Here is a 57671-nt window from a genome sequence, read left to right on the forward strand (position 1 = left end):
CAGACTCTCGCCAACATCGTCGCGGTGCTGGCCGAAGCGGGCGGCGAGCCGCAGCACATCACCTCGATGACCTGGTATTTCACCGACAAGGCTGAATATCTGGCCAACCTCAAGGGGATCGGCGAGGCCTACCGCGCCGTCATCGGCCGGCATTTTCCGGCGATGGCCGCCATGCAGGTGGTGGCGCTGGTCGAGGACCGCGCCAAGGTGGAGATCCAGGCCATGGCGGTTATCCCGGAGTGAGACGAGCTACGGAGCTTTGGTCCCATCGATAGGGATCCGAATGCTCTCAACTTAGGCGGCAAATTTTCGATGCTGGCGCCGCCCCTCACCTGCCTGCCGGCATCCTCTCCCCGTATAGTGACGGGGAGAGCGGCGCTCTCATTGCCGATTTCGCCAATCGCCAGCATTGCAGGAAGGACGCAGAGGCTGCGGCCAGCCACCTTCTCCCCCGTCACTATACGGGGAGAAGGTGCCGGCAGGCCGATGAGGGGCGGCGCCAACGTTTCAAAGGATGACGCGGTTCTCCTCAGACGATTCCCAACTTGCAAGCGCCTTGGCTCTTCGCCCATTCTGTGATCAGATGATCACGCCCGCTTCGGTGGGCAGGTTTCGCATTTCTTCGCACATAGGCCTTGTCGRCATCCAAGGAAAGCAAAAGCGTGGCTCTGGGCTTCGAACCGGTATCGGGACGCATCACCGTCCAGGATGGCGTCTACCAGCAGCTTCGCCATGCCTTGATGGTCGGCAGTTTCGATCCTGGGCAAGTGCTGACCATCGCTTCGCTCGCCGAGGCTTTCGGCACGTCGAACATGCCGGTGCGCGAGGCGCTGCGGCGGCTGGCGGCGGAGAACGCGCTGGAAATCTCGCCGAACGGCTCGGCCTGCGTGCCGGTGGTGACGCGCGCCCGGCTCGACGACCTCTGCCGGGCCCGGCTCGCCGTCGAAGGGCTGGCCGCCGAGCTCGGCGCGCCGCGCCTGACCGCGACCGAGATCGCCTCCTTGCAAAGGGTCACTGACGACCAGCAGGCGATCGGCCGCGACGGCAGCATCTACGAGCTGATCGCCAAGAACCAGCAGTTCCACTTCACCATCTATCGCGCCTCCGGCTCCGACGTGCTGTTCCAGCTGATCGAGACGCTGTGGCTGCGCTTCGGCCCCTATATGCGGCTGCTCTCCAACCATGTCGCGCCGCTGATGCGTTCCGGCACCATGGAGCCCTCGGGTAGGCATGTCGCGATTATCGCGGCGCTGAAGGACAGGGATTACGTGCGCGCCCGCGACGAAGTGCTGGCCGACATCACCGCGACTCAAGCGACCCTGCGCACGATCTGCCCGGACGTGCCCGAGCCCAAGCCGGTCGACTTCGCCGCCTTCGGCCGGACACCCTGACGACCAGTCCCGATAAGGCGTTCCGGCAGGTCGCAACATGTCGTCCGCCGAGGTTTCACGGCTTGTCTCGCTCAGCCATCGCAGCGCCTCGGAATTGGCTGAAGCCTCCACAACGTCGAGAGGCGCTTCGGCCAATCCCCACAGTGTGCGATGCAGCGGCTTCCTGGACCAAAAAGAACCGCCGGATTTTAACGCGCCGTTCCGCATTTCCTTCGGCTGCAACGATTGATCCATGCCCGGTTTTGTGATCACATGATCACAATGGAGCGAGACAGCCTATGTCCGGCTATTTTCTCTATCATTCGATCGGCACTTTCCCCGGCAAGGCCGAGCGGATGGCCGCCGCGCTGGCGGAGTTCTCGGGCATCTGGTCGGCGGAAGATGACGGCCAGTGGCCGGCGGCGCTTGCCGCACGACAACGCTTCATCGATGCCTGGACACGGCTGATCGAGGCRCCGCAAGGCACGCTGACCACGGCCGAGAATGTCACCTCAGCGCTCTACAGCCTGATCGGCGCGCTGYCGGCCGAGCGCCTGGCGGGAAAGCGCCTGCTGGTGGCTGCCGACTGTTTTCCGAGCCTGCATTTCCTGCTCGCGGGGCTGGCCGAGCGTTTCGGCTTCACGCTCGACACCGTGCCGCTGCGACCCGGCGGAAGCTGGGTGCGCGACGACGATTTTATTTCCCGCTGGCAGGCGGATGTCGGGCTTGCGCTCATCACCTTCGTCACCTCGACGGCATCGCATCGCTGTGACGTGGAACGGCTCGCCGCGCATGGGCGCGCCATGGGCAGCATTGTCGGCGTCGACATCACGCAGGGTGTCGGCGTTGCACCGTTCTCGGTTGCCGCGACGCCGGTCGACTTTGTCGTCTCGACCTCGCTCAAATGGCTGTGCGGTTCCTCTGGCGCCGGCATATTGCAAGTAGCACCCGACGTTCTGGCGACCTGCCGGCCGGAGCTGCGCGGCTGGTTCAGCCAACCGAACCCGTTCTCCTGGGATCTCGATGCATTCACCTACGCCGACGATGCGCGGCGCTTCGACCACGGCACGCCGGCGATCCTGGCAAGCGTCGCCTCGCTACCCGGACTGGAGTGGGTGGAAGCGACCGGCATCGACGCCATCCGCGCGCAGAATGCGGCGCTCGTCGAGCGCATCACCGGCGCCGCATTGGAGAACGGCTGGCAGGTCCGTTCGCCGCTCGATTCCGGGGAGCGCGGCGGCAGCGTCATGCTCGGCCTGCCGCAAGGCGTCGAGGCCGCGAAGGTCGTCGCGGCGCTGCGCAACGAGCGGCTTTACTGCGATGCGCGCGGCACGACGCTGAGGCTGTCGCCGGGCATGGTCACCACCGAGACGGCGGTCGATGCGCTCATCGCGCGGCTCAAAGCACATATCGGTTCGCGGCATCGCCGCGCATCCTGATTGCAGGCACCGCCTCGCCTGCGGCGCCTGGGAGTTGGGCGCCGAAAGGGGCGGAAGAGGAGAATGCGTCACATTCGATGTGGCCGAACCAGAGGGAAGCACAATGCTGAAACGTCTAGGATTGATTGGGATGGTCATCGCCGCGGGTGTCGCCTTCGCGGCGCCTGCCTTTGCCGACAAGATCATGGTGGGCGCCTATCCGGCCAATCCGCCATGGGAATACAAGACCGATTCCGGCGGCTTCGAAGGTTTTGAGATCGACGTCGCCAACGATGTCGCCAAGCGCATCGGCGCCGATGTCGAATTCCAGGATCTCGGCTTCCAGGCGCTGTTCGCGGCGACCGCTTCGGGCCGCATCGACTTTGCCGTCTCCTCGATCTCGGTCACCAAGGAGCGTCTGCAGAACCAGGGCTTCACGCAGGCCTATTACGACAGCGACGGCACCATTGTCGGCAAGGCGGACTCCGCCATCAAGTCGCTCGACGACCTGAAGGGCAAGACCATCGGCGTCATCGCCGGCTCGACCGGCGAGGCCTACATGAAGGAAAACGCCGCCAAGCTCGGCGTTGCCGAAACCAAGAGCTACAACGCCCAGCAGGACCTGCTGCTCGATGTGCAGAACGGCCGCATAGACGGCGGCGCCGGCGAGCTCGCCGGCTTCCTCTTCGCCATCAAGCAGATGCCGGCGCTGAAGATCCTGGTGCGCATCCCGACCGGCGAGCGCTTCGCGATGATGACCAAGAAAGGCCATCCGCTGCTCGAAAAGGTCAACGACGYCATCACCGCCATGAAGAAGGACGGCACCATGGCCGCGATCCACAAGAAGTGGTTCGGCGTCGATCCGGAAACCGGCACCAGCACAKTGACGCCCGGCCCGATCCCGCAATAAGCCGGCAAATGATGATCATCGACGGGAGCGCCGGCGACAAGCTGGCGCTCCCGCTTCTCGGGTCCGCGCCGACGAGGCGGGCCTCGTCTCACGGTGAGCGCCGATGGAACTGATCGACACCTTCTTCAACTGGGGCATCCTGGTCCGATCCTTTCCGATCCTCATTCGGGGGCTCGGCAACACCATCCTGCTCGGCTGCGCCGCGATCATCTTCGGCACCATCGCCGGGCTGGCGGTCTGCCTGGTGCGGCTCTACGCGCCGAAGCCGCTGAGGCGGCTGGCGACGCTTTACATCGACATGTTCCGTGCGCTGCCGATCCTGGTGGTGCTGATCCTGATTTATTACGCCCTGCCCTTTATCGGCATCCGGCTCTCGTCCTTCGCATCCGCAGCGTTAGCGCTGTCGCTGGTGCTCGCCGCCTTCACCGCGGAAGTCTGCCGCGCCGGCATCCAGAACATCCCGAAGGGCCAGTTCGAGGCGGCCTCCGCACTCGGCCTGCCCTTTTGGGTCGCCATGCGCAAAGTGATCCTGCCGCAGGCGATCCGGGTCGTCATCCCGCCGCTCACCAGCAATTGCGTCTCGGTGTTCAAGGACACCGCGCTCGCCTCCGTCGTGGCGATGYCCGACCTTCTGAAGCAGGCGACCGACGCGCAGGCGCTGATGGCCAATCCGACGCCCTTGATCGGCGCCGCGATCATCTATCTCGCCTTCCTTTGGCCGCTGGTGCGGCTGGTCGGCTACCTCGAAGAGCGCGGCAAGGCCCAGTCCGGCGCGCACTAACCCTCCCCAGCACAGCATTCAGGAATTGAAGGAGACGCCCGTGAACCAGCACCATGTTTCGAAAGCGCAAGACAGCGCCGCTTCGTTCCCGGTCGAAAAAATCCGCGCCATGTTTCCGGCGCTCAAGCAGGCAGGCGAGTTCATCTTCATGGACAACGCCGCCGGCGCGCAGATCCCGCAAAGCGTGCTCGACGCGGTGACCAACCATTTGGTCGGGCACAACGTGCAGCGCGGCGGCCGCTATGGCCGCAGCGTCACCGTCGACCAGTCGGTCGCCGAAGCGCGCGAAAGCGTGGCGCTGCTGATCAACGCCTACAGCCCGTCCGAGATCTGCTTCGGCATGAACGCCACCTCGTTCATCCGCCTTGTCAGCCTCGGCATCGGCCAGATGCTTTCGGAACGCGACGAGATCGTCATCACCGACATGGACCATGACGCCAACATCGCCACATGGCTGGCGCTGGAGCAGGCCGGCGCCAAGTTCAAATGGTGGCGCATGCGCGAGGACGGCAACCTGCATGTCGATGACCTCAAGCCGCTGGTCTCGGACCRCACCCGGCTCGTCGCCTGCACGGTGACGGCGCATTCGATCGGCTCGATCGTCGATGTCGCCGCGGTCGCCAAGATCGCGCATGCGGCCGGCGCCGAAGTCTTCCTCGACTGCGTGCACTACGGCCCGCACGGGCTGATCGACGTGCAGRCCTGGAACTGCGACTACCTCGTCTGCTCCGGCTACAAGAATTTCTCGCCGCATATGGGCTTCCTGTGGGGCCGCTTCGAAACGCTGAAGCGGCTGCCGACCTTCCGCGAGGATTTCATTCCGGACGAGCCGCCCTACAAGGTCGAGGCCGGCACCTTCATCTACGAGAACGTCTCCGRCATGGACGCAGCGGTCCGCTATCTGGAATCGGTCGGCCGCAATTTCTTGGCCCAGAACAACYGCTCGCGCCGCGACAACATCGTGGCAGGCATGAACGCTATCCGCGATTACGAGCTGATGCTGGCGCGCGAGATGCTGAAGGTGCTGAAAGACTGTGGGGCGACGATCTACGGCGTTGCCGACGAGGCACGCATCCATGAACGCGTGCCGACCTTCTGCTTCAACATCGGCAAGCTCTCGCCGCAACGAATCGTCGAGGAGATGGCCGCCCTGCAGATCGGCATCCGCGACGGCCACATGTACGCGCCACGCCTGATGAAGCGGCTCAACCTCTCGATGGACAGCGGCGCCATCCGCGCCTCGCTGGTGCATTACAACACGGTGGCTGAGGTGCGCCGGTTTGGTGAGGCGCTGCGGGCGATTATCGCCAAGCTGTCGTGATCTGAGCGCTTACCCCCACCCCGGACCTTCGGTCCGACCTCCCCACAAGGGGAGGTAGGGGCGCGGCTGCTTCAGCATCAGGCCGCCTTCTTCGCCAGCCTCGCCTTAATGCTGTCGATGTCGGCGCGCGGCGTCGCGGCGAAGAGCGTCTTGGTGTAGCTGTGCTTGGGGGCCGAGAAGACCTCGTCGCGCGAGCCGTATTCGACCGCCTCGCCGAAATACATCACCATCACGTCGTCGGCGATGTAGCGCACCACCGAGAGGTCGTGGCTGATGAAGACATAGGTCAGCTGGAACTCGTCCTGAAGGTCGGCKAGCAGGTTGAGCACCTGCGCCTGCACGGAAAGGTCGAGCGCCGAGACCGGCTCGTCCAGCACCAGCAGGCTCGGGTTCAGCATCAGCGCGCGGGCRATGGYGATGCGCTGGCRCTGGCCGCCCRAGAACATGTGCGGATAGCGGTTGTAGTGTTCCGGTCCGAGGCCGACCTTCTTCARCATCTTCATCGCAAGGTCGCGCCGTTCCTCGGCCGTCTTGTCGGTGTTGATGAGCAGCGGCTCGCCGAGAACATCGCCGATCTTCTGACGCGGGTTGAGCGACCCGTAAGGATTCTGGAAGACGATCTGCACCTTGCGGCGCATCTCCTTGGTCAACCCGTCCTTGGCGATGTCGACCCTGTTGCCGTCGATGAACAACTCGCCTGACGTCGCCGGATCGATCAGCGTGATGATGCGGGCGAGCGTGGACTTGCCGCAGCCGCTTTCGCCGACGATCGCCAGCGTCTTGCCCTTCTCTACACTGAAGGAGACGCCCTTGACCGCATGGACTGTGCGCGAAGGGCGGAACAGGCCGCCGCCTACATGGTAGTCGCGTTTGACATTCTTGCCTTCGACAACCTTGGTCATGCGCCAGCCCCAGTCATGCACCAGATTCCGAGGGCGCCGGCTCGAACAGCATGTCAGAGACCGTCGGCAGCCGGTCGCCGACGGCGTTCTCCGGCAGCGCCGACAGCAGCGCGCGTGTGTAGTTGCTCTTCGGGCTCTCGAACAGCGACAAGACGTCGGCCTCTTCCATCTTGCGGCCCTTATACTGGACGATGACGCGGTCAGCGGTCTCGGCGACCACGCCCATATTGTGGGTGATCATGATCAGGCCCATGCCGTACTTGGCCTGCAGCGAGACCAGGAGATCGAGGATCTGCTTCTGGATGGTGACGTCCAGCGCCGTCGTCGGCTCGTCAGYGATCAGGAGCTTCGGGTTGCAGGCGATCGCCATCGCGATCATGACGCGCTGGCACTGGCCGCCCGACATCTGATGTGGGAAGGAGTTGAGCCGCTCCGCCGGTTCCGGAATGCCGACCTGCTTGAAGAGCTCGATGGCCCGCGCCCGGCGCTGGGCCTTGTCCATGCCCATGTGGAAGCGCAGAACTTCCTCGATCTGGAAGCCGACGGTGAAGCACGGATTGAGGCTGGCTATCGGCTCCTGGAAGATCATGGCAATGTCCTTGCCGATGATCTTGCGGCGCTCGGCCGCGCTGATCTTCAGGAGATCGCGGCCGTTGAAGGTCATCCGGTCGGCAGTGACGGTGGCCGTCCAGGGCAGCAGGCCCATCACCGCCAGCATCGACACCGACTTGCCGGAGCCGGACTCGCCGACGATGGCGAGCACCTCGCGCTCGTCGACACGGRGCGAAACGCCGTCGACGGCGCGGAACGGACCCGACGCGGTCTGGAATTCTACGACGAGGTTCTGGATGTCGAGCAATGCCATCACGACCTCCTGAGCTTCGGATCGAGCGCGTCGCGCAGGCCATCGCCGATCAGGTTGATGGCGAGCACGGTGATAAGTATCGCAAGGCCCGGGAAAGTCACCACCCACCAGGCGCGCAGGATGAACTCGCGCGCCGAGGCGAGCATGGTGCCCCATTCCGGCGTCGGCGGCTGCGCGCCAAGCCCGAGGAAGCCGAGCGCCGCCGCCTCCAGGATGGCGTTGGAGAAGGACAGCGTGCCCTGGACGATCAGCGGCGCCAGGCAGTTTGGCAGGATGGTGGCGAGCATCAGCCTCAGATGTCCCGCACCGGCGACCTTCGCCGCCACGACGTATTCGCGGCTTTTCTCGGCCATGACCGCGGCGCGTACCAGACGGGCGAAATGCGGCTGCAGCACCAGCGCGATCGCCAGCATGGCATTGAACAGGCCGGGACCGAGGATGGTGACCAGAACCAGCGCCAGCAGCAGCGACGGGAAGGCGAGGATCAGGTCCATGATGCGCATGATCACGACATCGACCCAGCCGCGGAAATAGCCGGCGAGCAGGCCGAGCGTGATGCCGCCGACAAGCGCCAGCGAGACGACGACGGCACCGATCAGCAGCGAGAAGCGCGCGCCGTAGAGCAGGCGCGAGAGGATGTCGCGGCCGACCGGGTCGGTGCCGAGGATGTACTCGGAGCTGCCGCCCGTCTGCCAGGCCGGCGGCCTGAGGAACGCGGCCTTGTCCTGCACGTCCGGTGCGTAGGGTGCGAGCAACGGCGCAAAGAGCGCCGCCAGCACCAGCAGGATGAAGATCGCAAGGCCGATGACGGCGCCGCGGTTCACCGCGAAATAGTGCCAGAAGGTCTTGAAGCCGATCAGCCGGTCCGGGCTGCCGGCGGCCATGGGGGCGATTTCGGTCGACTGGCTCATCACGCGGCCCTGATGCGCGGGTTGATGACGGCATAAAACACGTCGACGATGAGGTTCACGGCCATGACGATAAGCGCGATCAATAGCAGACCTGACTGCACGACGACGTAGTCGCGCTTGAAAATGGAATCGACCATCCACTTGCCGATGCCCGRCCAGGCGAAGATGGTTTCGGTGAGGATGGCGCCGGCAAGCAGCGTGYCRACCTRCAGGCCGATGGTGGTGACGACCGGGATCAGCGCGTTGCGCAGCGCATGCACGCCGATGACGCGGGCGGCAGAAAGGCCCTTGGCGCGGGCGGTGCGGACATAGTCCTCGCCCAGCACTTCGAGCATGGCCGAACGCGTCTGGCGCGCGATTACCGCCAGTGGAATGGTGCCAAGCACGATCGAGGGCAGGATGAGATGGCTGAGCGCCGAGCGCAGCGCGTCCCACTTGCCGTAAAGGACGCTGTCGATGGTCATGAAGCCGGTGATCGGCTTCAGGAAGAACTGCAGGCCCATGCGGCCCGAAACCGGGGTCCAGCCGAGATAGCCGGAAAAGAAGATGATGAGCAGCAGGCCCCACCAGAAGATCGGCATGGAGTAGCCGACAAGGGCCGTGCCCATCAGCGACTGGTCGAACCACGAGCCGCGCTTCACGGCAGCGAATATGCCGGCCGGGATGCCGATCACCATGGCGACGATCATGGCGAAGAAGGAAAGCTCCAGCGTCGCCGGGAAGAGCGTCTTGAACTCCTCGAGAACCGGGCGCTTGGACGAAATCGAGACGCCGAAGTCGCCGGTGGCGACCTCACCGACATAGCGCACATACTGCTCCCAGATCGGCAGGTTGTAGCCGAACTGCTCCTTGAGTTCCTCGTATCGGGCGGGAGTGACGCCATGCTCGCCGGCCATGGCCAGGATCGGATCGCCGGGCAGCAGCCGAACGAAGGCGAAGGCGCAGATGGTGATGCCGACGAGGGTCGGGATCAGAAGTGCGATCTTGTTGAGGWGATATCTGATCATCGTGAAGTGGAGCGGCRCACAATTGCGCCGCCCCGTTCGCAAATATTATTCGGACTTGTCAACACCGTCGAAGCGATGAATGCCGAGCGGGTCCATCTTGTAGCCGGTCACATTGTTGCGAACGACTGCATAGACCTGGCTGTGAGCCAGCAGGAAGGCCGGCGCCTGCTTGRCGAAGATCTCCTGCGCCTGCTCATAGAGCTTGGTGCGCTCGCCCTGGTCGCTGGTCTTCTTGGCCTTCTGGATCAGGTCCTCGAAGTCCTTGTCGCACCAGCTGGAGTAGTTCGAGACGCCGATGGCCGAGCAGGCGAAGAGGGTGGCGAAGAAGTTGTCCGGATCGCCATTGTCGCCGGTCCAGCCGATCTGGAAGGCGCCGGGACGGTCCTTCTTCTTGCCTTCCTCGCGGTACTTCGTCCACTCGTAGTTGACGATGTTCGCCTTGACGCCGACCTTGGCCCAGTCGGCCTGGATCAGCTCGGCCGCGCGCTGGAAGTTCGGGTTGTAAGGACGAACGCGGTCGGCCGCCCAGAGCTGGATTTCCTTCAGACCGGCATCGGCCAGCACTTTCTTGGCCGCTTCCGGATTGTAGCTGTCGGTCTTCACGTTCTTGTTCCACGACCACATGGTCGGCGGGATCAGGTTCTCGGCCGGCGTGGCGCCGGCATCCTGGAACAGCGCCTTGATCAGAGCTTGCCGGTCGATCGCCTGGTTGAGCGCATGACGGACCTCAGGCTTGTCGAGCGGCGGGATCGTGGTGTTGTAGCTCATGTAGCCGATGTTGAGGCCGGCCTGGTCGAGCAGGGTGACGTCCTTGTTGGCCTTGATGGTGGCGATGTCGGCCGGGTTCGGATAGGGCGCGACGTCGCATTCGCCGGCCAGCACCTTCTGGATGCGGGCAGTCGCGTCGGGCGTGATGGCGAAGACGAGATCATCAATCTTCTCCTTGCCCTTGTAGTAGTCGGGGTTGRCCGCGTAGCGGATCACCGAATCCAGCTGGTAGTCGACGAACTGGAACGGGCCGGTGCCGATCGGCTTGGTCGAGAAGTCGGCCATCTTGCCTTCCTTCTCGAGCTGGTCGGCATATTCCTTCGAGACGATCGAGGCGAAGTCCATGCCGAGATTGGCCAGCATCGGCGCGTTCGGCTCGGTCAGTGTCAGCTTGACGGTGAGGTCGTCGACCTTCTCCCACTTGGCGACATATTTCGGCATGTCCATGCCGGTGTAGTAGTCCCAGGTCAGGTTCGGCAGATACTTCTCGCCGTTCCACGGGTTCTTCTTGTCGAACTGGCGGTCGAAGGAGAAGACCACGTCATCCGCATTGAGGTCGCGGGTCGGCTTGAAGTAGTCGGTGGTCTGGAACTTCACGCCCTTGCGCAGGTGGAAAGTATAGACCAGGCCGTCGTCCGAGATTTCCCATTTTTCGGCAAGGCCGGGCTCGATCTCGGTGCCGCCATGCTTGAACTCGACCAGACGCGAATAGACCGTGCGCGACGAGGCGTCGAAGTCGTTACCGCCCGTCGTCGTACCTGGATCGAAGTTGGCCGGCGACGCTTCCGAACAATAGACAAGCGWCTTTGCATTGGCCATGCCACCCAGGACGCTTGCAGCCAGCAACGCGGCTGCAAAAGTCATTGTCTTTTTCATTGAGCACTCCCTGATGTTCTCCCAAGCCCCCTCTATCAGGCTCGCGAAGCGCGCATATAAGCACCGTTTCTCGGGCTTTGGAACACCTCGTTTGCGTACCCCACGGGAAGCAGGAAAAGAATCCGGATTTTGCGCGAATGGCAGAAAAATTGAGCAGAATTTTTCGCTCACGACATTGTTAACGACCGCATTTTTTTATTGRTTTCTCCGATCCCGAAATGACGAAGTGCTGCCCGACCTCCGCTTCCATGAAGCTCCGTCGGCCTCGCTCAGCAAGGCTACCGCCTGGGCGGCCTTGCAGAAATCATCGGTGATCGGACCCCTGCTAGCGAGCGCGCGATAGAACGGATCTGAGGTCGAGTTGCCGGCCGCCGTCTTCCGTTGCCAGCACGAGCTATCCGGCACGGTGCGACGCAAGAATTCCGGCAAGGTCGCCGACAGAATCTGTTTTCTTCAGTCTGGGACGGTCTATGTACTGGGCCGCGCGGGGAAATCTTCGGCAATCGAAGGCAAGCACAGAGGCTCTTCTGGGCGGCCAATAGAAGGCCGGGCGCAGTAGAGCGGTGAAGAGGAAAGGCTCCGGACATGCCGCCAGCACGCGATCTTGGCCTGGGTGCCGGTCTTCTGCCACCAGGGCCGCTCAACGCCATAACCGATGTCGGCGGAGTGACCGTCGGCCATCATACGCTGCACGGCAAGGAGCTTGCCACCGGCGTCACGGCCATTCTCCCGCATCAGGGCGATCTTTTCCGCCGAAAGGTTCGGGCCGGCATCGAGGTGATCAACGGCTTCGGCAAGTCCGTAGGCCTCATGCAGGTCGCCGAACTGGGAACCGTCGAAACGCCGATCCTGCTGACCAACACCTTCTCCGTCGCCGCCTGCGCCGAAACGCTGATCCGCCGGGCGATAGCCGCAAATCCGGATATCGGGCGCAAGACTTCCACCGTTAATCCGCTGGTCTTCGAGTGCAATGACGGCGCGATCAACGATATTCAGGCGATGTCTGTGACGGCGGCTGACGCCGAAGCGGCGCTCGCCGACGCCAGGAGCGGCGAGGTGCGGCAAGGCGCCGTCGGTGCTGGGACCGGCATGACCGCCTTCGGCTTCAAGGCCGGAATCGGCTCGGCYTCGCGCCTGATGCGGATCGAGAAGCACGACTATGTGCTAGGCGCCCTGGTGCTGGCGAATTTCGGGCGGGCCGGCGACCTCGTGCTGCCGGACGGCCGGCGTCCAAACCCGCGGGAAGCGGCGGAACCGGAAAAGGGCTCGGTCATCGTCATCCTCTCCACYGACCTGCCGCTCGGGGACCGGCAGCTTCGCCGCGTGGCACGACGGGCGGGCGCCGGACTGGCGCGTCTTGGCGCGTTCTGGGGCAACGGCAGCGGCGATATCGCATTGTGCTTCACAACGGCCGATCCGGTGGCACATGAGCCGGGAGCTGCCTTTCAGCCTGTGCGACAGCTGGCAGAAGATCGGATCGACATGCCGTTTCGTGCCGCCGCCGAGGCGACCGAGGAGGCCGTTCTCAATGCGCTGTGTGCCGCGCCCGCCATGACCGGTCGCACTGGTCGGCAATTTCCCGCGCTTGCCGCATGGTTGATGGAACACCCGTTGCCATGAAAGTGTTGGGGACGAGGCCAATCGCGACCAGCGCGCCTGTCTTTTCCGGCCGCATTCTGTCGAATGGTCGAGCGACAATCTTTCCCCGGTCCTGCCGCAGGGGCAAGACTTGCAGCCCCGCCGATAGAGGCAATACATAGGTGGCAGGCCGGATTTTCTTGGGAAAGCCGCAGCGGGCGCGGAGGTTGCTTCTCAGGCAAGCGAGCGCGACGCGTGACAACAAGATCAAGCAGGGAGGGACAGGTGGCAAAAGCAGCAAAGACGACGCCTCCGGCRAAAGCGAGGGCCAAGGCCGCAGCCGCCGGTGCGGCCAAGGCCCCACCTGCCACGACAGCCGCCAAACCGGAAGCAGCCGCCGAACCTGCAAATGCCAAGTCCGCCGCCAAGAACTCCGCAAAGGCCGGCAAGGCCGCCGCCGGCAAAGCACCTGCCGCCAAGCTCACGGCGCCTGCTGCCRCAACGGCCGCGCCGGCGGCGAGCGCCGCCAAGCCGGCCTCCGGTCCGGCCAAGGAGTTGCCGAAGGCGATTACCGAGCTCACCGCCGGGCTGCCGGAAAAGCCGTGGTTGACAAACTATCCGAACAACATGCCGGCCGAGATCGGTCCGCTGCCTTACAACTCGATCGGCGACTTCCTCGTCGGCGCCTGCAGGCAGTTCGGCAGCCGGCCGGCGTTCGTGTGCATCGGCAAGTCGATCTCCTACGCCGAGCTCGAGCGGCTTTCGGCAGCCTTCGGCGCCTATCTGCAGGCGAAGGGACTGGAGAAGGGCGCGCGCGTGGCGCTGATGATGCCGAACGTGCTGCAATATCCGGTAGCRATGATGGCGGTGCTTCGCGCCGGCTTCACGGTGGTGAACATCAATCCGCTCTACACGCCGCGCGAGTTGGAGCATCAACTGAGAGATTCCGGCGCGCAGGCCATCGTCATTCTCGAAAACTTCGCCACCACGCTGCAGGCAGTCATCGCGCGGACGGCCGTCAGGCATGTCGTGGTCGCGGCGATGGGCGACATGCTGGGCGGCCTCAAGGRCACGATCGTCAACCTCGTCGTCCGGCGAGTGAAGAAGATGGTGYCCGCTTGGTCGCTGCCCGGCCATGTCAGATTCAACGCCGCGCTGAAGGCCGGCTTAGCGAGCGCCTTCAAGCCTGCGGYGGTTTCGGGCGACGATATCGCCTYCCTGCAATATACAGGCGGCACGACCGGCGTCTCGAAGGGGGCGACGCTGCTGCACCGGAACGTGCTGTCCAATGTGGCGCAGAATTCGCTCTGGGTGGAGGACGCCTATACGGTCAAGYCGAAACCGGCGCATCTCAACTTCGTCTGCGCACTGCCGCTCTACCATATCTTCGCGCTGACGGTGAACGCGCTGATGGGCATGCAGCAAGGCGCCCAGAACGTACTCATTCCGAACCCGCGCGACATTCCGGGCTTCGTCAAGGAGTTGCAGAAATATCCGATCCACATCTTCCCCGGCCTCAACACGCTGTTCAACGCGCTGCTCAACAATGAGGATTTCCGCAAGCTCGACTTCAAGCCGCTTATCCTGACGCTCGGCGGCGGCATGGCGGTGCAGAGGGGCGTGGCCGAGCGCTGGAAGGCGCTGACCGGCTGCCCGGTGAGCGAAGGCTACGGGCTGTCCGAAACCTCGCCGGTGGCGACCGCCAACAAGTTCAGCTCCAGYGAGTTCACCGRCACAATCGGCCTGCCGYTGCCTTCGACCGAGATCRCCATCCGCGATGACGACGGCAGTAATGTGCCGCTTGGCGAAGTCGGCGAGATCTGCATCCGCGGGCCGCAGGTGATGGCCGGCTACTGGAACCGGCCGGACGAGACCGCCAAGGTCATGACCAAGGACGGCTTCTTCAAGTCGGGCGACATGGGCTTCATGGACGAGCGCGGCTACACCAAGATCGTCGACCGCAAGAAGGACATGATCCTGGTCTCGGGCTTCAACGTCTATCCGAACGAGCTGGAAGAGGTGGTGGCGCAACACCCAGGCGTGCTCGAGGTGGCGGCGATCGGCGTGCCTGACGAGCATTCCGGGGAAGTGCCGAAGCTGTTCGTGGTCAGGAAGGACCCGGCCCTCACCGTCGAGGTTCTTACGGTCTTTTGCCGTGAAAACCTCACCGGCTACAAGCGCCCGAGATACATCGAATTCCGCACGGAATTGCCGAAGACACCCGTCGGCAAGATCCTGCGGCGGGCATTGCGGGAGCAGACTTGAGCGACCATGCGGCCGGCGCAACGCGCGAACTAAAGAAAAGGCCCGATCCCGCCGCATTCATCCAGGCGAACACGCGCTTATCGCCGGTACCGTCGCTGCCCGAAATCCGCCTCTACACCGCCCATCCCGGCAGCGGGCTGAGGCGGCTCCTCGAGCCGGACGACGATGAGCACGCAGCCGAGCCGCAACCGCCCTATTGGGCCTATGCCTGGGCGGGCGGGGCGGTGCTGGCACGCTATGTCCTCGACCGGCCTTCGACTGTCGCGGGCCGCCGCGTGCTCGACCTCGGCGCCGGCTCCGGCGTTGTCGGCATCGCCGCGGCGAAGTCCGGGGCAAGCGAGGTGATCGCGGCCGAAATCGACCGCAACGGCATCGTCGCGCTTGGCCTCAACGCTGCGGCCAACGGCGTCGCCGTCACCATGATCGGCACGGACATCACCGCCGGCCCGCCGCCGGCCGTCGACCTGGTGCTCGCCGGCGACGTCTTCTACGGGGAGGCGGTCGCCCGGCGGGTGACCCCATTCCTCGACCGCTGCCTTGCCGCCGCGATTGAGGTGCTGGTCGGCGATCCGGGCCGCGCCTGGCTRCCCAGGCCGCGGCTTCGCTTGCTCGGCGAATATCTGGTGCCGGATGTCGGCGGGAACGGCGGCGGCGAGCCGAAGCCGAGCGGTGTATTCGCCTTCGTGGCAGAGGGCGCTGATTAGCCGACTGGGACGCTCACCCGCGCCGACAGAAAGTCCGGCAGGTCGGCGACCGAATCCAGGATGACATCGGCGATCGGCGAGAGCGAGTCGCGCGTGCCGGTGCCGGACAGAACGCCAATCGCCAGTCCGCAGCCGCCGGCGCGCGCCATTTCGAGATCATGCCGGTTGTCGCCGACCATGGCGACCTCGCCCGGCCTCAGCCCCGTCAGATCGCAGAAAGCCATGACCGTATCGGGCGCGGGCTTTGGGTTCGCCACGGCGTCGTAGCCGAAGGCGGCGTCGAAGAGCTGTGCGACGCCGAGCGTGGACAGCGTCTTTTCGGCGCCGCTGGTGGAATCGTTGGTGGCGACGCCCATCCGGTAGGATCGCGCATGCAGCGTCCTTAGCGAATCGACGATGCCGGGAAGCGCGACCGCCATCGCCGAGCCCTGCACGGAAGTGATCTCGTTGAAGCGGGAAACGGCCAGCAACTGGTCCTCGTCGGACAGGCGCGGGAACCATAGTTCGACGACATCCATGTTCGAGCCGGAAGCGAAGATCSAATCGGGCTTGAAGCGCTTGGTGACGAAATCGAAGCCGGYCGCGGCGAGCAGCCTGTCGGCCTTCCAGCGGTCGCCCTCGGCGGCGTCCATGGCCATGAAATCCGCTATGCCGAGCCAGGTTGCGTTGAAGTCGACAAGCGTGCCGTCCTTGTCGAAGAGAATTCCCTTGATATCCGCCAATCCTTTTACTCCGCGCCGCGCAATTGGTGGATATGAGCCACCAGTCCGGCAGTCGAGGCGTCGCGATTTGCGRCAGTCTCCTTGCCTTCCACGACAGGCAGCAGGCCCGTCGCCAGTTCCTTGCCCAACTCGACGCCCCACTGGTCGAACGAGTTGATGTTGAACAGTGTGCCCTCGACGAAGACGCGGTGTTCGTAAAGCGCGATCAGCCGGCCGAGCGTGCGCGGATCGAGCTTGCGATAGAGGATGGTGAGCGAGGGACGGTCCCCCGAAAAGACCCGGTGCGGCGCAATGCGGTCGACATCGGCGGGCTTCATGCCTTTCGCCAGCATCTGTGCGCGCGCCTCCTCCAGCGTGCGACCCTTCATGAAGGCCTCCGACTGGGCCAGGCAATTGGCGAGCAGCAGATCGTGGTGGTTCTTCAGCTCGGRCTCGTGGCTGACGGCGGCCGCGAGGAACTCCACCGGGATCAAGTCGGTGCCCTGATGCAGGAGCTGGAAGAAGGCATGCTGGCCGTTGGTGCCGGGCTCGCCCCAGACCAGCGGGCCGGTCGGGGTGGTCACCGCGCCGCCATCAAGCGTCACGCTCTTGCCGTTCGATTCCATGTCGAGCTGCTGCAGATAGGCGGGCAGGCGTGAGAGGCGCTGATCGTAAGGGATGACGGCGCGGGCCGGATATTTGCAGACGACCCGGTGCCACCAGCCGATGAGGCCAAGCAAAGCCGGCAGGTTCTTTTGCAGCGGGGTGGCACGGAAGTGCTCGTCCATGTCATGCGCGCCGTCGAGGAAGGCGCGGAAGTGGCGCGGACCGATGGCGATCATCACCGGAAGGCCGATGGCACTCCAGACCGAGTAGCGCCCGCCGACCCAATCCCAGAAGCCGAAGACGCGGTCCGAGGCGATGCCGAACTTGGCCACGAGGTCGAGCGCCGTCGAGACGGCGGCGAAATGCTTGCCGATCGCCTCCGCGCCCAGCGCCTTTTCCACCCATTTGCGCGCCGTCTCGGCGTTGGTCATCGTCTCGACCGTGGTGAAGGTCTTGGAAGCGACGATGAACAGCGTCGTTTCGGGCGAAAGGCCTTTCAGCGTGTCGTGGATATGGGCGCCGTCGACATTGGAGACATAATGGGCGCGCGGCCCGTCATGATAGGGCGCCAGCGCCAGCGTCACCATCGCCGGTCCAAGATCCGAGCCGCCGATGCCGATATTGACGATGTCGGTGATCTTCTTGCCGGTGGCGCCGGCCGCCTCGCCCGAGCGGATGGCATCGGCAAAGGCGCCCATGGCGTCGAGCACACCAATCACATCGGCCTTCACGTCCTGGCCGTCGAGCATGATGCCCTTGCCGGTCAGGTTGCGCAGCGCCGTGTGCAGCACGGCGCGGCCTTCGGTGATGTTGATCTTCCTGCCTTCGAACATGGCGGCGCGGCGGCCCTCGATATCGGCAGCGCTGGCGAGCTTCTCCAGCATAGCCATCGTGTCGGCGTCGATCGCGCATTTCGACCAGTCGATCAGCAGGTCGCCATCGGTGGCGGAAAACTTCTCGAAGCGCTTGGGATCGGCGGCGAAGGCCTCGCGCATGGTGCCTGCTGCCGCCGCGCGCTGATCACGCAACGCGGCAAGTTGCTTGTCGAAGGCTGGCTGATCCACTGGCGGGCTCCTGGCGGGTTTTTGGACCTATCTTAACAGGCCGGATGTTTCCGGCGCGTGTCGGCGCGTCATTCTATTGAACCGATTTCCATTTGGTTCAAGCGCGGCGGCGATGACGCAACGCGTCACGCCTCGATGACGCCAGGCGTCACGCCTCGATGACGCAAGGCGTCACGCTTCGATGACGCAAGGCGTCACGCCTCTATGACCTAGGGTGTCAAGCCTAGATGAGGCAAGGCGTTAGGACCTCGAGACCGCATTGCATCACGCTCTTATGATGCACCGCAACAGCGTTTCGCGGTCAATGGATCACTGGCATAAATCCCAGCGATCAGAAAAATTGATTGGCGCAACCCCTTATGCCAACCATACACTCTACTGGTCCAGCCAAGTAAAAACCGCTGGTCATCCGAGGAAGATCTCCCATGCCACAGCGCAATGACACGGCCATATGGTCCGGCCTGTTCCGGATTTCGGCCGAATCCGGACAAACCCTCCAGGCTCAGATCCGCCAGGCGATCGTCGCAGCCATCCTCGACCGCCAAATCGCTGCTTCGATGCCGCTGCCGTCCTGCCGAATTCTGGCGGAAAAGCTCGGGGTTGCCCGCGGCACGGTGGTGCTCGCCTTCCAGCAATTGGTCGACCAGGGCTTCCTGGTGGCGCGCGAGCGGCGCGGCCATTTCGTCAACCCCGACGTGCTGGCCACCCCCGCCAAGCCGCACCAGAAGGCGCCGGACCAGCAGAACGAGATCGACTGGAAGGCGCGCCGGCAGATCGCGGCCAGCGACATGCCGCCTCCGGCCAAGCATGACAACTGGATCAAGTCCTCCTACCCCTTCGTCTACGGCCAGTTCGACCCGGCGCTGTTTCCGACCGCCGAATGGCGCGAATGCAACCGCATGGCGTTGGCGGTGCTGGAGATCCGCAACTGGGCGTCCGACATGGTGGACCGAGACGATCCGCTGCTGATCGAGCAGATCCAGGCCCGGCTTTTGCCGCGGCGCGGCATCTTCGCCAATCCGGATGAGATCATCGTGACGCTGGGCGCACAGAACGCGCTCTACATGCTCGCCTCGCTGCTGATGACCAAGGGCTCCAAGGTGGCGATGGAAGACCCCGGCTATCCGGACGCCCGCTCGATCTTCCGGCTGGCGGGCGCCGACATCCAGCCGGTTCCGGTCGACCACTCGGGCATCGCGACCTCAGCGATCCCCAGCGATTCCGGCTTCGTGTTCGTCACCCCCAGTCACCATTGCCCGACGATGGTGCCGCTGTCGCCGGAGCGGCGGCAGGATCTGCTGGCTAGGGCCAACCGCAACAACCAGATCATCATCGAGGACGGCTATGACAGCCAGCTTCTCGATGAGGCGCCGCAGCAGGCGCTGAAGAGCCTCGACCGCTCGGGCCGCGTCATCTATGTCGGCTCGATGTCGAAGACGCTGGCTCCGGGCCTGAGGCTTGGCTACATCGTCGCCTCGGCCGGGTTGATCRCCGAGCTTCGCGCGCTGCGCCGCTTCATGCTCAGGCACCCGCCGGCGAACAACCAGCGTGCCGTTGCGCTGTTCCTGTCGCTCGGCCATCACGAGGCGCTGGTGCGCAGGCTCTCGGCCGCTTTCGACGAGCGGCGCAAGCGTCTGGTCCATGYGATTTCCGCTTTCCTGCCAGAGTGGCGTTCGACCGACTCGGCGGGCGGCACATCGCTCTGGCTGGAAGGGCCGCGCGGCACCGATTCACGCGGCCTCGCCGAAGCGGCCGCCTCGCGCAGCGTCATCATCGAGCCCGGCGACCGGTTCTTCGACCGCAGCGAAAAGCCCACGCGTTTCATGCGCTTGGRCATTTCCTCGATCTCGCTGCAGCATATCGAGCCCGGTATCCGGGAACTCGCCACGGCCGCCGGACGCCGGCCCGCCGCGGCCTGAATCACGGCCTGATTTTTGAAAGGGGAGCCGGCGTGCGCCGGCTCCCTTTTCTTTGGGCCCTTCCCTGCTTTAGCATCGTGGCATACTCGACGGGACAGGCTGGCTCATAGGCTGTGCCAATGCCAGCGGCATAGTCGAGGCCGATAGGGGACGAGGCAGGCCGATGGTGGACCAACCGCCACGCACCCTGCCTCTGAAAAACTAAAGGTGGAGTGCTTTCCATGTCAGTTGCTCTTGAGAAGCAGGAAGCGTCGCCGGACCAGCGTTCGCGACGATCCGGCGGGCGCGAAGCGCGCCGCGCGATGCGAGCGGCACCGCTCGCGGACGACATCCGTCCCGTGCGGCCAGGCCTGGAAGGCGGCAGCTACGGGCCATTGAGCCAGAACGATTGCGAGCGCATCCACGAGGCGGTGCTGACGCTTTTGGAGACGGTGGGCTTCGCCAACGCCATCCCCTCCTGCATCGAGGCGCTGACCAGGGTGGGCGCGACCTATGGCGATGACGGGCGCCTGCGCCTGCCGCGCGCGCTGGTCCTCGACACAATCAAGAAGGCTGCGCGCCACTTCACGCTTTACGGCCAGGACCCCAAGCACGACATGGTGATCCAGGGCAAACGCGTGCATTACGGCACGGCCGGCGCCGCGGTGCATCTCGTCGATGTCGAGAAGCGCGAATATCGCGAATCACAGCTGCAGGACATCTATGACGCCGCCCGCCTCGTCGACGGGCTCGACAACATCCATTTCTTCCAGCGCACGATGGTGCCGCGCGACATCCCCGATCCGCTCGAGATGGACWTCAACACGCTCTATGCCTGCGTGATGGGGACCTCCAAGCATGTCGGCACCTCCTTCACGGTGCGCGAGAACGTCAAGCCGGCGCTGGAAATGCTCTATGCCATCGCCGGCGGCGAGGAGAATTTCCGGGCGCGGCCGTTCGTGTCCAATTCGAACTGCTTCGTGGTGCCGCCGATGAAGTTCGCCGAGGACGCCTGCGGCGTGCTCGAAGCCTGCGTCGAAGGCGGCATTCCGATCCTGCTGCTCTCGGYCGGCCAGGCCGGGGCGACGGCCCCCGCTGCCATTGCCGGCGCCGTCGTGCAGGCGGTGGCGGAAGTGCTGATGGGCCTTGTCTACGTCAACGCCATCAAGCCAGGCCATCCGGCGATCTTCGGCACCTGGCCGTTCGTCTCCGACCTCCGGACCGGCGCCATGTCCGGCGGCTCGGCCGAGCAGTCGGTGCTGACTTCCGCCTGCGCGCAGATGGCGCAATATTACGATCTTCCGGGCGGCTCAGCCGCCGGCATGACGGACTCGAAGCTGCCCGACATCCAGTCCGGCTACGAGAAGGGCATCACCAATGTGATGGCGGGRCTCTCCGGCCTCAACCTCGTCTATGAATCGGCCGGGATGYACGCCTCGCTGCTCGGCTTCTGCCTCGAAAGCCTAATCATAGACAACGACATGCTCGGCCACTGCCTGCGCTGCGTGCGCGGCATCGAGGTGACCGACGAGGCGCTGTCCATCGACACCATCGCCGATGTCTGCCTGCAGGGTCCCGGCCACTATCTCGGCAACGAGCAGACGCTGAAGCTGATGCAGACGGAGTATTTCTATCCATCCGTCGGCGACCGCTTCTCGCCCAAGGAATGGAACGAGAAAGGCCGGCCGGACATCCTGCAGCGGGCGATCGCCGAGAAGAAGCGCGTGCTGGCCGAGCGTTTTCCGCGCCACGTGTCGAGGTTGGTCGACGACAAGCTGCGCGCCCGCTTCGGCGAGATGATCAAGCTGCCGCGCAACAAGATGGGCGGCTGATCTCTCCGCTCTCGCAGTTCACTCTGCGCTGAGCCCGTAGCGGTCGACGACTTCGGCGTTGATCAGCTTCGCGTGCAGCGTCATCAGCACGATCTGCGCGTCGAAGCTGTCGCCGGCTTCAAGCGCCGCCTCGATGCGGCGCTCGGCTTCCAGCGTCAGCTCCCTGCCATTGGCCTCCTCGAATGGCCCCGGGCCGGCAACGCAATAGCTGCAAAGTTGCGCCACCGATTGATAGGCCTGGGCCGGCGGCTCCTGCGGCCAGCGATCGTTCATCAGATTGACGATGGTGAGCTTTACGCCCTCCGGCACCAGGGCAGGATGCAGATCGGCTTGGCGCAAGGCGTCGTCGAGCTGGCGCAGGTCGCCCGAGCGGCCGAACATGCCGAGGAAGCCGAGGGAAGAGCGCCGTTTGGTCATGATGGCCCGGATCCGGTCGAGATGACGCCTATCTGGATGTCCAAGACGGCCGAAACAAGGGCATAGAAAAGGGCGGCCCGCGCTTCGCAAGCCGCCCTTGATTTCCCAGGCGAGGAACTCAGTGGTTGTCGCGCGGCACGCCCCTGGTATGCGCGACGTCCTGGTACTTCACCGCCGGCTTCAGCACCATGCCGGCCGAGAACTGGTCGACCATGCCGCGTTGGATCTCCTGCCACGGCGTCTGGTGCTTGGGATAGTGATAGCCGCCGTTGCTTTCGAGCTCGGCCCGCCGCCTGGCGATTTCCTCGTCGCTGACGAGGATGTTGGCCGTGCCCTTCTTCAGGTCGATGCGGACGCGGTCGCCGGTCTTGAGCAGCGCCAGACCGCCGCCGATGGCCGCTTCCGGCGAGGCATTGAGGATCGACGGCGAGCCGGACGTACCGGACTGGCGGCCGTCGCCGATGCAGGCCAGCGAATGGATGCCCTTCTTGATGAGGTAGTCCGGCGGCTGCATGTTGACCACCTCGGCGCCGCCCGGATAGCCGACAGGRCCGGCACCGCGCATGAACAGGATCGTGTGCTCGTCGATGCCCTGCGCCGGATCGTCGATGCGGGCGTGGTAGTCTTCCGGGCCGTCGAAGACCATGGCGTTGCCCTCGAAAGCCTCCGGGTCGTTCGGGTTGGACAGATAGCGCTCGCGGAATTCAGGCGAGATGCCGCTGGTCTTCATGATCGCGGAATCGAACAGATTGCCCTTGAGGTTGATGAAGCCGGCATTGGCCTTGAGCGGCTTGGCGACGCTGCTGATCACGTCCGGGTTCTCGTTGACGGCATCCCTGCAATTGTCGCCGATCGACTTGCCGTTGGCGGTGACCGCGTCGGGATGCGGCAACAGGCCGCCCTTCATCAGCTCAGCCACCACGGCCGGCACGCCGCCGGCATGGTGATAGTCCTCGCCGAGATACTCGCCCGTCGGCTGCAGGTTGACGATGAGCGGAATGTTGAGCCCGATCTTCTGCCAATCGTCATTGTCGAGYGGCACGCCGAGATGGCGGGCAATCGCATTGAGGTGGATCGGCGCGTTGGTCGAACCGCCGATGGCCGAGTTGACGACGATGGYGTTCTCGAACGCCTCGCGGGTCATGATGTCGGACGGCTTCAGGTCCTGATGCACCATCTCGACGATGCGCTTGCCGGTCTCGTAGGCGATCTGGCCGCGCTCACGATAGGGCGCGGGGATGGCGGCCGAGCCCGGCAGTTGCATGCCGAGCGCCTCGGCCAGCGAGTTCATGGTGGTGGCGGTGCCCATGGTGTTGCAATAGCCGGTCGACGGCGCCGAGGAGGCGACGATGTCCATGAACTCGTCATAGTTGATCTCGCCGGCCGACAGCCGCTGGCGCGATTCCCAGACGATGGTGCCGGAACCGGTACGCTTGCCGTGGTGCCAGCCGTTGAGCATCGGGCCGACCGAAAGYGCGATCGCCGGAATGTTGACGGTGGCGGCCGCCATCAGTAGCGCGGGCGTGGTCTTGTYGCAGCCGATGGTGAGCACCACACCGTCGAGCGGATAGCCGTAGAGCACTTCGACGAGGCCGAGATAGGCAAGGTTGCGGTCAAGCGACGCGGTCGGACGCTTGCCGGTTTCCTGGATCGGATGGCACGGGAACTCGAAGGGAATGCCGCCCATCGACACGATGCCTTCGCGCACGCGCTTGGCGAGTTCGAGGTGGTGCCGGTTGYAGGGCGAAAGGTCGGAACCGGWCTGCGCGATGCCGATCAGCGGCCTGCCCGACATCAGCTCGGCGCGCGTCAGCCCGTAATTGAGGTACCGCTCGAGATAGAGCGCCGTCWTGCCCGGATTGTCGGGATTGTCGAACCACTCCTGCGAGCGAAATTTCTTCTTGTCGGTTGKGGCGCCGGCCATCATGGTCTCCGTATTTGTATGACAAATCGATATGACAACGCGCGGATGCAGGCAAGAGGCACGCGTGGCGCGGACCCGCACTTTGGTGCGGCAGACCCGCACTTTGGTGCGGCAGACCCGCACTTTGGTGCGATAGACAGATAAAGGACCGCGCGCTAGGACCAATCGGCATCAGCAATCCGGGAGGTCTTGATGGCTTTGGTGATCGAAGGCGAGGAGCGGATCGCCGCACCCGTTGCGAAAGTGTGGGAAGCCCTCAACGATCCGGACATTCTCAAGGAGGCGATCCCCGGCTGCCAGTCCCTCGAGAAGAAATCGGACACCGAGATGGCCGCGACCGTGGTGGTGAAGATCGGGCCGATCAAGGCGACATTCAACGGCGGGGTCACCTTGAAGAACCTCAAGCCGCCGCATTCCTACACGATTCAGGGCGAAGGAAAGGGCGGCATCGCCGGCTTCGCCAAGGGCGGCGCGGACGTGACGCTGAGCGCCGACGGCGCGGACACGACCATCCTGAAATATGCCGCCAAGGCCGAAGTCGGCGGCAAGATCGCCCAGCTCGGCAGCCGGCTGATCGAATCGACGTCGAAGAAGCTCGCCGGGCAGTTCTTCTCGACGTTTGGCGAGAAAGTGGGCGGCTAGTGCCGCGCGGTCACTCGAAAACGATGCTCGGCACCGCCGCTTCCGCCGCGCCGCGTTCCTGCTGGACCCTGTCCCAGACTTTCGAGGCGATGTCGCGATAGATCTTGGCCTCGGCGCCGTCCGGCTTCGCCACCACCACCGGAGCGCCGGCGTCCGAGCTCTTGCGAATGCCCATCTCGAGCGGCACCTCGCCAAGGAAGGTGACGCCGAGCCGCTCGGCCTCGCGGCGCGCACCGCCATGGCCGAAAATGTCGTAGCGCTTGCCGGTGTCGGGCGCGAGGAAGTAGCTCATGTTCTCGACGATGCCGAGCACCGGCACATCGACCTTCCTGAACATGTTGAGGCCCTTGCGCGCATCGATCAGCGCGAGGTCCTGCGGCGTCGAGACGATGACGGCGCCGGCAAGCGGCACCTGCTGGGCCATGGTGAGCTGGGCGTCGCCAGTGCCGGGCGGCATGTCGACGACCAGCACGTCGAGCGGCCCCCAATCGACCTCGCGCAGCATCTGGGTCAGCGCCGACATCACCATGGGGCCGCGCCAGATCATCGGCGTCTCCTCATCGACGAGGAAGCCTATCGACATCACCCTGAGGCCGTAATTCTGCATCGGCTTCAGGACCCTGCCGTCGACCGTCTGCGGCCGGCCATGGATGTTGAGCAACCGGGGCATGGACGGCCCGTAGATGTCGGCATCGAGCAGGCCGACGCTCAGTCCATTGGCGGCCAGGCCGAGCGCCAGGTTGACGGCGGTGGTGGATTTGCCGACGCCGCCCTTGCCGGAGGCGACGGCGATGATCGCGTCGATGCCGGGCACGCCGCGCTTGCCGTGGCCGTGCGAGGCGGGCGCCTGCGGCGCCGGACGCTGCGGAGCCGCCTGCGGGGCGGGCCGCGGCGGCGCTGCCTGCGTAGCCGGGCGCGGCCGGACCGGCGCTTCCATGCCGGCGCCCTTCTTTTCCGCCGTCAGCGCGACGACGGCGTTGGCGACACCGGGGATGGCCTTGACCACACGCTCGGCGGCGGCCCGCAACGGCTCCATCTCCTGGGCGCGGGCAGHAGGAACGGTGATCGAGAAGAACACCTTGGAATCGGCGATGAAAATCTCCGAGACCAGACCGAGGTCGACTATGTTGCCGGTGAAATCCGGGCCATTGACCGTCTTCAGGCGCTCGATGACGGATTCCTTGGTAAYGGTCATGATCTTTTCCCAGGCGTTTGCCGGTTCAGATAGTGCAGTTCTCGGAGAGAACCAAGCTTCAGAACGACAGTGCGGCGACATGGCTTCAAAAACTTGTGCTCGCATGTCGGGTTTTGCGGGCTTCTTTCGTCTTCCAGAAAGATGCATCCCGATCTCGCCGGCGCGGTCGCCGGAAGGCACAGCAACGCTATTTTCCGGCTTCTGGTGCGGCAGCCAATGGGAGTGCCCAACAAGGAAAGGAGACCGCCATGCTCGAAAACAGCAATGCAACGGCCAATCTCGCGGTGAAGGACCTGGAGAAGGCAAAGGCCTTCTATGAGGGAACGCTCGGCCTCAAGCAGGTCGACGACATGGACGGCGAGCTGATCGTCTACAAAAGCGGCGACACGTTCATCAACGTCTATCGTTCGCAATTCGCCGGCACCAACAAGGCGACGGCGGCAACCTGGGCGGTTGGCGACCAGATCGAGCCGATCGTCAAGTCGCTGCGGTCGAAGGGCGTCACCTTCGAGCACTACGACATGCCCGGCCTGACGCTCGAGGGCGATATCCACGTCGGTCAAGGCATGAAGGTCGCCTGGTTCAAGGATCCGGACGGCAACATCCTGAACGTCGTGGGCAAATAGACCGGGCTCGATTTCCGGATGATCGGCGAGATTGTGCAACGGTCACGCCGATCCCATCTGGCGCAGTCTTGCCGGGCTGGGTAGCTTGCGCCGATGATCGACAAGTTGGAATTCTTCATCGCTCTCGCCAAGGAGGAGCATTTCGGGCGTGCCGCCGAAGTGTGCGGCGTCACACAGCCGACGCTGTCGGCCGGCATCAAGCAGCTTGAGGAGCAGCTCGGCGTCATGCTGGTGCTGCGCGGCTCGCGCTTCCAGGGCCTGACGCCGGAAGGCAAGCAGGTACTGGTGTGGGCGCGCCGCATCGTCGGCGACTCAAGGACCATGCGCGAGGAAATGCGGGCGGCGCGCCACGGCCTGTCGGGCCGCATCCGCATCGCCGCCATTCCGACGGCGCTCGCCATGGTGGCGCGGCTGACGACGCCGTTCCGTGAAAAGCATCCCGGCGTCACCTTCTCGGTCCTGTCGCGGACCTCGATCGAGGTGCTGACGCTGCTYGGCAATTTCGATGTCGACRCCGGAATCACCTATCTCGACAACGAGCCGCTGGGGCGGGTGACCAGCGTGCCGCTCTATGACGAGCGCTACCAACTGATCACGGCGGCCGGGAACCCCTATTCCGACCGCGACAAAGTGACATGGGCCGAGATCAGCCAGTTGCCGCTCTGCCTGCTCACACCGGACATGCAGAACCGCCGCATCATCGACCAGCATCTGGCCGAAGCCAACGTCCAGGTGCGGCCGACGCTGGAATCCAACTCGATGATCGTCTTGTTCTCACATATCCGGACCGGCAAATGGTCGTCGATCATGCCGCTCAACCTCGCGGAAACATTCGGTTTTTCCGAACCGATCCGAGCCATTCCGATCGTCGAGCCGGATGCCAGCCACACGGTCGGGCTGGTGGCGGCGCCGCGTGAGCCGCACACGCCGCTGGTACAGGCGCTGCTGGACGAGGCGATGGCGCTGGCAGACGATTTCCGCGCCCACCGCTAGGTTAGACAATGCAGGTCGATCGAAATTGATAGAAAATTTCTATCAACCAACGGGAGAGCTTTATTGATCTCGGGGGTTTCCTCTGATTTCGTAAGGACTTAGCGATTTTGCGAACCAGGCATGTCGTTGCTCCAAAACAGCTTCACGCTTTTGGGCGACATGGTTCTGGATCGCCAGACCAGGGAGGGCCGCTGCGTGCCGATGCAGCCTGCAAGTACCGAGATCGCGTCGCGCACGGCGGCGATCGTCAACGAGTTGAAGGGCCTCGAAGGTCCGTTGCTGCCGATCCTCCACGAACTCCAGGAAGAGTTCGGCCATGTGCCGCAGGCCGCGCTCCCCGTCATTGCCGACGGGCTGAACCTCTCCAGGGCCGAAGTGCACGGGGTCGTCACCTTCTATCACGATTTCCGCGCCCAGCCCGCCGGCCGGCATGTGTTGAAGCTCTGCCAGRCTGAAGCCTGCCAGTCGATGGGCTCGGAAGCCGTCGCCGCCAAGGTCAAGCAATTGCTCGGCATCGATTTCCAYGAGACCGCCCGCGACGGATCGGTTACACTGGAGCCGGTCTACTGCCTCGGGCTTTGCGCCTGCTCGCCGTCGGCGATGCTGGACGGCGAAGTGATCGGCCGGCTCGATGACGAGAAGATCGAAGAGATTGTCGCGGAGGTGCGTTCATGATCCCGCGCATCTACATCCCCGCGGATTCCGGCGCACTGGCGCTCGGCGCCGAAAAGGTCGCCAGGGCGATCGAGAAGGAGCTCAAGGAGCGCGGCGTCGAGGCCAAGATCGTGCGCAACGGCTCGCGCGGCGCCTATTTCCTGGAACCGATGGTCGAAGTAGCGACGGCCGAGGGCCGCGTCGCCTACGGACCGGTGAAGCCGTCGGACGTCAAGAGCCTGTTCGACAGCGGCTTCCTCAAGGGCGGCCATCACAAGCGCTGGCTCGGYGCGCCCGACAAGATCCCCTTCCTCGCCAAGCAGACGCGGCTGACCTTCGCGCGCTGCGGCGTCATCGATCCGCTATCGCTGGACAACTACAAGGCGCATGGCGGTCTCAAGGGCCTGCAGAATGCCGTCGCGATGGCGCYGGCCGACATCGTCAAGCAAGTCACCGAATCCGGCCTGCGCGGCCGCGGCGGCGCAGGCTTCCCGACCGGCATCAAGTGGAAGACGGTGCTGGATACCAAATCCGACCAAAAATACATCGTCTGCAACGCCGACGAGGGCGACAGCGCCACTTTCGCCGACCGCATGATCATGGAAGGCGATCCCTTCGTGCTGATCGAAGGCATGACGATCGCCGGCATCGCCACCGGCGCGACCAAGGGCTTCGTCTACATCCGCTCGGAATATCCGCATGCGGTGGCGACAATGAACAAGGCTGTCGCGATCGCCCGCAAGGCCGGCGTGCTCGGCACCAATGTCCTGGGTTCGCCCAACGCCTTCGACATGGAGATCCGCGTCGGGGCCRGCGCCTATGTCTGCGGCGAGGAAACCTCGCTCCTGAACAGTCTCGAAGGCAAGCGTGGCGTAGTGCGCGCCAAGCCGCCGCTGCCGGCGATCCAGGGCTTGTTCGGCAAGCCGACGGTGATCAACAACGTGATCTCGCTGGCTTCCGTGCCGATCATCATGGACAAGGGCGCCGCCTTCTACAAGGACTTCGGCATGGGCCGCTCGCGCGGCACGATCCCGATCCAGATCGCCGGCAACGTCAAGCATGGCGGCCTGTTCGAGACGGCCTTCGGCCTGACGCTGGGCGAGATCGTCGACGAGATCGGCGGCGGCACAGCTTCGGGACGCCCGGTGAAGGCCGTGCAGGTCGGCGGCCCGCTCGGCGCCTATTTCCCGCGCGCCTTGTTCGATACGCCGTTCGACTATGAAGCCTTCGCCGCCAAGGACGGGCTGATCGGCCATGCCGGCATCACCGTGTTCGACGACAGCGCCGACATGAWGAAGCAGGCGCGCTTCGCGATGGAGTTCTGCGCCATCGAGAGCTGCGGCAAGTGCACGCCCTGCCGCCTCGGCTCGACGCGCGGCATGGAGGTGCTCGACAAGGTCGCCGCAGGAATAGAGGCGGAGAAGAACCTCGCCCTGGTCACCGACCTCTGCAACACGATGAAGTTCGGATCGCTCTGCGCGCTGGGCGGCTTCACGCCCTACCCGGTGATGAGCTCGATCACGCATTTCCCCGAGGATTTCAAGCCGGCGCCGAAGCGCGTGGCTGCTGAATAGGAGCTGGCAGATGAACATCAAGGCCGACTTCCCGACGCTCATCGAAGAGCTCGACTACGGCACTCCGGAATCGAAGGCCGACAAGCAGGTCACGCTGACCGTCGACGGCCGTAGCATCACCGTGCCGGAAGGCACTTCGATCATGCGCGCGGCGATGGAAGGCGGGGTCGAGATCCCGAAACTCTGCGCCACCGATATGCTGGACTCCTTCGGCTCCTGCCGCGTCTGCCTGGTCGAGATCGAAGGCCGCGCCGGCACGCCGGCCTCCTGCACGACGCCTGTTGCCGAAGGCATCGTGGTGCGCACGCAGTCGGACCGGCTCGACGCCATCCGCCGCGGCGTCATGGAGMTCTACGTCTCCGACCATCCGACCGGCTGGAACRAGAAGGYCGGAACCGGCGCCAGCGAGTTCGACGCGGTGGCGAAGGCGGTCGGCCTGACCGAGAACCGCTACGGCGTCGAGGGTCGCAATCACGTCAAGGAAGAGAATGGCGTAGCGCCCGGTCACGGCTCGCTGGCCGTCGACTACATCGCCCGCGACGAATCGAACCCCTATTTCACCTACGACCCGGCGCAATGCATTGTCTGCTCGCGCTGCGTGCGCGCCTGCGAGGAGGTGCAGGGCACCTTCGCGCTGACCATCGAGGGCCGCGGCTTCGAGTCCCGGATGGTCGCCGGYATGCATGAGGATTTCATCGCTTCCGAATGCGTGTCCTGCGGCGCCTGCGTGCAGGCCTGCCCGACCGACGCACTGCGCGAGAAGACGGTGCTCGAGAAAGGCATGCCGGAGCGCTCGGCGGTCACCACCTGCGCCTATTGCGGCGTCGGCTGCTCGTTCAAGGCCGAAGTGAAGGGTGACGAGGTCATCCGCATGATGCCCTACAAGGACGGCAAGGCGAACCACGGCCATTCCTGCGTCAAGGGCCGCTTCGCCTATGGCTATGCCACCCACAAGGACCGCATCCTGAAGCCGATGGTGCGCGAAAAGATCACCGATCCCTGGCGCGAAGTGAGCTGGGAAGAGGCGATCGCCCATACGGCGAAGGAATTCCGGCGGATCCAGTATCAGTATGGACGCAGCGCCATCGGCGGCATCACCTCCTCGCGCTGCACGAATGAGGAGACCTATCTCGTCCAGAAGCTGGTGCGGCAAGGCTTCCGCAACAACAATGTCGATACCTGTGCGCGCGTCTGCCACTCGCCGACCGGCTACGGGCTCGGCCAGACCTATGGCACGTCGGCCGGCACGCAGGATTTCGATTCTGTCGAATATACCGACGTCGCCGTCATCATCGGCGCCAATCCGGCTTCCGCCCATCCGGTGTTCGCTTCRCGGCTGAAGAAACGGCTGCGCCAGGGCGCCAAGCTGATCGTGCTCGATCCGCGCCGCACCGAAATGGTCAAGTCGGCGCATGTCGAGGCGGACTACCACCTGCCGCTGAAGCCCGGTACCAATGTCGCAGTGCTGACGGCGCTGGCGCATGTCATCGTCACCGAGGGCCTCTACAACGAAGCCTTCGTCCGCGAGCGCTGCGACTGGGCGGAGTTCCAGGACTGGGCGTCCTTCGTCGCCCTGCCGGAAAACAGCCCGGAGACCGTCGGCAAGCTCTCCGGCGTCGATCCRGAGGCCATCCGCGGCGCCGCGCGTCTCTATGCCACCGGCGGCAACGGCGCGATCTATTACGGGCTCGGCGTGACCGARCACAGCCAGGGCTCGACCACGGTGATGGCGATCGCCAACCTCGCCATGGCCACTGGCAATATCGGCCGTCCGGGCGTCGGCGTGAATCCGCTGCGCGGCCAGAACAATGTGCAGGGCTCCTGCGACATGGGCTCCTTCCCGCATGAGCTGCCGGGCTATCGCCACATCTCCGGCGAAGCCGTGCGCGACATCTATGAAAGCCTGTGGGGCGTGAAGCTGGACGAGGAGCCGGGCCTGCGCATCCCCAACATGCTGGATGCCGCCGTCGACGGCTCGTTCAAGGGCATCTACATCCAGGGCGAGGACATCCTGCAGTCCGACCCCGACACCAAGCATGTCGCCGCCGGCCTTGCCGCGATGGAATGCGTCGTCGTGCACGACCTCTTCCTCAACGAGACGGCGAACTACGCGCATGTCTTCCTGCCGGGCTCGACCTTCCTCGAGAAGGACGGCACCTTCACCAATGCCGAGCGCCGCATCAACATGGTGCGCAAGGTGCTGGAGCCGAAGGCGCGCTACGCCGATTGGGAGGCGACGCAGGAGCTTGCCCGTGCCATCGGGCTCGACTGGAACTACACGCATCCCTCCGAGATCATGGACGAGATCGCCCAGACGACGCCGAGCTTCGCCGGCGTCTCCTTCGAGCTGCTCGACCGTGTCGGATCGGTGCAGTGGCCCTGCAACGAGAAGGCGCCGCTCGGYACGCCGATCATGCATGTCGAYGGCTTCGTGCGCGGCAAGGGCAAGTTCATCCGCACCGAGTATGTTGCGACGGACGAGAGGACCGGGCCGCGCTATCCGCTCCTGCTCACCACCGGCCGCATTCTCTCGCAATACAATGTCGGCGCGCAGACCAGGCGCACCGAGAACGTTGCGTGGCATGCCGAGGACCGGCTGGAGATCCATCCGCATGACGCCGAGAACCGCGGCATACGCGACGGCGACTGGGTGCGGCTGGCGAGCCGATCGGGYGAAACGACGCTGCGCGCGCTGATCACCGACCGCGTGTCRCCCGGCGTCGTCTACACGACCTTCCACCACCCGGACACGCAGGCCAACGTGATCACCACCGACTTCTCGGACTGGGCGACCAACTGTCCGGAATACAAGGTCACCGCCGTGCAGGTGGCGCCGTCCAACGGCCCGACCGAGTGGCAGAGGGACTATAACGAGCAGGCCCGCCAGAGCCGCCGCATCGCCCCGCTGGAAGCGGCGGAGTAGCCTTGGCTGCGCGCCGCAAAGCTACGACGCAAATCTCGCGGCTGGCGCACCGCGCCAGCGGCACTGYGGCCGCGAACCGCATGGTGCCGGAGGAGACGCYGGTGGCGTTCTCCTATGCGGGCACCACCCATGCCGTGATGATGGCGAGCCCTGCCGATTTCGAGGACTTCGCGCTGGGCTTCTCGCTGACCGAAGGCATCGTCGGCGACAAGGAAGAGATCGAGGCGATCGAGGTCGAGGATCTCGGCGCCGGCATCGACATCCAGATCAAGCTGAAGGACCAGGCCAACACGCGCTTCCAGGCGCGCCGGCGCAGGCTTGCCGGGCCGGTCGGCTGCGGCCTGTGCGGCATCGAATCCATCGAGGAGGCGATGCGCTCGGTCGACGCTGTCGGCTCATCGAAGCTTACGCTTGATGCCGATGACGTCACCCGTTCAGTGAAGCTTCTGTCGAAGCTGCAGCCGCTGCATACGGAGACCGGCGCGGTGCATGCCGCAGGCTTTTATGTGCCCGGCAAGGGCATCGTGATGGCGCGCGARGATGTCGGCCGCCACAACGCGCTGGACAAGCTCGCCGGCGCGCTGGCGAAAGCCGGCATCGACGGCTCGACCGGYGCCGTCGTGGTGACGTCGCGCGTGTCGGTGGAGATGGTGCAGAAAACCGCCGCCATCGGCGCGCCGATCATCATGGCCGTCTCTGCGCCCACGGCGCTGGCCATCCGCACCGCCGAGGCCGCCGGCATGACGCTGGTGGCGCTGGTGCGCGGTGACGATTTCGATATTTTCACCCACCCCGACCGGGTGGCTTCCGGAGTTRCCAAGCATGTCGCATGACGAAGACCACATCGCCAGCACCAGGGAAAAGCTGGTACGTATGGCCAACCAGATCGCCTCGTTCTTCCATTCGAAGCCCCGCGAGGAAGGCATCGCCGGCGTTGCCGAGCACATCAACAAGTTCTGGGAGCCACGGATGCGGCGGCAGTTCTTCGAAATGCTGGACAGCGGCAGCGAGCATTTCGACGATCTGGTGATCGCCRCCTCGGCCAAGATCAAGCGTCCGCTGACGCCGGAACAGGCCGACAAGAACCTCGGCTACACCAGACCTTCGGAAGCGCAGAGCGCTGTTTCCCGGAAATAGCGCGGCACCCCTCACCCGCTCGTTGAGCGGCCTCATATTCACGCACGCTAAAGTTCTTCTGCCCGCAGCGGCCTAGTTCTGCTATGGTCGGCGCCAGGAGATCGTCTGGCCGGACGGGGCAGTTGCGTGAGGCCGATCGAGACCAGATACGCGCGTAGCGGGGATGTGCGAATTGCCTACCAGGTGGTCGGCCAAGGCTCGTTCGATCTCGTCTTCGTTCCGGGCTTCATCTCCAATCTCGACCTGCAGTGGGAGGACGAAGGCTAYAGCCGCCTGCTGAAACGGCTTTCCGTCTTCTCGCGGCTGATCCTGTTCGACAAACGCGGCACCGGCCTATCGGACCGTGTCGACACTCGTCGCCTGCCCAGCCTGGAGAMCCGCATGGACGACGTGCGCGCGGTGATGGACGCCGCCGGCAGCGGCCGCGCGGCGATCCTCGGCGCCTCGGAGGGTGCCCCGATGGCGATGCTGTTTGCCGCCACTTATCCGGAGCGGACGCGGGCGCTGGTGCTCTATGGCGGCTATGCGCATTTCCACAAATGGGTGATGCCGCCGGAGAGGCTGGAGGCCTTCATCGAAACGGCGGAGACGTCGTGGGGCACCGGCGCGACCTTGCCCAATTTCGCGCCGGGCCGGGTCGACGACGCGCATTTTGCCCAGTGGTGGGCACGGTTCGAGCGCCTGTCGGCCAGCCCGACCGCCGCGGCGGCCCTTGCCCGCATGAATGCCGGCATCGATGTGCGCGGCATCCTCTCCGCAATCACCGCGCCGGCGCTGCTCATCCACCGCCGCAACGACGCGCGCGTCGATCCGGAAGCCAGCCGCTTCCTCGCCAGAAAGATCCACGGCGCCCGGTTGGTCGAGATTCCCGGGCGCGACCATCCGATCTGGACCGGGGACGTCGACCGGGTGGCCGACCTGATCGAGGAGTTTCTGACCGGCCAGCCTGCAGTGGCCGACACYGAGCGCGTGCTTGCCGCGCTGCTGGTGACACGCATCTACGACACGGCCAAGCTCGGCGACCGCATGTGGAGCGAGCGGAGCCAACGCTTCCTGGAAACATGGCGGCTGCTGGTCGGCCGCCATGGCGGGCGCGTCGCCGGCACGCATGGCGAGCTGATGATCTCGCGCTTCGACGGGCCGGCGCGCGCCATACGCTGCGCGGCGGCGCTGCGCGACGCGGCGCAGCAGATCGGCGTGGCAAGCGCACAGGGCGCGCATGTCGGCGAGATCGAAATGCGCGGCGCGCCGGTCGGGCTGACGGCGAGGGTGACCATGCAACTCGCCGTTCATGCCGGACGCGGCGACATCCTCGCTTCGCGGCTGGTCGCCGAGCTTGCGGTAGGGTCCGGCCTGCATTTCGTCGATGCCGGCCGCATTAGCCTCGACGAGCTGGGCGAGCCGCTGCCGGTGGTGCAAGCCACATCGGAACAGCATCTGGAGCCCGCCTGCCGCCCCAAGCCGAAACCGATGGAGCCGGCGGCCCTGACGGCGCGAGAAAGCGAGGTGGTGAGCCTGATTGCAGACGGCAAGAGCAATGCGGCGATCGCTGCCGAGCTGAAGCTCAGCGAGCATACGGTCAAGCGGCATGTCGCCAACATACTGCTCAAGCTCGACCTGCCGTCGCGGGCGGCAGCGGCGGCCTTTTCGGCCAGGAACACTGGCCCGGATGGGCCATGAGAGCCATGGCGCTTTCGAGCGAAGCGGCGAAGGCGCCTTGGGGGTTACGAATTCTTCGCATGCAGGCCGGGCGATGTCGCCGTGACGGCACTGCGAATGGAGGATGAAATGCTGAAACTGAATCGCAAGATCGGATTGCTGGCATTTGCCGCAGGCGCATTGCTGGCCGTCACCTCGGCGCGGGCCGAAGACGCTTCCGCCACCGCTGCCTACAAAGACATCCAGGCCACGCTCGGCACGGTGCCCGATATGTTCAAGACGCTGCCGGACGTCGCGGTGGCCGGCGCCTGGGCCGAAATCAAGGGCGTGCAACTCAACCCGAACACCGCGCTCAACGGCAAAACCAAAGAGCTGATGGGCCTGGCGGTCGCCTCGCAGATCCCCTGCCAGTACTGCATCTATTTCCACACGCTGGCGGCCAAGGCCAACGGCGCCAGCGACGAGGAAATCAAGGAGGCCGTGGCTATGGCGGCGATCGTGCGCCACTGGTCGACCATGCTCAACGGCAGCCAGGTGGACCTCGCCACCTTCAAGAAGCAGACCGACGACCTGTTCGCCGCCGTCAAGGCGAAGTCGCAGTGAACGCGAGCTGCCCGGCTTGTGCCGGGCAGCGCCTCAGTCGAACGCCCTGTCAGACGGGCCATGGAGACCAAAATGCTGACCAAGACGCAAATTGTGGACGGCGCGGCGATCAAGAAGGCGATCGAAGGGCGTGACGGCAAGATGCTGTCAAGCTTCTACACCGACGATGCGCTGGTGCGGGTGATCGACCGCAACAACCCGCCGAGCAAGCCGCGCGAAATCCGCGGCCGCGCGGCAATCAGCACCTTCTGGGACGACATCTGCAGCCGGGCGATGACCCACAAGGTCGACACCACCATCGCCGAGGGCGACAGCCTCGCCTTCACGCAGGCCTGCGCCTATCCGGACGGTACGAAAGTGTTCTGCGCGGCGATGCTGGAGCTGAAGAACGGCCGCATCGCACGGCAGACGGTCGTGCAGGCCTGGGACGAGTAATCAACCGCGGGCTCAACCCGCAAAATACGGAGGAGAACCACCATGTTCAGCGCCAGATGGCAGATCGACGCCAAGTTCGGGCACAAGCAGACCGTGCTCGACATGATGCGCCGATGGGAGCGCGAGATCGGCTCGCAGGTCGGCATCRCCGACTTCAAATTCCAGATCATGACCGGATCGATCGGCGYGCGCGAAGCGACCGTCGAATCGCACATGCAGGTCGAGAGCCTCGCTCAACTGGAGGAGTTCTTCGCCAAGATCGCCAAGATCGAGGCTCACGCCAAATGGGGCAAGGAGATGGAGCCCTATGTCGTGTCCGGGACCAACTTCTGGCAGATCTTGCGGATCGTCGAGTAGCGGCCTGCGTTCTTCTCCCCGCAAAGCGGGGAGAAGATACCGGCAGGCAGATGAGGGGCGGAGCCAACTTCTGCATGGATTGCGCTGCCCCTCATCCGGCCCTTCGGGCCACCTTCTCCCGTGAACGGGAGAAGGAAAGGTCGCCTCACATCAGGCCGAGCTGCTTGTAGAAGCCGAGCGCGTCGTAATAGTCGCTCTGGGTCGCGATCTTGCCGTCCTTGATGGAGAACATCGAAGCGCCGGTGAATGAGAACTTCTTGCCGGTGGCGGCCGTGCCGTCGCCCCAGGCACCGGTGTTGGTGCCGGCGAACTCCCATTCGAAGGAGACGCGGTCGCCGTCGACGACCGGCTTGCCTTTCATCGTCCAGACCGCGTCGGGAACGGCCTTCAGGAAATTGTCGATGACGCCGGTCTTGGCGGCATCCCTGCCCGTGACGGGCTTGCCGACGGACGCATCGTAATAGGTCACGTCATCGGCGAAGTAGCCGGCGGCCTTGGCCGAATCATGCGCGTTCCACGCCGCGACATAGGCCTCGACCACCGACTGGGCGGTGTCGCCGGCGAAGGRCGGCGTCACGGCAAAGAGCGTGGCCGCGATGGCTGCGGAAGTCAGAAACTGGCGGCGTTGCATTGTTGTTTTCCTCCCTGGTTGAATGCTTGCCTTCCTTCCTGTTTCAGCCGTGCGCCACCATGATGTGGCGAACGGCGGTGTAGTCCTCCAATGCGTAGAGCGACATGTCCTTGCCGTAGCCGGACTGTTTCAGTCCGCCATGCGGCATCTCGTTGGTCAGCATGAAGTGGGTGTTGATCCAGGTGCAGCCATATTGCAGGCGCGCGGCCGTCGCCATGGCGCGCGTGACGTCCCTGGTCCAAACAGACGAGGCAAGTCCGTAGTCGCTGTCGTTCGCCCAGTTCACCGCCTCGTCGACGTCCGAGAAGCGGGTGACGGAGACGACCGGTCCGAAGACTTCGCGGCGCACGATCTCGTCCTCCTGCATCGCCCCGGCAACCACCGTCGGCTGGTAGTAGAAGCCGGACCCCTCGCCCGGCTTGCCGCCCGTGGTGATCTCGATGTGCTTCAGCTCCGAGGCGCGCTCGACGAAGCTCGACACGCGGTCGCGCTGACGGCGCGAGATCAGCGGCCCGATCTCGTTCTCGGTGTCGTCGGCGAGGTTGTATTTGATGGTCCAGACCGCCGAGGAAAGGTCGGCGACGAGCTTGTCGTAGATCTTCTTGCCGGCATAGATGCGGCAGGCGGCGGTGCAGTCCTGGCCGGCATTGTAATAGCCGAAGGCGCGCAGGCCGTTGACCACGGCGCCGAGGTCGGCGTCGTCGAAGACGATGACCGGCGCCTTGCCGCCGAGCTCCAGAWGCGTGCGCTTGACCGACTTGGCGGCGGCCTGCAGCACCTTCTTGCCAGTGGCGACATCACCAGTGATCGAGATCATGTTGACCTTGGCATGGTTGATCAGCGTGTTGCCGACACTGTCGCCACGGCCGAGCACGACGTTGACGACGCCCTCGGRCAGGATCTCGGAGAGGATCTTCGCCAGCTTCAGCGCCGTCAGCGGTGTCTGCTCCGACGGTTTGAAGACCACCGTGTTGCCGCCGCCGATCGCCGGCGCCAGCTTCCAGGCCATCATCATCAGCGGATAGTTCCAGGGCGCGATGGAGGCGACGATGCCGATCGGGTCGCGCCTGACCATCGAAGTGTGGCCGGGAAGATATTCGCCCGCCACCTGGCCGGGCATGGAGCGGACCGCACCGGCGAAGAAGCGGTAGCAGTCGACGATCGCCGGGATCTCGTCATTGAGCACGGCATTGATCGGCTTGCCGCAGTTCAGCGCMTCGAGCGCCGCGAACTCCTTGGCTTCGGCCTCGATGCGGTCGGCAATCTTCAGGAGATAGCCGGAGCGCTGCGCCGGCGTGGTGCGCGACCAGGTGGCGAAGGCCTTTTCCGCCGCCGCCACCGCGGCATCGATCTGCGCCGGACTCGCTTCCGGCAGATTGAGGATGGTCGCCCCGGTCTTCGGATTGAGGATCGGCTCCTCGGTTTCGGTGCCCTTCTCGAATTTCGGGCCGATCAGCATTTGAGTGTCCATGGGGGTTTCTCCCTTCGCAGGAGCGAGTAGCGAGTAGCGAATAGCGAGTAGGGGCCTGGCGATCGATTTTCCCTATTCGCTATTGGCTATTCCCTATTCGCAGTTTTTCATTTGCYCGAGCCGGCGATCTGGTCGCCGTCGCGGRTCAGGTAATAGGCAAGCAATATCGGCAGCAGCGTCACCAGCACGACCACCATGGCCACGACGTTGGTGACCGGGCGCTGACGCGGGCGGATCAGTTCCTCCAGCATCCAGATCGGCACGGTCTGTTGCTGGCCGGCGGTGAAGGTGGTGACGATGACCTCGTCGAAAGACAGCGCGAAGGCCAGCATGCCGCCGGCCAGCAGCGCCGTGGCGATGTTGGGCAGCACGACATGCCGGAAGGTCTGGAAGCCGTCGGCGCCGAGATCCATCGAGGCCTCGATCATCGAGCCGGAGGTGCGACGGAAGCGGGCGACCGCGTTGTTGTAGACGACGACAACGCAGAAGGTGGCGTGGCCGAGCACGATGGTCCAGAACGAGAACGGGATGTYGGCGAGCGCGAAGGCCGAGCGCAGYGCGATGCCGGTGATGATGCCGGGCAGCGCGATCGGCAGGATGACCAGCAGCGAGATGGTCTCGCGGCCGAAGAATCGCGTCTGCGAGACGGCCGCGGCGCAGAGCGTGCCCAGCACCAGTGCGATCGCCGTCGAGATGGCGGCGACGCGGAGCGACAGCGACAAAGCCTCCCACACATCCGGCCGGTTCCAGGTGACGGCGAACCATTGCGTGGTGAGCCCCGGCGGCGGCCACACAAAGCTCTTCTCCTCCGTCGTGAAGGCATAGACGAAGATCAGCAGGATCGGCAGGTGCAGGAAGAGCAGCCCGCAGGCAGCTGCGATCTTCAGGCCGAGGGGAGCGGACTGGCCGCGTTCAGAGCGCATCGAAAGCCCCCATGCGCTTGGCGCCCCAGAGGTAGAATCCCATGATGACGATGGGCACGACGGTGAAGGCGGCGGCGAGCGGGATGTTGCCGGCGGTGCCCTGTTGCGAATAGACGGCCTGGCCGATGAACAGGCGCGAGGTGCCGATGATCTGCGGAATGATGTAGTCGCCGAGCGTCAGCGAGAAGGTGAAGATCGACCCCGCAACGATGCCGGGCAGCGCCAGCGGAAACAGCACGTTGCGGAAGGTCTGACCCGGCGAGGCGCCGAGATCGGACGAGGCCTCGACCAGATTGCCGGGCACACGCTCGAGCGCCGCCTGCACAGGCAGTATCATGAATGGCAGCCAGACATAGACGAAGACGATGAACGTGCCGGTGAAGGACACCGACAGCGAGTTGCCGCCGACGATCGGCAGCGACAGCCAGCCGTCGAGCAGCCAGAGCAGGTCGAGCTTGTCGAACAGCCAGGTGAGGATGCCTTCCTTGGCGAGGATCAGCTTCCAGGCGTAGATCTTGACCAGATAGCTCGACCAGAGCGGCAGCATGACCCCGAGATAGAACAGCGCCTTCCAGCGTCCGCGCGCATAGCGCGCCGCATAATAGGCGATGGGGAAGGCGATGACGGCGGAGGCGAGAGTCACCAGCGCCGCCATTGTCACCGTGCGCAGGATGATGTCGAGATTGGCGGCCTGGAACAGGTCGCCATAGGTCTTCAGGGTGAACTCGCGGTTGATGAGGCCGGAGAACTCGTCGATTGAGAAAAAACTCTGCAAGAGCAGCGCGATCAGCGAGCCGATATAGACGATGCCCAGCCACRGAAGCGGCGGCAGAAGCATCAGGAACAGCAACAGTGTTGGCCGACGCCAGAAGAGGTCGGAGAACGCGCCGCGCATACCGCCGCTGCCGGGCAGGATAGCGGGCGGAGGGTTGGATTGAACAGCAGCGACGGTCATGGCACGCCTACCGTCTTGACTGGATCAATGGCGGAAAGGCCGCGTTCCTTCACACCCCCCTCTGTCCTGCCGGACATCTCCCCCGCAAGGGGGGAGATCAGCAGCTTGTCTGCCCCGCCAGTTCTGCAACGTCGAAAATTGGCGAAGCCGGTGGCGACAGCCAATCTCCCTCCTTGCGGGGGAGATGTCCGGCAGGACAGAGGGGGGTGCTTCGCGCAAACCTCAATCATGCCTGTTCGTCCATCAGATGCAGGTGCTCGCGATTGAAAGTGAGCATTACGGCCTCGCCCTCTGCCGGCAGCGCGGTGCCCGCCGGCACCATGGCATGCAGACGAAGGCCATCGGCATCGAGCGCCAGCCTGGTCGTGGCGCCGAGATAGTTGGTTCCGACGAGCCGCGCTGCAACGCCGTCGCCGCTCGTCGCGCGGGACACGCGGATGGATTCGGGCCGAAGGCTGCCCCAACGGAGCTGGCCCGAATAGCGCTGGACGAAATCCGGCGGCAGTACGTTTGACGAGCCGACAAAGTCGGCGACGAAACGGGTCTTCGGCCGCTGGTAGATATCCTCCGGCGTGCCRACCTGCATGATCCTGCCGTCGTTGAAGACCGCGACGCGATCGGCCATCGAAAGCGCCTCGCCCTGGTCATGGGTGACGAAGACGAAGGTGATGCCGAGCACCTTCTGCAGCGACTTCAGCTCTTCCTGCATGTTCTCGCGCAGCTTGAGGTCGAGCGCGCCGAGCGGCTCGTCGAGCAGCAGCACCTTGGGCTGGTTGACCAGCGCACGGGCAAGCGCGACGCGCTGGCGCTGGCCGCCGGAAAGCTGGCCGGGACGGCGCGCACCGTAGTCCGGCAGCCGCACCAGAGACAGCGCCTCTTCCGCCGCCTTCAGCCGCTCGGCCTTGCCGACGCCCTTGACCATCAGCCCGTAGGCGACGTTGTCCAGCACATTCAAATGCGGGAACAGCGCATAGTCCTGGAAGACGGTGTTGACGTTGCGGCGATAGGGCGGAACGCCTTCGGCGCGCTCGCCGAAGATGGAGATGGAGCCTGATGTCGGCTGCTCGAAGCCGGCGATCAGCCTGAGGCAAGTCGTTTTGCCGGAGCCGGACGGCCCAAGCATGGCGAAGAACTCGCCCGGCGCGATCTCTAGATCGACCGCGTCGACGGCGCGCACGCTGCCGAAATGGCGCGAGACTTGTTTGAAGGAAACGGCGGAGGTCATGGGCTGTCCTGAAGCTTCAGGCTCTCAAATTCGGATGTCGGCGCTGCCCCTCATCGGCCTGCCGGCACCTTCTCCCCGTGAAGGACGGGGAGAAGGGACAAACTCCAGCGCTGGCGACCCCCTCTCCCCGTTCTTCGCGGGGAGAGGGTGAGGGTGAGGGGCAGCGTCAACTTTTAAAGGCTGGGCGAACTTACCGTCCGCCAATGACGCCGATATAGTCCGACACCCAGCGGTAGTAGGGCACGCACTGGTCGTTCTGGCTGGCGCATTTCGACACCGGCGTCTTCCAGAACTTGATCTTGTCGAAATTGTCGTAACCGTTGGTCTTGCAACCTTCCACGCCGAGCAACTCATTGCCCTTGCAGGCGGCCGGCACCACCGGCAGCGAGCCGAACCAGGCCGAGACATCGCCCTGGACCTTGGCCGACAGCGAGTGCTCGAGCCACATATAGGCGCAGTTCGGATGGGCGGCGTCGGCTTCCATCATGGTGGTGTCGGCCCAGCCGGTGWCACCTTCCTCCGGCACGGTCGAAGCGACCGGCTTCTTGGYGGCGACCAGCGTGTTCACCTGATAGGGCCAGGAGCCGGAGGCAACCACGCCTTCGTTCTGGAAGTCGTCGACCTGGATCGCGGCGTCATGCCAGTAGCGGYCGACCAGCGTGCGCTGCTTGCGCAGCAGGTCGAGCGCGGCCTTGTACTGGTCCTCGTTGAGCTCGTAGGGATCCTTGATGCCGAGTTCCGGCTTGTGGAACATCAGATAGTTGGCGGCATCCGCAATGTGGATCGGGCCGTCATAGGCCTGTACGCGCCCCTTGTTCGACTTGCCGTCGGGCAGCTTCATTTCCTCGAAGACGACGCTCCAGCTCTTGGGCGCTTCCTTGAAGACGTCGGTGTTGTACATCAGGATGTTCGGACCCCATTGGTAGGGAACGCCGTAATGCACCTTGTCTACGGTGAACCAGGGAGCGTCCTTGAGCCGGTCGTCCACCGTCTTCCAGCTCTTGATGAGGTCGGTGTTGATCGGCTGCACACGCTTGCCCGCGACGAGGCGCAGCGAGGCATCACCTGAAGCCGTCACGAGGTCGAAGCCGCCTTCGTTCATCAGCGAGACCATCTCGTCCGACGYGTTGGCGGTCTTGACGTTGACCTTGCAGCCGGTCTCCTTCTCGAAGGCGGTGACCCAGTCATAGTTCTTGTCGGTCTCGCCGCGCTCGATATAGCCCGGCCAGGCGACGATATTGAGCTCGCCCTCGCCTTTGCCGAGCTCCTTCACCTGGGCGATCGCCTGACCCGAGAAGGTCAGCGCAACCGTCAATGCCGTGCATGACTTCAGGAATGCATTCATCATCGATCTCCCATTTTGGCGCACGACCCCGAAACCGGTTTCGGTTTTCGGAAAGGATCATGCGCAAACTTGAACGTCGAAGCTTGCGTGCCCCGACAGCCGCTCCCGGGCGGCTTTGTTCCCTGTGCGAAAGGTGCTGTGAAAAATCCGGTTTCGCAAATTCATTTATCAGAAAGACGATATCGGATTTTCCGATATCGCTCAGGCCCGCTGGCGCATCGTGCGCTGCGACTGGGCAAGCCCGATGAAATCGCGGGCGGCCTGCGGTAGGCCGGAACCGCGACGCCAGACCATGCCGACCTGGACGACCGGGAGGGAGCCGGAAATATCGCGGGATTCGATGCGGTCGCCTTCCAGCGACCAGGGGCGATAGACGAGGTCGGGCAGGAGCGCCACGCCGGCCCCAGTGGCGACGAGGCTGCGCACGGCCTCGACCGAGCGGGTACGGAAGGCGACATGCGGCCTGGCGCCGATGGCGGCCAGAAGCTTGCCGGTGTTCTCCTCGATCTCGTCGACGGTGAGCATGATCAGCGGCTCGGAGGCGATATCGCCGATGCCGATAATGTCGGCGCTGGCGAGYTTGTGGCTGAGCGGCAGCCATAGCCGATAGGCGGAGACCTCGAGGATTTCGGACTGCAGCGCGGTGCGGTCGCGCAAATTCGACGTCACCATGACGGCGATGTCGAGCTTGCCGCCGACCAAAAGGTGCTCGAGATAGTCGCCATTGTCCTCGATGGCCGAGACCTCGACGCTCGGATAGGCGCGGCGGTAGCGGGCAAGCAGGTCGGAGAGCACATAGCCGGCGACCAGCGAGGTGACGCCGAGCTGCAGGCGACCCCCGGCCGTCAGCTGATCGCCGAGGAAGGYGCGACGCGCGTCGGAAACATCGGCCAGGATCTTCTTGGCGTGGCGCAGGAACTGATGGCCCTTGTGGGTGATGTTCAAGCCGCGCGGATGGCGCTCGAACAGTTCGACGCCAAGATCGCTCTCCAGTTCCTTGATCGCCTCGGTGACCGAGGATTGCGAGATGGATAGGTTCTGCGCGGCGCCCGATACCGTGCCCTGCTCGGCGACGGCGACGAAGAACTGGAGCTGGCGGATGGTGAAAGCCATGGCCGGACTAAACACCGGCGCGGCCAGGAAGGAAAGTCGGCGGCGGCTCTTTCCACGCGGTCTCGCGCTAGGCCGCCGCGATGCTGAGCCGCGCTCCAGCGTCGTTGAGCGCGGCGGCGATATCCTGCGGCGGCGGCCGGTCGGTGGCGAGCTCCGAAAAGCCGTCGAAGCCGCAGACCTGGACCAGCCCCTGGCGGCCGAACTTGGTATGGTCGGTGACGACCAGCGAACGCTGGCCGCGCGACAGCACCATGCGGGCGAATTCCGCTTCTTCCAGCTCGTAGTCGGTAAGGCCGGCGACGACATCGACCGCGCCGATGGAGATGACCGCGTGGCTGACCRAGAAGCGGCTGACGAATTCGATCGCCGTGGCGCCCAGGGCCGCGCCTGAATCGCTGCGCAATTCGCCGCCGGCCATGTAAACCTTGTTGCCGTTCACGGTTGCCAGCGTGCGGGCGATGTCGGACGAGTTGGTGACCACCGTCAGCCGGTGATGGCCGAGCAGTTCACGCGCCAGGAAGGAGGTGGTGGTGCCGGTGTCGAGCATGATCGACTCGCCGTCGCGAATGGTGGCCGCAACCATGCGGGCGATCAGCCGCTTGGCTTCGGCATTCTCGCGCATGCGGCGCTCGAACGGCGCTTCGCCTGCCATCGACGGCAGGCTGACCGCGCCATGCATCTTGCGGATCGATCCCTCGTTTGTGAGCGGCCTGACATCGCGCCGCACCGTCTCCAGCGAAACGCCAAGCCGCTCGGCCAGGCTGGCGATGGTAATCGTGCCCTCCTCGTTGAGCAGCCGCAGGATCTCCCCATGCCGTTTCGAGTGGTTCATATGGATGTCCGGGATTTTGACCGATTCTAAGGCATTCCTAGCGCTTTTAAAGGAATTGCTTATATTTTCGGGCAAAACACCCAAAAAAGGTCACAGCTTTTGATTGACAGGCACGCGGCACTGGCGTGAGATCGATGTCGTGACAGGCTCGGAACTGCCACAGGAGGATGATGRCAGAGCCGAAATCGACCGACCAGATCGTCTGGAACGTGCCTGACGCGAGCTTTTTTCGAATCCGCGGGGGCGGATGCCGGGATCCTAAACCTGGCCAAGGGGCTCGTCGGTGCGGTGAGGGATGCCCATCCCGGCGTTCCGCACCGACGAGGCTTTTCTGTTTTCTCTCACCATCGCCTTGTCGAAAGCCGGTTGCAGCAGGAACAAACCCGTGAGTGCCCCCGTAGTTGCCGAAGACCGCATCCGCGCCCTGCCCTGCTGGGCCGGCCGCATCGAGATCGAACCGCTGCCGGGCGGCCTCAGCAACGCGAACTATGTGGTCAAGGACGCCGCCGGGCGGCATGTCGTGCGCTTCGGCCAGGACTTCCCGTTCCATCATGTCTTTCGCGAGCGCGAGGTGATGACTGCGCGGGCGGCGCACGCGGCAGGCTTCGCGCCGGCCGTGCGCTATGCCGAGCCGGGAATTCTGGTGACGGAATTTCTCGGCGCCCGGACCTTTGTCGCCGAGGACGTGCGTGCCGACCTTGGCCGCGTGGCAGCGCTGCTGCGCAGCTTCCACCGCGAGATGCCTGCCCATGTCTCCGGCGCCGGCTTCATGTTCTGGGTGTTCCACGTCATCCGCGACTATGCGCGAACGCTTGAGGAAGGCGGCAGCCGCAAGAGGGGTGAGTTGCCGCGCTACCTGGCACTCRCCGACGAGCTCGAACGGGCGCAGAAGCTTTTGCCGATCGTCTTCGGCCACAACGATCTTTTGCCGGCCAACATCCTCGACGACGGCAAGAAGCTCTGGCTGATCGATTTCGAATATGCCGGCTTCAACACGGCCATGTTCGATCTCGCCGGGGCGGCCTCCAATGCCGGCATGAATGACGAGGAGTCCTTTGCCTTCCTGACCGCCTATTTCATGAAGGAGCCGGACAGCGAGATCCGCCGGTCGCATGCGGCCATGCAATGCGCCTCGCTGCTGCGCGAGGCGATGTGGAGCATGGTCTCCGAACTCTACCTCGACGCGCCCGGCATCGACTACGTCGCGTATACCGAGGAGAACCTCACGCGGCTCGATGCGGCGCTGGAAAACTACCGGACAAAATACGGGACTAGATCATGACCCTGCCCAGCCACGCCGGGATCGTCGTCATCGGCGGCGGCATCATCGGCTGTTCGACCGCCTATCATCTGGCACGCGACCACAAGGCCGATGTGGTGCTGCTGGAACAGGGCAAGCTGACCTCGGGCTCCACCTGGCACGCGGCAGGCCTGGTCGGGCAGCTGCGATCGTCGGCCTCGATCACCCGCGTGCTCAAATACTCGGTCGAGCTCTATAAGGGGCTTGAAGCCGAGACGGGACTCGCGACCGGCTGGAAGATGACCGGCTGTTTGCGGCTCGCCACCAACGCCGACCGCTGGACCGAGTTCAAGCGGCTGGCGACGACCGCCAAAAGCTTCGGCATGGACATGCAGTTGCTGTCGCCGGCCGAGGTGAAGCGCATGTGGCCGCTGATGGAAACGGGCGACCTCGTCGGCGCTTCCTGGCTGCCGACCGACGGACAGGCGAGCCCCTCCGACATTACGCAATCGCTCGCCAAGGGCGCTCGAATGCACGGCGCCAGATTGTTCGAGGACGTGCGCGTCACCGGCTTCGAAATGAAGAACGGCCGCATCATCGCAGTGAAGACCGAGAAGGGCGACATTGGCTGCGACAAGGTGGTGAACTGTGCGGGGCAGTGGGMACGCCAGGTCGGCGCCATGGCCGGCATCAACGTGCCGCTGCAGCCGGTCAAGCACCAGTATGTCATCACCGAGAAGATCGAGGGGTTGGCCAACGACGCGCCGACGATCCGCGACCCCGACCGCCGCACCTATTTCAAGGAGGAGGTCGGCGGACTGGTGATGGGGGGCTACGAGCCGAATCCGCAGGCCTGGACGACGGGTGACGTTCCCAACGACTGGGGGTTCCGCCTGTTCGACGACGATTACGATCACTTCGAACAGCATATGACCCAGGCGATCGAGCGCGTGCCGGCGCTCGCCCATGCCGGCGTCAAGCAGATGATCAACGGCCCCGAAAGCTTCACGCCGGACGGCAACTTCATCCTCGGCGTCGCTCCCGAATGCGCCAACATGTTCGTCGGCGCCGGCTTCAACGCCTTCGGCATTGCCTCGGGCGGCGGCGCCGGCTGGGTGCTGGCGCAGTGGGTGGTCGACGGCGAGGCGCCGCTCGACCTCTGGGTGGTCGACATCAGGCGTTTTTCCAACCTGCAYCGCGACCGCGACTGGGTCCGCGACCGCACGCTGGAAGCCTATGGCAAGCACTACACGATCGGCTTCCCGCATGAGGAATATCTTTCCGGCCGGCCGCGCATCGTCTCGCCGCTCTATCAGCGGCTGAAGACACATCGCGCGGTGTTCGGCTCCAAGCTCGGCTGGGAGCGGCCGAACTGGTTCGCCCCGGAAAGGGTCGAGCCGCAAGACATCTATTCGATGGGCCGGCAGAACTGGTTTTCCTCGGTCGGCGACGAGCACCGGCACGTGCGCGAGAAGGTCGGCATCTTCGACCAATCCTCCTTCGCCAAATATGAGATGACCGGCACCGATGCGCTGAAGGCGCTCGACTGGATCTGCGCCAACGACATCGAAAAGCCGGTCGGCCGGCTGACCTACACGCAGCTTCTCAACACGCGCGGCGGCATCGAGGCGGACCTCACAGTGGCGAGGCTTGGCGAGGACAGGTTCTACATCGTCACTGGCACCGGCTTCCGCACGCATGATCTCTCATGGATCGGCGACCATATCGGCCAAGGTCTCGACGCCAGGCTGAAGGACGTCACCGAGGATTTCGGAACGCTGTCGCTGATGGGGCCGCGGGCCCGCGACGTGCTGTCGGCGGTGACAGGCGCCGACGTCGCCAACGCCGCCTTCCCCTTCGGCCACGCGCRCGAAATCGACATCGCCGGCCACACGGTGCGGGCGCTGCGCGTGACCTATGTCGGCGAGCTTGGCTGGGAACTGCATGTGCCGATCGCCGCCACAGGCGAAATCTTCGACGCGCTGATGGCGGCGGTAAAGCAGCACGGCATCCGGCCGGTCGGCTACCGGGCGCTGGAATCGCTCAGGCTGGAAAAAGGCTACCGCGCCTGGGGCTCGGACATCACGCCCAACGACACGCCGCTGGAAGCAGGCCTCGGCTGGGCGGTGAAGCTCAGGAAGAACACCGACTTCGTGGGGCGGCGCGCGCTGGAGAAGGCGGCCGGCAAGCCGCTGACAAAACGCTTTGCCGGCTTCACGGTCGACGATCCGGAGATCGTGCTGGTCGGGCGCGAGACGATCCTGCGCAACAGCGAGCCGGTCGGTTATCTCACTAGCGGCGGCTATGGCTACACGGTGGGCAAGAACATCGGCTACGGCTATGTGCGCAACGCCGACGGCGTCAGCGACGATTTCCTCGCCTCAGGCGATTACGAGCTGGTGGTGGCGATGGAGCGGACGCCGGCAAAGATCCATCTCGAGCCGATGTATGATCCGGCCGGGGAGAGGATAAAGGCGTAGGTTGGGCGCCGCATGCGGCGCGCTCCTGGCGCCGGTCTCATCCTGCAGCTTTGGCGATTGGCGAAACCGCCAACACAGCGCCCCTCTCCCCGTCACAATACGGGGAGAGGGTGHCGGCAGGCAGGTGAGGGGCGGCGCCAGCGCTGGCCAGGCAAAATCGGGCATCGGGCCTCGACTTGAAGCTGGACGCGTTAATCGTCGAAATGAGCGCTGCCCCTCATCGCCCGGCCAGCCCCTTCTCCCCGTATAGTGACGGGGAGAAGGGGCTGGCCGCAGCGCCGGCGCTCTTCTTGCAACGTCGAAACGGTCGATGGCAGCGCTCTTAAATGACGCGCAGGACCAGGCCCCGGCTCGGCACCGCGTCGCCCTCGCCGGGCATCGAGGCGTAGGGCCGTGTCTCCTCGACACGGGTTATGGTGCCCTGCGCTTCGAGCGCGGCGATGCGTTCARCAAATCCGGCCTGCCACAGCGTGTTCTTGACCGTCAGCACGATGATGCCGCCCGGTCGGCAGATGCGGATCAGTTCGTCCAGGCCTTCGATCCCGACATGGCCCGAGGTGAAGACGCCGGCCGAGACGATGCAGGCATAGGCGCCGTCGGCGAAGGGCAAGGGTCCGCCCAGCGCCAGGCGATGCAGGGCCGCGTACACGCCCTTGGCGGCCGCCTTGTCCAGCATGYCCTGCGAGATGTCGAGGGCCTCGACTTTCGGATAGCCGGTGATGGCGAGCCACTCGCCGATCAGGCCGGTGCCGGCGCCGGCGTCGAGCAACGGGGCGGCGCCGCGGGGCAGATGGCGCGCGAGCAGCGCCAGGCAGATCGTCGGATGGCGATAGCCGGCGGCCGACATGTCGGCATCATAGGTCTCCGCCCAGCTGTCATAGACGGCGGCGACTTCGTCCGGTCGGGTCGCCGCGTAAGCCGCGCTTAGTGCGCTGTTGTGCTTGCCGTCCGTCATAGCCRCTCTCGCCGATTCGCGTCCGACCATGGTAGCCAAGCGGCAAAAACTGTGGAACCGTTCCGCCATGAAGCTGGCGTGATGGTAAACGGGGGATGACGATGGAGAAGGCGCGCGCGGCGCTGGCCGCCATTCCGGCGCTTGCCGGGTACGAGGGTMCGCTGGAGCAGCTGGGCGGGCTGACCAATCTGGTCTACAGGGCCGGCGAGGTCTGCCTGCGCATTCCCGGCAAGGGCACGGAGGAATATATCAACCGCGCCAACGAGGCGGTGGCGGCGCGCGAGGCGGCGAAGGCCGGCGTCAGCCCCGAAGTGCTCTTCGTCGATCCCGCGTCCGGCCTGCTGGCGACGCGCTTTATAGCCGCCGAGACGATGTCGCCGGAGAAGTTCAAGACAAGGCCGGGCAGCCCGGCACGCGCGGGCGAGGCCTTCCACAAGCTGCATTCGTCGGGCGCAGTCTTTCCCTTCCGCTTCGAATTGTTTGCGATGATCGACGACTATCTGAAGGTGCTGTCGACCAAGGATGTCGCGCTGCCTCAGGGCTACCACGACGTGGTGAGCGAGGCAGAAGTGGTGCGCGAGGCGCTCGCCGCCCACCCCATCCAGCTCGCCGCCTGCCACTGCGATCCGCTCTGCGAGAACTTCCTCGATACGGGCGAGAGGATGTGGATCGTCGACTGGGAGTATTCCGGCATGAACGATCCGCTGTGGGACCTCGGCGACCTCTCGGTCGAGGGCAGGTTCGACGCTGCCCAGGACGAAGAACTGATGCGCGCCTATTTCGGCGACGAGGCGAGGCCGGCGGAGCGCGGCCGCGTCGTCATTTACAAGGCGATGTGCGACCTGCTCTGGACGCTATGGGGCCTTATCCAGCTTGCCAACGACAATCCCGTCGACGACTTCCGTGCCTATGCCGACGGCCGCTTCGCCCRCTGYRAGGCGCTGATGGAGATGGCCGAGTTTTCGCGGCACCTTGCGGCGGTGCGCCAGGGCTGAACAGGCGATACGAAGACTGCGCGGAAAACCGTCTTACGGTTCGCGGAAACCGCTCAGTTCACGCCCTTCGGCACGTTTTCCGGCGGCACCACCGTTTCCACCACCTTCTGGCGGTGGAAGATGAATAGACCGGCGAGCACGACAATCGCCGAGCCGGCCAGGATGCGCGGGCTCGGCACGTCGCCGAAGAAGGCCAGACCGAAGACGACTGCCCAGAGCAGCAGGCTGTAGTGCAGCGGCGCCAGGGTCGAAGCCGGCGCCAGCTTCAGCGCCCGGGTGATCATCAGATGGGCGGCGCACGAGACGACGCCGAGTAGAAGCATGGCGCCGAAATCGAGGGCCGTCGGCGCGCGCCAGATGCCGATGGCGAACGCGCCGCCGACGATCAGCGTGCCGATGGTCTGCCAAGTAACCAAAGTGGTGTCGCTCGTTCCGCGTAAACGCCGGTTGAGGATGATGGCGAAAGCGAAGGCTATGCTGCCGATCAGGGCAAAGGCCGACGACAGCGAGAACGCCGCCGATGAGGGTTTCAAGATGATCAGCACGCCGCAGAAGCCGACCAGGATCGCGAGCCAGCGMCGCCAGCCGACCTTTTCGCCAAGCAGGAGATGCGAGAGCGCGGCGACATAGATCGGGCCGGCCATGTAGAAGCTCATCACATCGGCGAGCGGCAGGTAGACGACGGCGGCGTAGAACAGCCCGGTGTCGAGCGTGGTCGCCACCACGCGCAGGAGCTGCAGCAGCGGCCTTTCCATCTGGAACAGTTTGGCCGTGCCCTGGTTGGCGATCATCGGGCCAAGCACGATGAAGGCACCAAAGGAGCGGATAAGCACCACCTGGCCGACGGAGAAAGAGGCGACCAGCCATTTGCCCATCGCGTCGTTCAGCGCGAACATGAAATCGCCGGCCAGCATCAGGAGGATGCCGGCTAGCAGGACGTTCCTGATGGTGAAATTGCGCACAAGGGACTCGGCCATTCCGGCTCCCTAGCCGCACGCGGCCGGTTTGACGAGGAAAAATCGACCAATCCGTAAGACCAGCGACGGAAATCGGGTGGTCTACGCGGTCGTGTGCCTTCGGTTGACCCTCTCTGGCCGGCCGGCGATCGACAGCCTGGTCTCCTGCCTGGTCCGCTCGGCCACCACCTTGCCCCTGGCGATGACGCAGAGGCGTTCCGGGCGCAGGCGCACGGCCTCGATCGGGTTGCCGGCATCGAGCACGACAAGGCTCGCCCGCTTGCCGACGGCCAGACCCAGATGATCGAGGCCCATGATGGCGGCGTTGACGTTGGTGACCATATCGAAGCAGCGCGCCATGTCCGCCGGGCTCGACATCTGGGCGACATGCAAGCCCATGAAGGCGACGTCGAGCATGTCGGCGGTGCCCAGCGAATACCAGGGATCGAGCACGCAGTCCTGGCCCCAGCCGACGCGGATGCCGAGCGCCAGCATCTCCTTCACGCGGGTCAGGCCGCGCCGCTTCGGGAAAGTATCGTGACGTCCCTGCAGCATGATGTTGATCAGCRGATTGGGAATCGCCGAGACGCCGGCTTCGGCGATCAGCRGYAGGAGCTTCGAGACGTAGTAATTGTCCATGGAATGCATGGAGGTGAGATGCGAGCCGGCCACCCTGCCCTGCAGGCGGAGGCGCCGCGTCTCATAGGCGAGCTGTTCGATATGGCGCGACAGCGGGTCGTCGGTTTCGTCGCAATGCATGTCCACCATAAGACCGCGCTCGGCGGCGATCTCGCAAAGCTCCGTGACGGAGCGCGTGCCGTCGGCCATGGTGCGCTCGWAATGCGGGATGCCGCCGACGATGTCGACACCCATATCCAGCGCGCGGATGGTGTTTTCTCGCGCTGTCGGCGAGCGGTAGAGCCCGTCCTGCGGAAAGGCGACCAGCTGCAGGTCGATATAGGGCGCGACCGTCTTCTTCACGTCGAGCAGGGCTTCCACCGCAAGCAGCCGATCGTCGCAGACATCGACATGGGTGCGGATGGCAAGCAGGCCCATCGACACCGCCCAGTCGCAATAGGCAAGCGCGYGGTCGCGCACGGCCTCATGCGTCAACAGCGGCTTCAATTCGCCCCAAAGTGCAATGCCTTCGAGCAGCGTGCCGGACGCGTTTATGCGCGGAATGCCGTAGGAGAGCGTGGCGTCCATATGGAAGTGCGGATCGACGAAGGGCGGCGAGACGAGATTGCCGCCGGCGTCGATTTCGGTCCGCVCCGAGCCCTGCAGTTCCGGCTCGATCGCCCGAATGGTCTCGCCGGCAATGYCGATGTCGGCAACCCTGCCGTCCGGCAACGTGCCGCCGCGCACGATGAGGTCGAAATCCATCTGTCGTCATCCCCTTCTAGAAATCAGCAATTGTCGCGGCCGGAAAGACCGTCTGCCGCAGCCGCTTCTTCCCGACGGCGAAAGGTTTCCTCCGGCGGCAACTCGCTCTATAAGCCGCCTCTCGCCCTCGTGGCGAATCCGAAATTCGTGCAGCCGGYATGGGATCAGTCGTTTGTTTCGCTTCTTCCGCTCGACGGAGAACCAGYGCCTAGTCGCGAGGCTGGTGAAGGAATCCTTCCAGGAGCACATGGTCGGCTACGCCCTCGCCATATTGTCGATGCTGGTGGTGGCCGGCACGACGGCAGCCAGCGCTTATATGCTGCGCGAAATCACCAACGAATTCGTGGTTTACAAGAGAATCGGCCACGTCAACTTGATCGCCGCGGCAACCGCGGCGATCTTCGTTCTCAAGGGCATGGCGAATTTCGTCCAGGCCTATTTCATGAGCCGCGTCGGCAACGCCATCATCGCGGACCGGCAGCGCAAGATCTATGACCGCATCCTCGCGCAAGGCATCGAGTTCTATCATTCGACCTCGTCATCCGACCTGATCACGCGCATGACGAACAATGCGCAGGCGGCGCGCAGCGTGCTCGACCTCGTCGTAACCTCCTATGTGCGCGACCTGGTGACCTTGATTTCCCTCGTGGCGCTGATGGTCTGGCAGCAGCCGGCGCTGTCCCTGATCTGTTTCGTCATCGGGCCCGTCGCCATTTACGGCGTCAACCGCATCCTGAAGCGCGTCCGCAAGATTTCCCAGATGGAATTCCGCTCACTCGGCCAGATCGTGCATGTGATGCAGGAAACGGCAATCGGCGTGCGCGTCGTCAAATCCTTCAACCTCGAGGGCGCGATGCGCAAGCGCATGTACACGGCCGTATCCGACGTGCAGAACCGCGCCAACAACATCGCCACGCTCGAGGCAGCCACCAGTCCGGTGATGGAAACGCTCGCCGGCCTGGCGATTGCCGGCGCCGTCTTTGTCAGCGGCTTCCTGGTACTGGAGGGCGGCCAGATGCCGGGCGACATCATGGCCTTCATCGGAGCGCTTCTGCTCGCCTATGAGCCGGCAAAGCGTCTGGCGCGCGTGCGCATCGCGCTGGAAACCGGGATCGTCGGCGTGCGCATGATGTTCCAGCTTGCCGACCGGCCGTTGACGCTTGCCGAAAAGCCCGACGCCAAGCCGTTGCGGCCGGGCCCCGGCGAAATCCGTTTCGACAATGTCAGCTTCGCCTATCCGGAAAGCCCGCCGGTGTTTCAAGGTTTCAACCTGACATTCGCGGCCGGCAAGATGACGGCGCTGGTCGGGCCTTCCGGCAGCGGCAAGTCGACGATCCTCAACCTGATCATGCGCATGTACGACCCGCAGAGCGGCAGGGTGATGTTCGACGGCCAGGACATCTCCTTCGCGACGCTAGCCTCGCTCAGGGAAAAGATCGCCTATGTCAGCCAGGAAACGTTCCTGTTTGCCGGCACGATCATGCACAATATCCGCCTCGGCCGCGAGGATGCGACGGATGAGGAGGTGATCGCCGCCGCCAAGGCCGCCAATGCGCATGACTTCATCAGCGCCATGGCCAAGGGCTATGAGACGGAGGTGGGCGAGAATGGCTCGCTGCTTTCCGGCGGCCAGCGCCAGCGCATCTCGATCGCGCGCGCGATGCTGCGCAATGCCGAGATTCTGCTGCTCGACGAAGCGACCAGCGCGCTCGACGCCGAGTCGGAGGCGCTGTTCCGCGACGCGCTGCAGCAGCTCACCGTCGGGCGTACGACGATCGTGATCGCGCACCGGCTGTCGACCGTGCACCAGGCCGACACGATCGTGGTGCTGGAAAACGGCAAGGTGCAGGAAAGCGGCCCGCACAAGACCTTGCTCAAGCAGGGCGGGCTCTATCAAAAGCTCTATGAATATCAGCTGATGCCGTGAGCCACCCTCCCCCTTGTGGGGAGGGTCGCTGCGAAGCAGCGGAGTGGGGGTGCGGCGCCCCCCCAACCCGGACCTTCGGTCCGACCTCCCCAGAAGGGGGAGGTAGGGGGCACAGCCTAACTCACTCCGGCACTTTCCTGACGGCACCCTTATCGGCGCTGGTGGCGRAAGCGGCGTAGGCGCGCAGCGCCGTCGTCACCCGGCGCTTGCGCTTTTCCGCCGGCTTCCATGCATCGGCGCCCTTCGCCGCCATCGCGGCGCGGCGAGCTTCAAGYTCGGCCTCGCTGACGGCGAGATGGATCTTGCGGTTCGGGATGTYGATCTCGATCGTATCGCCTTCCTGCACCAGGCCGATCAGCCCGCCTTCGGCGGCCTCGGGCGAGACGTGGCCGATCGACAGGCCCGACGTGCCGCCGGAGAAGCGGCCGTCGGTGATCAGCGCGCAGGCTTTGCCGAGGCCCTTCGACTTCAGATAGCTGGTCGGGTAGAGCATCTCCTGCATGCCTGGGCCGCCGCGCGGCCCCTCATAGCGGACGACGACGATGTCGCCGGGCTTGATCTCGTTGCCGAGGATCGCCTTGACGCTCGCGTCCTGGCTCTCGAAGACGCGGGCCGGCCCGGTGAATTTAAGGATCGACTCGTCAACGCCGGCGGTCTTCACGATGCAGCCGTCGAGCGCCAGGTTGCCCTTGAGCACGGCAAGGCCGCCGTCCTGCGAGAACGGCGTCTTTGCGGAGCGGATGACGCCCTTCTCCCGGTCGAGGTCGAGCTCGTCCCAGCGGCGGTCCTGGCTGAAGGCGACCTGTGTCGGCACGCCGCCGGGCGCGGCGCGGAAGAAGGAGTGCACATTCTCGGCCGAGGTGCGGGCGATGTCCCAACGGTCGAGCGCTTCGCCAAGGGATGCGGTGTGGACGGTAGGCAGATCGCGATTGACCAGGCCGGCCCGGTCGAGTTCTCCGAGGATGGCCATGATCCCGCCGGCGCGGTGGACATCCTCCATGTGCACGTCGGCCTTGGCCGGCGCCACCTTGCAAAGCACCGGCACCTTGCGCGACAGCCGGTCGATGTCTTCCATGGTGAAGTCGACCTCGCCCTCATGCGCGGCGGCTAGAATGTGCAGCACCGTGTTGGTCGACCCGCCCATGGCGATGTCGAGCGCCATCGCATTCTCGAACGCGCCCTTGGAGGCGATGCTGCGCGGCAGCGCACTTTCGTCGTTTTGCTCATAGTAGCGCTGGGCGAGATCGACGATCAGGTGGCCGGCCTCGACGAACAGGCGCTTGCGGTCGGCGTGCGTGGCCAAAGTCGAACCATTGCCCGGCAGAGAGAGGCCGAGCGCCTCGGTCAGGCAGTTCATCGAATTCGCCGTGAACATGCCGGAGCAGGAGCCGCAGGTCGGGCAGGCCGAGCGCTCGATGACCTTGACGTCCTCGTCGGAGACCCGGTCGTCGGCGGCGGCAACCATGGCGTCGACAAGGTCAAGCGCCTGYGCCTTGCCGGCCAGCACCACCTTGCCCGCCTCCATCGGCCCGCCGGACACGAAGACGGACGGGATGTTGAGGCGCAAGCTGGCCATCAGCATGCCGGGGGTGATCTTGTCGCAGTTGGAGATGCAGACCATGGCGTCGGCGCAATGCGCGTTGACCATGTATTCGACGGAGTCGGCGATCAGCTCGCGCGACGGCAGCGAATAGAGCATGCCGTCATGGCCCATCGCGATGYCGTCATCGACGGCGATGGTGTTGAACTCCTTGGCGACGCCGCCGGCCTTCTCGATCTCGCGAGCGACGAGCTGGCCAAGGTCCTTCAGATGCACATGGCCGGGCACGAACTGGGTGAAGGAATTGACCACAGCGATGATCGGCTTGCCGAAATCGCTGTCCTTCATGCCGGTGGCGCGCCACAGACCGCGGGCGCCGGCCATGTTGCGGCCGTGGGTGGTGGTGCGGGAACGATAGGCAGGCATCGTATTGTCCTTGCTGGCTGGCCGCGCCAAGCAAAGGCGCGGCGGCGCTGAATTCAGTCGCCAGGGGTTATAGCGGCCATGGCCCCACCTTGCCACATTTTTGCGCTGCRCCACAAATCGTCGGGAAATTTTGAAGGCGCTGTCGGGTCGCGTCCAACCGACGCGTCCTTGGGGCAGACGGCCGCAAGACGGCATGAAATCGCCGGCGCGCCGTTTGAAGATGGACACCCTGAGAGCACGTTCGAGGAGCAGACATGCAAAAGATCACCACCTTCCTATGGTTCGACGGCCAGGCCGAGGAGGCCATGAACCACTACATTTCCATCTTCAAGAATTCGAAAGTGTTGAGCATCACGCG

The 57671-nt window shown here is 64.6% G+C and carries 50 protein-coding genes (1 of these 50 running past the window's edge); 28 read left to right on the forward strand and 22 right to left on the reverse strand.

Annotation, left to right across the window (positions count from 1 at the left end; genetic code table 11):
• The 6 genes from ORS3428_RS16260 to ORS3428_RS16285 all read left to right on the forward strand — a co-directional run.
• Positions 1-243: RidA family protein (locus ORS3428_RS16260; protein WP_131802905.1), on the forward strand; the 243-nt coding region annotated here is incomplete at its 5' end.
• Between the two features lie 419 nt (positions 244-662).
• On the forward strand, positions 663-1391 hold the full coding sequence (locus tag ORS3428_RS16265; protein ID WP_071099389.1) for a GntR family transcriptional regulator: 729 nt from the start codon (positions 663-665) through the stop codon (positions 1389-1391).
• Between the two features lie 278 nt (positions 1392-1669).
• Positions 1670-2809, forward strand: a complete 1140-nt coding sequence (locus ORS3428_RS16270) for an aminotransferase class V-fold PLP-dependent enzyme (protein WP_071099318.1) — start codon at positions 1670-1672, stop codon at positions 2807-2809.
• A 103-nt stretch (positions 2810-2912) separates the two neighbouring features.
• Positions 2913-3698 (forward strand): substrate-binding periplasmic protein, encoded by a 786-nt coding sequence (locus ORS3428_RS16275; RefSeq protein WP_071099319.1) that lies wholly within the window; start codon positions 2913-2915, stop codon positions 3696-3698.
• A 103-nt stretch (positions 3699-3801) separates the two neighbouring features.
• A complete protein-coding gene (locus ORS3428_RS16280; RefSeq protein ID WP_071099320.1) occupies positions 3802-4479 on the forward strand; it encodes an amino acid ABC transporter permease in 678 nt (225 codons plus the stop codon).
• Between the two features lie 40 nt (positions 4480-4519).
• Entirely contained in the window at positions 4520-5800 is a 1281-nt protein-coding gene (locus tag ORS3428_RS16285) for a cysteine desulfurase-like protein (protein WP_071099390.1), read from the forward strand.
• 77 nt (positions 5801-5877) lie between these two features.
• On the opposite strand, the gene ORS3428_RS16290 is transcribed toward ORS3428_RS16285, so the two are convergent.
• The 5 genes from ORS3428_RS16290 to ORS3428_RS16310 are packed head-to-tail and all read right to left on the reverse strand — an operon-like array spanning position 5878 to position 11129.
• Positions 5878-6702, reverse strand: a complete 825-nt coding sequence (locus ORS3428_RS16290; protein ID WP_071099321.1) for a dipeptide ABC transporter ATP-binding protein — start codon at positions 6700-6702, stop codon at positions 5878-5880.
• Between the two features lie 13 nt (positions 6703-6715).
• A complete protein-coding gene (locus ORS3428_RS16295; RefSeq protein ID WP_083355154.1) occupies positions 6716-7567 on the reverse strand; it encodes an ABC transporter ATP-binding protein in 852 nt (283 codons plus the stop codon).
• Complete coding sequence (locus ORS3428_RS16300) at positions 7567-8478, reverse strand: ABC transporter permease subunit (RefSeq protein WP_108723088.1); 912 nt, start codon at positions 8476-8478, stop codon at positions 7567-7569. Before ORS3428_RS16300 ends, ORS3428_RS16295 begins: the two co-directional genes overlap by 1 nt.
• Positions 8478-9485 (reverse strand): ABC transporter permease subunit, encoded by a 1008-nt coding sequence (locus tag ORS3428_RS16305; protein ID WP_071099322.1) that lies wholly within the window; start codon positions 9483-9485, stop codon positions 8478-8480. Before ORS3428_RS16305 ends, ORS3428_RS16300 begins: the two co-directional genes overlap by 1 nt.
• 45 nt (positions 9486-9530) lie before the next feature.
• Positions 9531-11129 carry an ABC transporter substrate-binding protein gene (locus tag ORS3428_RS16310; protein ID WP_071099323.1) on the reverse strand — a complete coding sequence of 533 codons (1599 nt, stop codon included), beginning with the start codon at positions 11127-11129 and terminating at the stop codon, positions 9531-9533.
• 585 nt (positions 11130-11714) lie between these two features.
• Between ORS3428_RS16310 and ORS3428_RS16315 the strand changes: the two genes are divergently transcribed.
• The 3 genes from ORS3428_RS16315 to ORS3428_RS16325 all read left to right on the forward strand — a co-directional run bounded on the left by ORS3428_RS16315 (position 11715) and on the right by ORS3428_RS16325 (position 15676).
• Positions 11715-12749: a DmpA family aminopeptidase gene (locus ORS3428_RS16315; protein WP_071099324.1), complete on the forward strand. Its 1035-nt coding sequence runs from the start codon at positions 11715-11717 to the stop codon at positions 12747-12749.
• Positions 12750-12992: 243 nt separating this feature from the next.
• Entirely contained in the window at positions 12993-14972 is a 1980-nt protein-coding gene (locus tag ORS3428_RS16320) for a long-chain fatty acid--CoA ligase (RefSeq protein WP_071099325.1), read from the forward strand.
• Complete coding sequence (locus ORS3428_RS16325) at positions 14969-15676, forward strand: class I SAM-dependent methyltransferase (RefSeq protein ID WP_071099326.1); 708 nt, start codon at positions 14969-14971, stop codon at positions 15674-15676. Before ORS3428_RS16320 ends, ORS3428_RS16325 begins: the two co-directional genes overlap by 4 nt.
• On the opposite strand, the gene ORS3428_RS16330 is transcribed toward ORS3428_RS16325, so the two are convergent.
• Positions 15673-16398: an HAD family hydrolase gene (locus tag ORS3428_RS16330; protein ID WP_071099327.1), complete on the reverse strand. Its 726-nt coding sequence runs from the start codon at positions 16396-16398 to the stop codon at positions 15673-15675. The two genes, ORS3428_RS16325 and ORS3428_RS16330, sit on opposite strands and share 4 nt — an antisense overlap.
• A 5-nt stretch (positions 16399-16403) precedes the next feature.
• Positions 16404-18047, reverse strand: coding sequence for a glucose-6-phosphate isomerase (gene pgi / locus ORS3428_RS16335; RefSeq protein WP_071099328.1), 1644 nt, complete (start codon positions 18045-18047; stop codon positions 16404-16406).
• A gap of 425 nt (positions 18048-18472) precedes the next feature.
• Between pgi and pdxR the strand changes: the two genes are divergently transcribed.
• Both pdxR and ORS3428_RS16345 read left to right on the forward strand, forming a co-directional pair.
• Complete coding sequence (gene pdxR, locus ORS3428_RS16340) at positions 18473-19966, forward strand: MocR-like pyridoxine biosynthesis transcription factor PdxR (protein WP_071099329.1); 1494 nt, start codon at positions 18473-18475, stop codon at positions 19964-19966.
• Between the two features lie 221 nt (positions 19967-20187).
• A complete protein-coding gene (locus ORS3428_RS16345; RefSeq protein WP_071099330.1) occupies positions 20188-21777 on the forward strand; it encodes a trimethylamine methyltransferase family protein in 1590 nt (529 codons plus the stop codon).
• A gap of 18 nt (positions 21778-21795) precedes the next feature.
• Here the strand turns inward: ORS3428_RS16345 and ORS3428_RS16350 are convergent, their stop codons facing one another.
• Entirely contained in the window at positions 21796-22194 is a 399-nt protein-coding gene (locus ORS3428_RS16350) for a hypothetical protein (protein WP_108723089.1), read from the reverse strand.
• A 118-nt stretch (positions 22195-22312) separates the two neighbouring features.
• Entirely contained in the window at positions 22313-24118 is a 1806-nt protein-coding gene (locus tag ORS3428_RS16355) for an IlvD/Edd family dehydratase (protein ID WP_071099393.1), read from the reverse strand.
• A 192-nt stretch (positions 24119-24310) separates the two neighbouring features.
• On the opposite strand from ORS3428_RS16355, the gene ORS3428_RS16360 reads away from it, so the two are divergent.
• Complete coding sequence (locus ORS3428_RS16360) at positions 24311-24760, forward strand: SRPBCC family protein (RefSeq protein WP_071099331.1); 450 nt, start codon at positions 24311-24313, stop codon at positions 24758-24760.
• Positions 24761-24770: 10 nt separating this feature from the next.
• On the opposite strand, the gene ORS3428_RS16365 is transcribed toward ORS3428_RS16360, so the two are convergent.
• Complete coding sequence (locus ORS3428_RS16365; RefSeq protein WP_274534812.1) at positions 24771-25958, reverse strand: Mrp/NBP35 family ATP-binding protein; 1188 nt, start codon at positions 25956-25958, stop codon at positions 24771-24773.
• 245 nt (positions 25959-26203) lie between these two features.
• Between ORS3428_RS16365 and ORS3428_RS16370 the strand changes: the two genes are divergently transcribed.
• From ORS3428_RS16370 to ORS3428_RS16420, 11 genes are all read left to right on the forward strand, one after another.
• A complete protein-coding gene (locus tag ORS3428_RS16370) occupies positions 26204-26581 on the forward strand; it encodes a VOC family protein (protein WP_071099333.1) in 378 nt (125 codons plus the stop codon).
• A gap of 93 nt (positions 26582-26674) precedes the next feature.
• On the forward strand, positions 26675-27574 hold the full coding sequence (locus ORS3428_RS16375; RefSeq protein ID WP_071099334.1) for a LysR family transcriptional regulator: 900 nt from the start codon (positions 26675-26677) through the stop codon (positions 27572-27574).
• A 195-nt stretch (positions 27575-27769) separates the two neighbouring features.
• A complete protein-coding gene (locus ORS3428_RS16380; RefSeq protein ID WP_071099394.1) occupies positions 27770-28249 on the forward strand; it encodes a formate dehydrogenase subunit gamma in 480 nt (159 codons plus the stop codon).
• Entirely contained in the window at positions 28246-29802 is a 1557-nt protein-coding gene (locus ORS3428_RS16385; protein WP_071099335.1) for a formate dehydrogenase beta subunit, read from the forward strand. Before ORS3428_RS16380 ends, ORS3428_RS16385 begins: the two co-directional genes overlap by 4 nt.
• 10 nt (positions 29803-29812) lie before the next feature.
• Complete coding sequence (gene fdhF / locus ORS3428_RS16390) at positions 29813-32725, forward strand: formate dehydrogenase subunit alpha (protein WP_071099336.1); 2913 nt, start codon at positions 29813-29815, stop codon at positions 32723-32725.
• A gap of 2 nt (positions 32726-32727) precedes the next feature.
• Complete coding sequence (gene fdhD / locus ORS3428_RS16395; protein WP_071099337.1) at positions 32728-33558, forward strand: formate dehydrogenase accessory sulfurtransferase FdhD; 831 nt, start codon at positions 32728-32730, stop codon at positions 33556-33558.
• Positions 33548-33862 carry a formate dehydrogenase subunit delta gene (locus tag ORS3428_RS16400; protein WP_071099338.1) on the forward strand — a complete coding sequence of 105 codons (315 nt, stop codon included), beginning with the start codon at positions 33548-33550 and terminating at the stop codon, positions 33860-33862. Before fdhD ends, ORS3428_RS16400 begins: the two co-directional genes overlap by 11 nt.
• A gap of 126 nt (positions 33863-33988) precedes the next feature.
• Positions 33989-35542, forward strand: a complete 1554-nt coding sequence (locus ORS3428_RS16405) for an alpha/beta fold hydrolase (RefSeq protein ID WP_071099339.1) — start codon at positions 33989-33991, stop codon at positions 35540-35542.
• A 108-nt stretch (positions 35543-35650) separates the two neighbouring features.
• Complete coding sequence (locus ORS3428_RS16410) at positions 35651-36124, forward strand: carboxymuconolactone decarboxylase family protein (RefSeq protein ID WP_071099395.1); 474 nt, start codon at positions 35651-35653, stop codon at positions 36122-36124.
• Positions 36125-36196: 72 nt separating this feature from the next.
• Positions 36197-36559 (forward strand): nuclear transport factor 2 family protein, encoded by a 363-nt coding sequence (locus ORS3428_RS16415; RefSeq protein ID WP_071099396.1) that lies wholly within the window; start codon positions 36197-36199, stop codon positions 36557-36559.
• Between the two features lie 42 nt (positions 36560-36601).
• Entirely contained in the window at positions 36602-36916 is a 315-nt protein-coding gene (locus ORS3428_RS16420; protein ID WP_071099340.1) for a hypothetical protein, read from the forward strand.
• Between the two features lie 145 nt (positions 36917-37061).
• Here ORS3428_RS16420 and ORS3428_RS16425 read toward each other — a convergent pair whose 3' ends face one another.
• From ORS3428_RS16425 to ORS3428_RS16460, 8 genes are all read right to left on the reverse strand, one after another.
• Positions 37062-37547, reverse strand: coding sequence for an ester cyclase (locus tag ORS3428_RS16425; RefSeq protein ID WP_071099341.1), 486 nt, complete (start codon positions 37545-37547; stop codon positions 37062-37064).
• A 43-nt stretch (positions 37548-37590) separates the two neighbouring features.
• A complete protein-coding gene (locus ORS3428_RS16430) occupies positions 37591-39018 on the reverse strand; it encodes a gamma-aminobutyraldehyde dehydrogenase (protein ID WP_071099342.1) in 1428 nt (475 codons plus the stop codon).
• A gap of 107 nt (positions 39019-39125) precedes the next feature.
• The gene (locus ORS3428_RS16435; RefSeq protein WP_071099343.1) at positions 39126-39941 is read right to left on the reverse strand and encodes an ABC transporter permease; all 816 of its coding nucleotides are present in this window, start codon (positions 39939-39941) and stop codon (positions 39126-39128) included.
• Positions 39931-40896 (reverse strand): ABC transporter permease, encoded by a 966-nt coding sequence (locus ORS3428_RS16440; protein ID WP_071099344.1) that lies wholly within the window; start codon positions 40894-40896, stop codon positions 39931-39933. The genes ORS3428_RS16435 and ORS3428_RS16440 overlap by 11 nt, the downstream gene beginning before the upstream one ends.
• 226 nt (positions 40897-41122) lie before the next feature.
• Positions 41123-42121: an ABC transporter ATP-binding protein gene (locus ORS3428_RS16445; protein WP_071099345.1), complete on the reverse strand. Its 999-nt coding sequence runs from the start codon at positions 42119-42121 to the stop codon at positions 41123-41125.
• 190 nt (positions 42122-42311) lie between these two features.
• Positions 42312-43466 (reverse strand): ABC transporter substrate-binding protein, encoded by a 1155-nt coding sequence (locus tag ORS3428_RS16450; protein WP_071099397.1) that lies wholly within the window; start codon positions 43464-43466, stop codon positions 42312-42314.
• Between the two features lie 201 nt (positions 43467-43667).
• Positions 43668-44579, reverse strand: a complete 912-nt coding sequence (locus ORS3428_RS16455) for a LysR substrate-binding domain-containing protein (RefSeq protein ID WP_071099346.1) — start codon at positions 44577-44579, stop codon at positions 43668-43670.
• A 67-nt stretch (positions 44580-44646) separates the two neighbouring features.
• Entirely contained in the window at positions 44647-45411 is a 765-nt protein-coding gene (locus tag ORS3428_RS16460) for a DeoR/GlpR family DNA-binding transcription regulator (RefSeq protein ID WP_071099347.1), read from the reverse strand.
• A gap of 385 nt (positions 45412-45796) precedes the next feature.
• Between ORS3428_RS16460 and ORS3428_RS16465 the strand changes: the two genes are divergently transcribed.
• Together ORS3428_RS16465 and ORS3428_RS16470 are read left to right on the forward strand one after the other, a co-directional pair.
• A complete protein-coding gene (locus ORS3428_RS16465; RefSeq protein WP_071099398.1) occupies positions 45797-46693 on the forward strand; it encodes a phosphotransferase family protein in 897 nt (298 codons plus the stop codon).
• Positions 46690-49131, forward strand: coding sequence for a GcvT family protein (locus ORS3428_RS16470; RefSeq protein WP_071099348.1), 2442 nt, complete (start codon positions 46690-46692; stop codon positions 49129-49131). The genes ORS3428_RS16465 and ORS3428_RS16470 overlap by 4 nt, the downstream gene beginning before the upstream one ends.
• Before the next feature lie 322 nt (positions 49132-49453).
• Here ORS3428_RS16470 and ORS3428_RS16475 read toward each other — a convergent pair whose 3' ends face one another.
• Positions 49454-50086 (reverse strand): class I SAM-dependent DNA methyltransferase, encoded by a 633-nt coding sequence (locus ORS3428_RS16475; RefSeq protein WP_071099349.1) that lies wholly within the window; start codon positions 50084-50086, stop codon positions 49454-49456.
• Between the two features lie 95 nt (positions 50087-50181).
• Here ORS3428_RS16475 and ORS3428_RS16480 point away from each other — a divergent pair, with 95 nt between their 5' ends.
• Positions 50182-51081, forward strand: a complete 900-nt coding sequence (locus ORS3428_RS16480) for a phosphotransferase family protein (RefSeq protein WP_071099350.1) — start codon at positions 50182-50184, stop codon at positions 51079-51081.
• Positions 51082-51134: 53 nt separating this feature from the next.
• Here the strand turns inward: ORS3428_RS16480 and ORS3428_RS16485 are convergent, their stop codons facing one another.
• Together ORS3428_RS16485 and ORS3428_RS16490 are read right to left on the reverse strand one after the other, a co-directional pair.
• Positions 51135-52058: a DMT family transporter gene (locus tag ORS3428_RS16485; protein ID WP_071099351.1), complete on the reverse strand. Its 924-nt coding sequence runs from the start codon at positions 52056-52058 to the stop codon at positions 51135-51137.
• An 81-nt stretch (positions 52059-52139) separates the two neighbouring features.
• Positions 52140-53420 (reverse strand): amidohydrolase family protein, encoded by a 1281-nt coding sequence (locus ORS3428_RS16490; protein ID WP_071099352.1) that lies wholly within the window; start codon positions 53418-53420, stop codon positions 52140-52142.
• A gap of 172 nt (positions 53421-53592) precedes the next feature.
• Here ORS3428_RS16490 and ORS3428_RS16495 point away from each other — a divergent pair, with 172 nt between their 5' ends.
• Positions 53593-55347 carry an ABC transporter ATP-binding protein gene (locus ORS3428_RS16495; RefSeq protein ID WP_071099353.1) on the forward strand — a complete coding sequence of 585 codons (1755 nt, stop codon included), beginning with the start codon at positions 53593-53595 and terminating at the stop codon, positions 55345-55347.
• A gap of 121 nt (positions 55348-55468) precedes the next feature.
• Here ORS3428_RS16495 and ilvD read toward each other — a convergent pair whose 3' ends face one another.
• Positions 55469-57313 (reverse strand): dihydroxy-acid dehydratase, encoded by a 1845-nt coding sequence (gene ilvD, locus ORS3428_RS16500; RefSeq protein WP_071099399.1) that lies wholly within the window; start codon positions 57311-57313, stop codon positions 55469-55471.
• Positions 57314-57567: 254 nt separating this feature from the next.
• Between ilvD and ORS3428_RS16505 the strand changes: the two genes are divergently transcribed.
• On the forward strand, positions 57568-57671 hold the beginning of the coding sequence (locus ORS3428_RS16505) for a VOC family protein (protein ID WP_071099354.1). The gene runs 367 nt beyond the window's last position; only the first 104 of its 471 coding nucleotides appear in the window; the start codon lies at positions 57568-57570; the stop codon falls past the right edge of the window.

Source organism: Mesorhizobium sp. ORS 3428 (genome assembly GCF_001854785.1).
In the GTDB taxonomy this organism is placed as follows: Bacteria; Pseudomonadota; Alphaproteobacteria; order Rhizobiales; family Rhizobiaceae; genus Mesorhizobium.

Bases quoted from the DNA above. Each gene is read 5' to 3' on its own strand.
- ORS3428_RS16360 (WP_071099331.1), top strand. From the start codon at position 24,311: ATGGCTTTGGTGATCGAAGGCGAGGAGCGGATCGCCGCACCCGTTGCG.
- ORS3428_RS16410 (WP_071099395.1), top strand. From the start codon at position 35,651: ATGCTGAAACTGAATCGCAAGATCGGATTGCTGGCATTTGCCGCAGGC.
- ORS3428_RS16415 (WP_071099396.1), top strand. From the start codon at position 36,197: ATGCTGACCAAGACGCAAATTGTGGACGGCGCGGCGATCAAGAAGGCG.
- ORS3428_RS16370 (WP_071099333.1), top strand. From the start codon at position 26,204: ATGCTCGAAAACAGCAATGCAACGGCCAATCTCGCGGTGAAGGACCTG.
- ORS3428_RS16300 (WP_108723088.1), bottom strand. From the start codon at position 8,478: ATGAGCCAGTCGACCGAAATCGCCCCCATGGCCGCCGGCAGCCCGGAC.
- ORS3428_RS16350 (WP_108723089.1), bottom strand. From the start codon at position 22,194: ATGACCAAACGGCGCTCTTCCCTCGGCTTCCTCGGCATGTTCGGCCGC.